The organism is Micromonospora yasonensis, assembly GCF_026013475.1.
Taxonomy (GTDB): Bacteria; Actinomycetota; Actinomycetes; order Mycobacteriales; family Micromonosporaceae; genus Micromonospora; species Micromonospora yasonensis.
On the sequence record NZ_JAPDPH010000030.1, the window covers coordinates 1 to 47,915 of the forward strand.

General features: G+C 72.9%; 47 protein-coding genes, 1 tRNA gene, 1 other RNA gene and 3 pseudogenes. 38 read left to right on the plus strand and 14 right to left on the minus strand.

Annotated elements, in window-relative coordinates:
- From ONA70_RS09345 to ONA70_RS09370, 6 genes are all read left to right on the plus strand, one after another.
- Window positions 1-2,191: transketolase C-terminal domain-containing protein (locus tag ONA70_RS09345; protein WP_265005955.1), on the plus strand; the 2,191-nt coding region annotated here is incomplete at its 5' end.
- 111 nt (window positions 2,192-2,302) lie between these two features.
- Complete coding sequence (locus tag ONA70_RS09350; RefSeq protein WP_265005956.1) at window positions 2,303-2,740, plus strand: DUF3052 domain-containing protein; 438 nt, start codon at window positions 2,303-2,305, stop codon at window positions 2,738-2,740.
- A gap of 79 nt (window positions 2,741-2,819) precedes the next feature.
- Window positions 2,820-3,287 (plus strand): peroxiredoxin, encoded by a 468-nt coding sequence (locus tag ONA70_RS09355; protein ID WP_265005957.1) that lies wholly within the window; start codon window positions 2,820-2,822, stop codon window positions 3,285-3,287.
- An 83-nt stretch (window positions 3,288-3,370) separates the two neighbouring features.
- A tRNA-Val gene (locus tag ONA70_RS09360) sits at window positions 3,371-3,445 on the plus strand.
- Window positions 3,446-3,626: 181 nt separating this feature from the next.
- Window positions 3,627-4,208, plus strand: coding sequence for a GNAT family N-acetyltransferase (locus ONA70_RS09365; protein ID WP_265005958.1), 582 nt, complete (start codon window positions 3,627-3,629; stop codon window positions 4,206-4,208).
- A gap of 58 nt (window positions 4,209-4,266) precedes the next feature.
- On the plus strand, window positions 4,267-4,716 hold the full coding sequence (locus tag ONA70_RS09370; protein ID WP_265005959.1) for an iron chaperone: 450 nt from the start codon (window positions 4,267-4,269) through the stop codon (window positions 4,714-4,716).
- A gap of 146 nt (window positions 4,717-4,862) precedes the next feature.
- Here the strand turns inward: ONA70_RS09370 and ONA70_RS09375 are convergent.
- Window positions 4,863-5,036 (minus strand): annotated as a pseudogene (locus ONA70_RS09375) (DivIVA domain-containing protein); the annotation flags it as partial.
- 325 nt (window positions 5,037-5,361) lie between these two features.
- On the opposite strand from ONA70_RS09375, the gene ONA70_RS09380 reads away from it, so the two are divergent.
- The 6 genes and pseudogenes from ONA70_RS09380 (at window position 5,362) to ONA70_RS09400 (ending at window position 9,963) form a co-directional block, all read left to right on the plus strand.
- The gene (locus ONA70_RS09380; protein WP_265005960.1) at window positions 5,362-6,198 is read left to right on the plus strand and encodes a M23 family metallopeptidase; all 837 of its coding nucleotides are present in this window, start codon (window positions 5,362-5,364) and stop codon (window positions 6,196-6,198) included.
- Window positions 6,080-6,418: pseudogene (locus tag ONA70_RS36895) on the plus strand (hypothetical protein); the annotation flags it as partial. The gene ONA70_RS09380 and the pseudogene ONA70_RS36895, both read left to right, overlap by 119 nt.
- A 12-nt stretch (window positions 6,419-6,430) precedes the next feature.
- Window positions 6,431-6,676: a Stf0 family sulfotransferase gene (locus ONA70_RS09385; RefSeq protein ID WP_265005961.1), complete on the plus strand. Its 246-nt coding sequence runs from the start codon at window positions 6,431-6,433 to the stop codon at window positions 6,674-6,676.
- 239 nt (window positions 6,677-6,915) lie between these two features.
- Window positions 6,916-8,397 carry an NCS2 family permease gene (locus ONA70_RS09390; RefSeq protein WP_406601175.1) on the plus strand — a complete coding sequence of 494 codons (1,482 nt, stop codon included), beginning with the start codon at window positions 6,916-6,918 and terminating at the stop codon, window positions 8,395-8,397.
- Between the two features lie 228 nt (window positions 8,398-8,625).
- The gene (locus tag ONA70_RS09395) at window positions 8,626-9,108 is read left to right on the plus strand and encodes a GNAT family N-acetyltransferase (RefSeq protein ID WP_265005963.1); all 483 of its coding nucleotides are present in this window, start codon (window positions 8,626-8,628) and stop codon (window positions 9,106-9,108) included.
- Between the two features lie 57 nt (window positions 9,109-9,165).
- The gene (locus tag ONA70_RS09400) at window positions 9,166-9,963 is read left to right on the plus strand and encodes an alpha/beta fold hydrolase (RefSeq protein ID WP_265005964.1); all 798 of its coding nucleotides are present in this window, start codon (window positions 9,166-9,168) and stop codon (window positions 9,961-9,963) included.
- On the opposite strand, the gene ONA70_RS09405 is transcribed toward ONA70_RS09400, so the two are convergent.
- From ONA70_RS09405 to ONA70_RS09425, 5 genes are all read right to left on the minus strand, one after another.
- The gene (locus tag ONA70_RS09405; RefSeq protein WP_265005965.1) at window positions 9,935-11,293 is read right to left on the minus strand and encodes a hypothetical protein; all 1,359 of its coding nucleotides are present in this window, start codon (window positions 11,291-11,293) and stop codon (window positions 9,935-9,937) included. The two genes, ONA70_RS09400 and ONA70_RS09405, sit on opposite strands and share 29 nt — an antisense overlap.
- Window positions 11,290-11,793 (minus strand): SigE family RNA polymerase sigma factor, encoded by a 504-nt coding sequence (locus ONA70_RS09410; protein WP_265005966.1) that lies wholly within the window; start codon window positions 11,791-11,793, stop codon window positions 11,290-11,292. The genes ONA70_RS09405 and ONA70_RS09410 overlap by 4 nt, the downstream gene beginning before the upstream one ends.
- A 102-nt stretch (window positions 11,794-11,895) precedes the next feature.
- A complete protein-coding gene (locus ONA70_RS09415) occupies window positions 11,896-12,636 on the minus strand; it encodes an SDR family oxidoreductase (protein WP_265005967.1) in 741 nt (246 codons plus the stop codon).
- 100 nt (window positions 12,637-12,736) lie between these two features.
- On the minus strand, window positions 12,737-13,672 hold the full coding sequence (locus ONA70_RS09420; protein WP_265005968.1) for an aminoglycoside phosphotransferase family protein: 936 nt from the start codon (window positions 13,670-13,672) through the stop codon (window positions 12,737-12,739).
- A gap of 40 nt (window positions 13,673-13,712) precedes the next feature.
- Entirely contained in the window at window positions 13,713-14,297 is a 585-nt protein-coding gene (locus ONA70_RS09425; RefSeq protein ID WP_265005969.1) for a dihydrofolate reductase family protein, read from the minus strand.
- 89 nt (window positions 14,298-14,386) lie between these two features.
- Between ONA70_RS09425 and ONA70_RS09430 the strand changes: the two genes are divergently transcribed.
- On the plus strand, window positions 14,387-14,965 hold the full coding sequence (locus ONA70_RS09430; RefSeq protein WP_265005970.1) for a TetR/AcrR family transcriptional regulator: 579 nt from the start codon (window positions 14,387-14,389) through the stop codon (window positions 14,963-14,965).
- Window positions 14,966-15,038: 73 nt separating this feature from the next.
- A complete protein-coding gene (locus ONA70_RS09435) occupies window positions 15,039-16,190 on the plus strand; it encodes a polysaccharide pyruvyl transferase family protein (protein ID WP_265005971.1) in 1,152 nt (383 codons plus the stop codon).
- Window positions 16,191-16,207: 17 nt separating this feature from the next.
- Here the strand turns inward: ONA70_RS09435 and ONA70_RS09440 are convergent, their stop codons facing one another.
- A complete protein-coding gene (locus ONA70_RS09440) occupies window positions 16,208-16,414 on the minus strand; it encodes a hypothetical protein (protein ID WP_265005972.1) in 207 nt (68 codons plus the stop codon).
- An 84-nt stretch (window positions 16,415-16,498) separates the two neighbouring features.
- On the opposite strand from ONA70_RS09440, the gene ONA70_RS09445 reads away from it, so the two are divergent.
- Complete coding sequence (locus ONA70_RS09445) at window positions 16,499-17,020, plus strand: DinB family protein (protein WP_265005973.1); 522 nt, start codon at window positions 16,499-16,501, stop codon at window positions 17,018-17,020.
- A gap of 6 nt (window positions 17,021-17,026) precedes the next feature.
- Here ONA70_RS09445 and ONA70_RS09450 read toward each other — a convergent pair whose 3' ends face one another.
- Entirely contained in the window at window positions 17,027-17,899 is an 873-nt protein-coding gene (locus ONA70_RS09450; RefSeq protein WP_265005974.1) for a carbohydrate kinase family protein, read from the minus strand.
- A 54-nt stretch (window positions 17,900-17,953) separates the two neighbouring features.
- The gene (locus ONA70_RS09455; protein ID WP_265005975.1) at window positions 17,954-20,071 is read right to left on the minus strand and encodes a N,N-dimethylformamidase beta subunit family domain-containing protein; all 2,118 of its coding nucleotides are present in this window, start codon (window positions 20,069-20,071) and stop codon (window positions 17,954-17,956) included.
- Between the two features lie 268 nt (window positions 20,072-20,339).
- Between ONA70_RS09455 and ONA70_RS09460 the strand changes: the two genes are divergently transcribed.
- Both ONA70_RS09460 and ONA70_RS09465 read left to right on the plus strand, forming a co-directional pair.
- Entirely contained in the window at window positions 20,340-23,609 is a 3,270-nt protein-coding gene (locus tag ONA70_RS09460) for a DEAD/DEAH box helicase (RefSeq protein ID WP_265005976.1), read from the plus strand.
- The gene (locus ONA70_RS09465; RefSeq protein WP_265005977.1) at window positions 23,606-24,565 is read left to right on the plus strand and encodes an SWIM zinc finger family protein; all 960 of its coding nucleotides are present in this window, start codon (window positions 23,606-23,608) and stop codon (window positions 24,563-24,565) included. Before ONA70_RS09460 ends, ONA70_RS09465 begins: the two co-directional genes overlap by 4 nt.
- Here the strand turns inward: ONA70_RS09465 and ONA70_RS09470 are convergent.
- The 3 genes from ONA70_RS09470 to ONA70_RS09480 form a co-directional block, all read right to left on the minus strand.
- Window positions 24,560-24,817, minus strand: a complete 258-nt coding sequence (locus ONA70_RS09470) for a DUF3040 domain-containing protein (protein WP_265005978.1) — start codon at window positions 24,815-24,817, stop codon at window positions 24,560-24,562. The genes ONA70_RS09465 and ONA70_RS09470 overlap by 6 nt on opposite strands.
- Before the next feature lie 355 nt (window positions 24,818-25,172).
- Entirely contained in the window at window positions 25,173-25,331 is a 159-nt protein-coding gene (locus ONA70_RS09475; RefSeq protein WP_265005979.1) for a hypothetical protein, read from the minus strand.
- A gap of 86 nt (window positions 25,332-25,417) precedes the next feature.
- Window positions 25,418-26,089 (minus strand): bifunctional DNA primase/polymerase, encoded by a 672-nt coding sequence (locus ONA70_RS09480; RefSeq protein ID WP_265005980.1) that lies wholly within the window; start codon window positions 26,087-26,089, stop codon window positions 25,418-25,420.
- 246 nt (window positions 26,090-26,335) lie between these two features.
- Between ONA70_RS09480 and ONA70_RS09485 the strand changes: the two genes are divergently transcribed.
- From ONA70_RS09485 to mctP, 7 genes are all read left to right on the plus strand, one after another.
- Window positions 26,336-27,562 (plus strand): helix-turn-helix domain-containing protein, encoded by a 1,227-nt coding sequence (locus ONA70_RS09485; RefSeq protein ID WP_265005981.1) that lies wholly within the window; start codon window positions 26,336-26,338, stop codon window positions 27,560-27,562.
- A gap of 16 nt (window positions 27,563-27,578) precedes the next feature.
- Window positions 27,579-28,160, plus strand: coding sequence for a flavoprotein (locus ONA70_RS09490; protein WP_265005982.1), 582 nt, complete (start codon window positions 27,579-27,581; stop codon window positions 28,158-28,160).
- A gap of 102 nt (window positions 28,161-28,262) precedes the next feature.
- Window positions 28,263-29,129: a Nif3-like dinuclear metal center hexameric protein gene (locus ONA70_RS09495; protein ID WP_265005983.1), complete on the plus strand. Its 867-nt coding sequence runs from the start codon at window positions 28,263-28,265 to the stop codon at window positions 29,127-29,129.
- Window positions 29,126-29,863 (plus strand): zinc ribbon domain-containing protein, encoded by a 738-nt coding sequence (locus tag ONA70_RS09500; RefSeq protein ID WP_265005984.1) that lies wholly within the window; start codon window positions 29,126-29,128, stop codon window positions 29,861-29,863. The genes ONA70_RS09495 and ONA70_RS09500 overlap by 4 nt, the downstream gene beginning before the upstream one ends.
- Window positions 29,864-29,868: 5 nt before the next feature.
- Window positions 29,869-31,089 (plus strand): bifunctional RNase H/acid phosphatase, encoded by a 1,221-nt coding sequence (locus ONA70_RS09505; RefSeq protein ID WP_265005985.1) that lies wholly within the window; start codon window positions 29,869-29,871, stop codon window positions 31,087-31,089.
- A gap of 207 nt (window positions 31,090-31,296) precedes the next feature.
- The gene (locus ONA70_RS09510; RefSeq protein WP_091269096.1) at window positions 31,297-31,542 is read left to right on the plus strand and encodes a DUF3311 domain-containing protein; all 246 of its coding nucleotides are present in this window, start codon (window positions 31,297-31,299) and stop codon (window positions 31,540-31,542) included.
- Entirely contained in the window at window positions 31,542-33,197 is a 1,656-nt protein-coding gene (gene mctP, locus ONA70_RS09515) for a monocarboxylate uptake permease MctP (RefSeq protein WP_265005986.1), read from the plus strand. The genes ONA70_RS09510 and mctP overlap by 1 nt, the downstream gene beginning before the upstream one ends.
- A gap of 82 nt (window positions 33,198-33,279) precedes the next feature.
- Here the strand turns inward: mctP and ONA70_RS09520 are convergent, their stop codons facing one another.
- Window positions 33,280-33,747, minus strand: coding sequence for a MarR family winged helix-turn-helix transcriptional regulator (locus ONA70_RS09520; protein WP_265005987.1), 468 nt, complete (start codon window positions 33,745-33,747; stop codon window positions 33,280-33,282).
- A gap of 56 nt (window positions 33,748-33,803) precedes the next feature.
- Between ONA70_RS09520 and ONA70_RS09525 the strand changes: the two genes are divergently transcribed.
- Entirely contained in the window at window positions 33,804-35,036 is a 1,233-nt protein-coding gene (locus tag ONA70_RS09525) for an MFS transporter (RefSeq protein WP_265005988.1), read from the plus strand.
- Window positions 35,037-35,108: 72 nt separating this feature from the next.
- Here ONA70_RS09525 and ONA70_RS09530 read toward each other — a convergent pair whose 3' ends face one another.
- Entirely contained in the window at window positions 35,109-35,870 is a 762-nt protein-coding gene (locus ONA70_RS09530) for a sulfite exporter TauE/SafE family protein (protein ID WP_265005989.1), read from the minus strand.
- A gap of 123 nt (window positions 35,871-35,993) precedes the next feature.
- Here ONA70_RS09530 and ONA70_RS09535 point away from each other — a divergent pair, with 123 nt between their 5' ends.
- The 13 genes and pseudogenes from ONA70_RS09535 (at window position 35,994) to ONA70_RS09595 (ending at window position 47,669) form a co-directional block, all read left to right on the plus strand.
- Window positions 35,994-36,503: a SigE family RNA polymerase sigma factor gene (locus ONA70_RS09535; RefSeq protein WP_265005990.1), complete on the plus strand. Its 510-nt coding sequence runs from the start codon at window positions 35,994-35,996 to the stop codon at window positions 36,501-36,503.
- A complete protein-coding gene (locus ONA70_RS09540; protein ID WP_265005991.1) occupies window positions 36,500-37,909 on the plus strand; it encodes a hypothetical protein in 1,410 nt (469 codons plus the stop codon). Before ONA70_RS09535 ends, ONA70_RS09540 begins: the two co-directional genes overlap by 4 nt.
- Before the next feature lie 165 nt (window positions 37,910-38,074).
- The gene (locus ONA70_RS09545; protein WP_265005992.1) at window positions 38,075-38,359 is read left to right on the plus strand and encodes a hypothetical protein; all 285 of its coding nucleotides are present in this window, start codon (window positions 38,075-38,077) and stop codon (window positions 38,357-38,359) included.
- 14 nt (window positions 38,360-38,373) lie between these two features.
- Window positions 38,374-38,742, plus strand: coding sequence for a PIN domain-containing protein (locus ONA70_RS09550; RefSeq protein WP_265005993.1), 369 nt, complete (start codon window positions 38,374-38,376; stop codon window positions 38,740-38,742).
- A 69-nt stretch (window positions 38,743-38,811) separates the two neighbouring features.
- An RNA gene (gene rnpB, locus ONA70_RS09555) (RNase P RNA component class A) lies at window positions 38,812-39,222 on the plus strand.
- A gap of 309 nt (window positions 39,223-39,531) precedes the next feature.
- Window positions 39,532-40,071 (plus strand): NUDIX domain-containing protein, encoded by a 540-nt coding sequence (locus ONA70_RS09560; RefSeq protein WP_265005994.1) that lies wholly within the window; start codon window positions 39,532-39,534, stop codon window positions 40,069-40,071.
- A gap of 447 nt (window positions 40,072-40,518) precedes the next feature.
- On the plus strand, window positions 40,519-40,824 hold the full coding sequence (locus ONA70_RS09565) for a site-specific integrase (RefSeq protein WP_265005995.1): 306 nt from the start codon (window positions 40,519-40,521) through the stop codon (window positions 40,822-40,824).
- A 573-nt stretch (window positions 40,825-41,397) separates the two neighbouring features.
- A pseudogene (locus tag ONA70_RS09570) lies at window positions 41,398-42,408 on the plus strand (THUMP-like domain-containing protein); the annotation flags it as partial.
- Window positions 42,409-42,478: 70 nt separating this feature from the next.
- Window positions 42,479-42,958 (plus strand): Cys-tRNA(Pro) deacylase, encoded by a 480-nt coding sequence (gene ybaK / locus ONA70_RS09575; RefSeq protein WP_265005996.1) that lies wholly within the window; start codon window positions 42,479-42,481, stop codon window positions 42,956-42,958.
- A 219-nt stretch (window positions 42,959-43,177) separates the two neighbouring features.
- Window positions 43,178-44,281, plus strand: coding sequence for a sugar ABC transporter substrate-binding protein (locus tag ONA70_RS09580; protein WP_265005997.1), 1,104 nt, complete (start codon window positions 43,178-43,180; stop codon window positions 44,279-44,281).
- 105 nt (window positions 44,282-44,386) lie between these two features.
- The gene (locus ONA70_RS09585; RefSeq protein WP_265005998.1) at window positions 44,387-45,205 is read left to right on the plus strand and encodes an ATP-binding cassette domain-containing protein; all 819 of its coding nucleotides are present in this window, start codon (window positions 44,387-44,389) and stop codon (window positions 45,203-45,205) included.
- Window positions 45,202-46,461, plus strand: coding sequence for a sugar ABC transporter permease (locus ONA70_RS09590; protein WP_265005999.1), 1,260 nt, complete (start codon window positions 45,202-45,204; stop codon window positions 46,459-46,461). Before ONA70_RS09585 ends, ONA70_RS09590 begins: the two co-directional genes overlap by 4 nt.
- A gap of 26 nt (window positions 46,462-46,487) precedes the next feature.
- The gene (locus ONA70_RS09595) at window positions 46,488-47,669 is read left to right on the plus strand and encodes an ROK family protein (RefSeq protein WP_265006000.1); all 1,182 of its coding nucleotides are present in this window, start codon (window positions 46,488-46,490) and stop codon (window positions 47,667-47,669) included.
- Window positions 47,670-47,915 lie beyond the last annotated feature (246 nt).

Below are 47,915 nucleotides of genomic sequence, written 5' to 3' on the forward strand. Positions count from 1 at the left end.
CGGCGCGCCCAGCCAGCCGGCGTTCCCGGGCACGGCGGCAGACGAGCCACCGGTGGGGGAGACACCCGTCGCGGACCCGGACGCCGTCGACCCGTCGTCCGACCTCATCGGACCGGGCGGGGTGACGACCGGGTCGGACCCGGACGCCGGCGACCCGGGGAGCCTGCTGGTCGGCGCGGCCGTGGTGGTCGACACCGCCGGTGCCGCCGACGCGCCGCCGCTGCCCCCGCCCGACCCCGACGACGCGTACGCGGAGGCGGCGCGGGACGTGCTGCGCGGGATGACCGCCTCGGCGCGGGAGCCGATCGCCGGGGGCCGGCACAAGGTGTTCGGCCGGGCCGACCTGGCCGTCATCCCGACCACCTCCACGATCGCCTCCCACCTGCCTCGGGCGGTCGGCATGGGACTCGCCCTGGAACGGCTGCGCCGGGTCGGCAACCCGGCACGCGTCGACGGTGATACCGCCGGTACGCCCTGGCCGTCGGACGCCATCGTGGTCTGCTCGTTCGGCGACGCCTCGGTCAACCACGCCACCGCCACCGCCGCGTTCAACACCGCCGGCTGGTACGACCACACCGGCCTGCGCATCCCGGTCCTCTTCGTCTGTGAGGACAACGGGCTCGGGATCAGCGTCCGCTCGCCGAAGGGCTGGGTCGAGGCGACCCTGCGGGCCCGACCGGGGATCCGCTACTTCGCCGCCGACGGCACCGATCCGGTCGAGGCGTACCGGGTGGCGGGGGAGGCGGCGGGCTGGGTGCGCCGGCATCGGCGCCCGGCCGTGCTGCACCTGCGCACCGTACGGCTGATGGGCCACGCCGGGGCGGACGCCGAGTCCGCGTACCGGAGCCCCGGCGAGATCGCCGCGGACGTCGCGCGGGACCCGCTGCTGGCCACCGCGCGGACCCTGATCGAGGCGGGCTTCGCCAGCGGCGACGAACTGCTGGCCCGGTACGACGAGCGCGGCTGGCAGATCCGCCGGATCGCCGAGGACGTGCTCGACGAGCCGAAGCTGGCGTCCCCGGCCGAGGTGGTGGCGGAACTGGCCCCGCGCCGGCCGGTCCGCGTCGCCCGGGCGGTGGCCGACATGGCGGCCCGCGCGGCCGGTCCCGGCGCGGGCGCCCGGGCCGAGGCGTTCGGCGGCCGGCCGCCGGAACTGGCCGGGCCGCTGACTCTGGCGCAGAGCATCAACGCGGCGCTCGCCGACGGCATGCTGGACCACCCGGGAATGGCCGTCTTCGGCGAGGACGTGGCCGCCAAGGGCGGGGTGTACGGGGTGACGAAGGGGCTGCGGGACAAGTTCGGCGCGGCTCGGGTCTTCGACACGCTGCTCGACGAGACCTCCATCCTCGGGCTCGGGCTGGGGGCCGGCGTGGCCGGCATGCTGCCGGTGCCGGAGATCCAGTACCTGGCGTACCTGCACAACGCCGAGGACCAGTTGCGGGGCGAGGCGGCCACCATGCGGTTCTTCTCCCGGGGGGCGTTCCGCAATCCGATGGTGGTCCGGGTCGCCGGGCTGGCCTATCAGGAGGGGTTCGGCGGCCACTTCCACAACGACAACTCCGTGGCGGTGCTCCGGGACGTGCCGGGGCTGGTGATCGCCGTGCCGGCCCGGCCCGACGACGCCGCGCCCATGCTGCGTACCTGCCTGGCCGCCGCGGCGGTGGACGGCACGGTCTCCGTCTTCCTGGAGCCGATCGCGCTCTACCACACCCGCGATCTCTACACCGAGGGCGACGGCGAGTGGCTGGGCGAGTACGCCGAACCGGGCGCCTGGGCCGCCGGGCACGTCCCGGTCGGCCGGGCCCGGGTGTACGGGGTCGGCTCCGCCGAGGACGTCACGATCATCACGTTCGGCAACGGGGTACGGATGTCGCTGCGTGCCGCGGCCACGCTCGCCGACGAGGGCATCGGCACCCGGGTGGTGGACCTGCGCTGGATCGCGCCGTTGCCGGTGGCGGACATCATCCGGGAGGCCTCGGCCACCGGCCGGGTGCTGGTCGTGGACGAGACCCGCCGGTCCGGCGGGGTGGGCGAGGGGGTGATCGCCGCGCTGGTGGATGCCGGATACGTCGGCGCGGCGCGGCGGGTGGCCGGACTTGACTCGTTTGTACCATTAGGTCCGGCGGCGCGTCAGGTTCTGGTCTCTGCGGAAGCCATTACCCAGGGTGCCCGTACGCTGCTGGCACGGTAAATTCCGTTCCACCCGGTGCGCCACTTGCGCGGGGAGCCACAACTGTGTGGACTTGGCCCGACGGCATCGGACGACGCCGCGAGCAGGGATGAGATGAGGAGGCACGCGACAGTGAGCGCGACCGCTGGTCAGGCCGCCGACGGGGTACGCAGCCTGGCGGACCGGTTCGGGATCGAGCCGGGAATGGTCGTCATGGAGATGGGGTACGACGAGGACGTCGACCAGGATCTCCGGGACGCCCTGACCGATCGCTCTGGAGAACTCGTCGACGAGGACACCGACGAGGTGGTCGACGCGGTTCTGGTCTGGTACCGCGACGGCGACGGCGACCTCTTCGAGCTCCTCGTCGACGCCCTAGGACCCCTGGCCGACGCCGGTGTGGTCTGGGTCCTGACGCCCAAAGCCGGCCGGGACGGCCACGTCGAGCCGAGCGAGGTCGCGGAGAGCGCGCAGACCGCGGGCCTCCAGCAGACCTCCACGATCAACGCCGGCCGCGACTGGAGCGGCGCCCGCCTCGTGCTGCGCCGCGGGTCGAAGAGCAGGAAGTAACCGGCCGGACCGCACCCGGCGGCCGCCGTCGCCGGGTGTGGCAGGCTGATCGTCTCCAGACCTGACCCGAGGAGTACGCATGCCCATCGAGGTTGGCGCCGAGGCGCCCGACTTCGTGCTCAAGGACCAGAACAACCAGGAGGTCCGGCTCGCCGACTTCCGCGGCAAGCGCACCGTGCTGCTGGTGTTCTACCCGCTCGCCTTCACCGGCGTCTGCCAGGGCGAGCTCTGCGAGGTCCGGGACAACCTCAACGAGTACGTCAACGACGATGTGCAGGTGCTGACCGTCAGCGTCGACTCGGTCTACGCCCACAAGATCTGGGCCGACCGGGAGGGCTACCAGTTCCCGCTGCTGGCCGACTTCTGGCCGCACGGGGCGGTGGCCCAGGCGTACGGCGTCTTCAACGACGTCGCGGGCATCGCCAACCGGGGCACCTTCGTCATCGACAAGGCCGGCGTGGTCCGGTTCGCCGAGATGAACATGCCCGGCGAGGCCCGGGATCAGCAGGCCTGGCGCAAGGCCCTCGCCGAGGCCGTCGCCGCCTGATCCCACTCCGAGGTACACCCGTCGACCGGGTCGGAGGCCGGCAGGTAAGCTTGCCGAACTCCGGCCCGCCGTACGGGCGTTCCGGGCGCGTAGCTCAGTGGGAGAGCACTCGCCTTACAAGCGAGGGGTCGCAGGTTCGAAACCTGCCGCGCCCACCACCAACCAGCAGCGGAAACCGCCCCGTGAAGTTCATTCCCCGGCGATGACATCAAGGTTGGCGCGCGAGTAGATCGTCAGGGTGATCTGGCCGGAACGAGGCCGGGCCGGTTGACGGCGATGTCACACCGCGTCACCGGATACCGGGTTGCCTGCTCGCTACGCCTGCGAAACCCTCTTCGCATGATCGAAACACGTGTGCTCGGCGAGGGCGATTGGAAGATGTGGCGGGAACTGCGGCTCGCTGCGCTGGCGGAGGCCGGGTACGCCTTCGGTTCCCAGTTGGCGGACTGGCAGGGCGACGGCGACCGCGAGGAACGCTGGCGCGATCGACTGGCCATCCCCGGCTCGAACAACATTGTGGCGATGCTCGACGGGCAAGTCGTCGGGATGGTCAGCGGGGTGCCGGCCGACCACGACGGGGTTGTCGAGCTGATCTCGATGTACGTGGCACCTGTGGGGCGTGGTCAAGGCGTGGGCGACCACCTCGTGGGGGCGATCGAGCAGTGGGCCCGGCTGGCGGGCGCGCGGACGCTGCGGCTGGCCGTTGTCGCGGGCAACAAGAACGCCTGGGCCCTCTACCAGCGGAACGGCTTCCGTGACACGGGTGAACTCGGCGACCTCATGCCCGATGGAGTACGCCGCGAGCACATCATGACCAAGAGCCTCCATCAAGCGGAGTCACCGCGTAACCCATCAACCAGGATCGGACAGGCCCCTGATCCGATCAGGAATCGAGAAGCGGCCGGGTGTCGTCGGCCCTAGCCTTCCTTGAGACGGCCGGCATCGCGCCGAGCCTTGAGCGTCGAAAGGCAGCCCGGAAATGCCCGCGAAGAATGCCAAGACCGAGTCCGACGGCTTCAGTGCCGAGGAGCGTGCCGCGATGAAGGCGCGCGCCGCCGAGCTGCGCGCCGAGGGCAAGAAGGGCGCCAAGAAGGCCGACGGGCTGCAAGCGGTCCTCGACAGCATCGCGAAGATGGCGCCGGAGGACCGTGCGCTCGCCGAGCGCGTGCATGTGACGGTGACCACCACCGCTCCCGAGCTGTCGCCAAAGACCTGGTACGGGATGCCCGCCTACGCGAACGCGGACGACAAGGTCCTCGTCGCCTTCAAGAACTCGGGCAAGTTCAACACCCGCTACTCGACCCTGGAATTCCAGGACGTGGCCAACCTTGACGACGGTGACATGTGGCCGGTGTCGTACGCGATCCAGAAGTGGAGCCCCGCCGTAGAGCAGAAGGTCATCGAACTGGTGAAGGCCGCGGTCTCCTGACCGTTGGCGCAATCGCCCCGCGCGGCGGTCTCGCGACTCGCGCGTGGGCCTTAGGCGGGCTGGCGCGAGGCGCTGGCGTGGGCGCCGTGGCCCTCGGGTCAGTTCTCGGGCGAGCCCCGGTCGGTCGCCGGCTTCGAACCCTCCGTCAACCCGGCCGCTTCAGCGCGCGCCTGGTCCACGATCCGGCGGGCCGCCGACCGGGCCTCCGACAGCATGCGCTCGGCCTCGCGCTCGGCCGTGGTCCGATGGTTGTCGGCCTGTTCCTGAGCCAGTCGAAGGATCTGCTCGACTCTGGTACCCAGCCCGGAGAGGGTCGGGCGCTCCGCCGGCGGCTGGACGATTGCCTCCCCGCTGACCGCATCCGCCCCCGAGCCGAACATGGACAGCACAACGCCCGCCACGCCGACGACGATGCCAGGCCAGATCGCGGCCGCGCCGAGGTAGGCGCCGCCCACGGCACCGACCCCGAGCCCGACCAGCAGCGCCGAGAACGACTTGCCGGCTCTCCCCATCGGCCCCTCCCGACATCGCATGCTGCCCATCCGATCCGTTCCACGGTCCCAGGCCACGTCAAACCGGGGCTTCTGCCGCTACCTCCGGCCGGGACCGCGGCGCGAATTGCCCCGGTCGGGCATCCTGGGGCACGTGTCGGCGGACCGGTTCCAGCAGGATCGCCCGACCGGCCGCTCCGGCCGGATGGAGTGCCGCGCCGGTGATGGGGAGTTCGTGATGAGCCGTGCCGCCAGCCCGTCGGGATCGACACAGCCGGTGGTGCTGCGGCTCCCGTTCCAGGGCACCTGGATCGTGCGCAACAGTCCGGCCCGTCGGGTCCCGAGTCACGGTACCCACGCCTTCGGCGCGAGCCACGCCATCGACTTCGTCGCCGTCCGCGACGGGCGGACGGCAGCCGTGCGGGACTGGCGGACCACCTGGTCGGTCGAACCGGTGGACCGGTTCTACGCCTTCGACCAGCCGATCGTCGCGCCCGCCGCCGGCCGGGTCGTATCCGCGCGGGACGGCGAGCCGGACCTGGTGGCCCGGCGCTCGCCGCTCGCCGGCGTCCGGTATGCATTGACCCAGGCGTCGCGGGCCCGGCAGGGTGCCCGTGGGCTCGCCGGCAACCACGTCGTCCTCGACCTGGCCGACGGCGGGCCCTACCTGGTGGTCGCCCACCTGCGTCGCGGCACGGTGGCGGTGCGACCGGGCGAGGTGGTGGCCGCCGGCCAGCCGCTGGGCCGGTGCGGCAACTCGGGCAACTCCACCCAGCCCCACGTGCATCTTCAGGTGATGGACGACGTCGACCCGTTCACGGCCGCCGGCGTGCCGATCGTCTTCCGCGACTACCGCGTCCGTCGTCGCGGCGGTGCCGAGGAGTTGGTGCGCAACGGCGTGCCGGACAACGGCGACATCGTCGAAGCGGTCGGGCCTGCCAGCTCACCTGACGCGGGTCACTCCGGCCGGGGATCGTCCGGCATGGCGTAGCGAGGGCGGTGGCGTCGTCCGTGCGTCCGGTCGCCGCGTACGCCAGACCGGGGACCTGCTGTCGACCAGCAGTGTCCCGACGTCGCCGGGTCACCGTCGGGCGGCCTCCGGATCGGGGGACGGCTCCGGGTGGGGTGGTATTCCCGCCGGTCGCCCGCGCACCGGCAGCTCGCTGCTCTGCGGCCTGCTCGCCTCGACCGGGGTCGCCGGCCGGCCGGAGGCGTACTTCCGGGTGGCCCAGGCGGTGTCCTGGCTGCGCGCCGAGCAGACCCAGCTCTGGTACGTCGGCGACGCCGGCGCGAACGGCCGGGCACCGCGGTACGACCTGGACGGCATCGACGAGCTGCTCGGGACCATCGAGGCGCACCAGGCCGCCTGGGACGAGTGGTTCACCGCGTACCGGATCGTCCCGCACCGGGTCCGGTACGAGGATCTGGCGGCGGACCACTGGATCGCCCGTCACCGGTCCGGGACGTGACCTTGACCACCCTCACCCGGCGGCGACGCGTAGGGGCAGGTCATCGGTCGTTACCCGGCGGTTAAAGTGGGTGTTGCGAAGTCGCGCTCCGATCAGGGTGCGGCTTCGTAGCGCTTCACGGGATCCGTGGAGCCCAGCCGTTCCGACGTTCTCCGGGCCAACCGAATCGGAGTGGCTGCACCCCCACCGCCCGACCGGCGCGTCCGGCGGGCCAACCCGGAACGGAGTAAGTCCACGCCATGAGCGTGACTACGCAGGATGCTGCTGCCCCGGCCGAGCACGTGGACCCCGCCCCGCGTGGCCGCCTCGACCGCTTCTTCGAGATCACCCGCCGGGGGTCGACGGTCAAGCGCGAGGTGCTCGCCGGACTCACCACCTTCGCGACGATGGCGTACATCGTCGTGCTCAACCCGCTGATCATCGGCACCGCCCCGGACAAGGACGGCAACCTGCTCGGCATCGCGCCGGTCGCCGGGGTCACCGCCCTCGTCGCCGCGGTCATGACGATCATGATGGGCGTGGTCGGCCGGGTGCCGTTCGCCGTGGCGACCGGCCTGGGCCTGAACGCCTTCGTCGCGTACGCGGTCGCCTCCCAGATGACCTGGGCCGAGGCCATGGGCCTGGTGGTGATCGAGGGTCTGATCATCACCGTGCTGGTGTTGACCGGTTTCCGGAAGGCCGTCTTCCGCGCCATCCCGGCCGAGCTGAAGGCCGCCATCGCGGCCGGTATCGGCCTGTTCATCGCCCTGATCGGCTTTGTCGACGGCGGTCTGGTCCGGGCCGGCACCGGCGTGCCGCTGCAGCTCGGCTCGGGCAGCAACGGCACGCTGCACGGCTGGCCCACGGTTGTCTTCCTGGTCGGCCTGCTGGTCACCGGCATCCTGGTCGCCAAGAAGGTCAAGGCCGGCGTCCTGATCGGCATCGTGGCCACCACGGTCGTCGCGGTGGTCGTCAACGCGTTCGCCAAGCCCGGCGCGGCCCTCGTCGGCGGCAAGCCCAACCCGGACGGGTGGCGGCTCAACGTCCCGACCCTGCCGGACCCGCTGGTCCAGAAGCCCGACCTGCACCTGCTCGGCAACGTGTCGTTCAGCGCGTTCGCGCACGTCGGCGTGATGACCGCGCTGCTGCTGGTGTTCACCCTGGTCCTCGCCGACTTCTTCGACGTGATGGGTACCACGGTGGGCCTGGCCAAGCAGGCCAACCTGGCCACCAAGGACGGCACCGACATGCCCCGGCTGGGCAAGGTGCTCTTCGTCGACGGTGTCGCCGCCGTCGCCGGTGGCGCGGGCAGCGCCTCCTCCGCCACCACCTACGTGGAGTCCTCCTCGGGCATCGCGGACGGTGGCCGTACCGGTCTGACCAGCGTGGTCACCGGCGTGCTCTTCCTCGGCGCGCTGCTGCTCACCCCGTTGGTGACGCTGGTGCCGAGCGAGGCCGCCGGCCCGGCCCTGGTGATCGTCGGCGCGCTGATGATCCGCCAGGTCAAGGACATCGACTTCACCGACGTGGGCGTCGCCGTCCCGGCGTTCCTGACCATGACCCTCATGCCGTTCACCTACTCGATCACCAACGGCATCGGCGCCGGCTTCGTCAGCTGGGTGGCGATCCGGGTCGCGCAGGGCAAGGGCCGCCAGATCCACCCGCTGATGTGGGCGGTCGCCGTCGCGTTCGTGATCTACTTCGCCATCAACCTGGTCAAGGCCGTCACCGGCGTCAGCTGACCGGTCGTCCGTCGCGCCCCCGCTGCCCCCGGCCCGAGGCAGCGGGGGCGCGGCGTATCCGGATCATGGGTTAGAGTGCCGTCGCGCGGACACGCGACCGTCGTGGGCGCAGGGGAGATGAGGCCATGGACCGCCATGAGCTTCGTTCTCCATGCCTTTTTCCGGGTCGCGCGCTGACTGACTGAGACACCGCGGCCCGGGTCGCTCCACGACCTTGGGAGTTTCGCGTTGTCTTTTCCTGACCTGACCACCGACCGTCTCGTGCTGCGCCACTGGCCGGCCGAGGAGGCCGAAGCCGTCGTCGCCGGTGAGCGCCGTCCGCACTGGGCGGCGGACTACCCCTTCGAGGGCGACCGGATGATCGCCGGCCTGCTCACCCGCGAGCCGGACCGGCCGCACGGACACTTCCAGATGATCGAACGGGAGACCGGCCTGACCGTCGGCGGGATCGGGCTGAAGCTGCCGGTCCTCGACGGCGCGGTCGAGTTCGGGTACGGCATCGTCCCGTCCCGGCGCTGCCGGGGCTACACCACCGAGGCGGTCCGGGCGCTGGTCGCCTTCGCCCGCACCGTACCCGGGGTGGCGGAGGTCTTCGCCACCGTCAATCCGGCCAACGCGCCCTCGGTCCGCGTGCTGGAGAAGGCCGGTCTGCGCCACACCGGCACGGTGGCCTCCGACGAGGGGCCGCTGCACCGGTACGTCGCCGAGTAGGCCCGGCCGGCCCGGCGGCGCCACCGCCGCCGGGCCGGCCACCCTCGTTGTAGGGACATGAGCTACGCCGACGTCAACGGGGTGCGTCTCTGGTACGAGGTGCACGGCACCGGAAAGCCGCTGGTGCTGCTGCACGGCGGCTACGGGTCGGTGGAGATGTTCGGCCCGATCCTGCCCGCCTTCGCAGCGCGCCGCCGGGTGATCGCGGTCGACCTGCAGGGGCACGGCCGCACCGCCGACGTGGACCGCCCGCTGCGGTACGAGTCGATGGCCGACGACATTGCCGCGCTGCTGCGTCACCTCGACCTGCCGGCGGCCGACCTGTTCGGCTACTCGCTCGGCGGCGGGGTGGCCCTGCGTACCGCGATCCAGCATCCCGGGCTGGTCCGTCGGCTGGTGCTGGTCTCCACGCCGTACCGCCGGCAGGGCTGGTACCCCGAGGTGCTGGCCGCGATGGCCACCCATGGCGAGCAGGTCGCCGAGCAGATGCGTGGCACTCCGCCGCACCAGCTCTACGAGCGGGTGGCGCCGCGCCCGCAGGACTGGCCGGCGCTCTGGGCCAAGACCGGTGAGCTGCTGCGCCGCGAGTACGACTGGTCCGCCGAGGTGGCGGCGCTGGCCCTGCCGGTGCTGCTGGTCTACGCCGACGCCGACTCGATCCCGGTCCACCACATGGCCGACTTCTTCGGGCTGCTCGGCGGCGGGCACCGGGACGCCGGCTGGGACGGCAGCGACCGGCCGGCGTCCCGGCTGGCCGTGCTGCCCGGCCTGACCCACTACGACGTCGTCGGCTCCCCGGAGGTGCCAGCCGTCGCGCTGCCGTTCCTCACCCACGAGGTCCGCGCGCCCGAGTGACCGCCCGGCGCGCCAGCACCCCGCCGAGGAGCAGTGCCGCCAGCCCGATTCCCCACCAGAACCGGCCGCCCACGCCCCACGGCGGGTCGGCGTCGCGGACCAGTCCGGAGTGGACGACGCGGTCCGCCACGTCGATCGCGAGCACCTGCTCGGGCGCGGCGAGCACGGTGGTGGGCGCGGCCGCTCCCGGGGCCAGCGCGAGCACCGCCACCGACCGCACGTGCCCGTACGCGGTCCGCTGGTCCATCTCCATCGGCTGGTCGAAGCGGGCCGGCGTCGCCGGGTCCGGCCGGTAGGCGACCACCAGCGCGGAACCGTCCGGCCGCCAGCCGAGCAGCCGGATGGTGGTGACGCCCGAAACCGCGGGCAGCTCCAGCGCACCCAGGTCCTGGCCGGTTGCCGGGTCGACGTGGCGCAGCCGCCAGCGGGTGCTGTCCGGGTCCCGGCTGACCAGGGACAGGCTGCCGTCCGGCAGCCAGGCGCCCTTGCCGGCCAGCCCGGTCTCGGGCGGCAACGGGAAGGAGGTGATCGACTGCCCGTCGGCGTCGGCGATGAGCACCTTGTCGCCGATCCGCCAGGCCAGCCGACTGCCGTCGGCCGTGAACGCCACCGGATCGCCGAAGATCGGCAGTTGCTCGGTCTCGAGCAGCCGTACCGCCCGGCCGGTGTCGAGCCGGACCAGGCTCAGCACGTTCGCGTAGGCGCTGCGCTCCGGGTTGGTCGGGACGGTGTCCCGGACCACCAGCGACTTCCCGTCCGGGGCCCAGCCGGCCGGCTCGGTCGTCACGCTGCCCGGCACCACGCTGGGCAGGTGCCGGATCACCCCGTCGACCAGGTCCACCAGGTCGACCCGCGGATGCTCGCTGCTGCCGCCCGGCGCGGCGATCCGCCGGCCGTCCGGGGAGAGCAGCACCTCCTCGCCCACGGGGGCCTCGTACCCCACCTGGTAGGTCCGGTAGCGGTCGGCGTCCGCACCGACGATGCCGATGGTGCCGTTCTCGTCCAGCAGCCCGGTGAGGCCGCGCGCCTGCCCACTGAAGATCACCGACGCCGGACCGAGCCGGGGCCGGTCGGTGGCGTGCAGCGCGCCGAACACCGGCAGGCCAATCCGGTCCGGCAGCGTCGGGCCGTCCACGCCGGCCGGTGCCGGCCCCACGCCGCCCGCACGCCCGGCCAGCGGCACGAGCGCCACCAGCATCAGGACCGCGGCGACGCCCGCGGCCATCCGCCGCCGCGTCCGGCGCGCGGTCCGCACCGCGCGGTCGTGCACCGGGTACGCGGGCACCTCGGCCGCCGCCTCCCGCAGCGCCTCCCGCAGCCGTACGCTCATCGCCCGCTCCTCTCCGCCGGCCGCTCCACCAGGTCGGGGACGAGGTCGCGGAGCCGGCGTACGGCGTCGTGCCCGTGCCGCTTGACCGTGCCCAGCGAGCAGCCCAGCGCCTCGGCCACCTGCGCCTCGGTCAGGTCCTCGTAGAACCGGAGCACCACCACCGCCCGCTGGCGGGGGGTGAGCCGGCGCAGCGCGGCCACCACGCTCAGCCGCAGCGCGGTGTCCTCGGTGTGGTCGCCACCGCCGCGCTCGACCGGCTGGGCGTCCAGCCGTTCCGCCACCCGCCGCCGGCGCCACCAGGAAACCTGCTGGTGGTACATGGCCCGGCGCACGTACGCCTCCGGGTCGCCGTCGCGGACCCGCCGCCAGTGCCGGTACGTCCGCGCCAGGGCGCTCTGCAACAGGTCCTCGGCGAGCTGATGGTCCCCGGTGAGCAGGTACGCGGTCCGGGACAGCGCGGCCGAGCGCTGCACCACGAACTCGTGGAACGTCTCCGACATGCCCACCCCCTCGTCCATTACAGACGCCACCCGCCCGGTGAATGGTTGAGGGGCCAGGCGGGCGGGTGCGGACTCCCGGTCCACACCCGCCCCCCGGGCCGGTCAGATGGCGAAGCCGCCGTCGGCGTCGATCACCGCCCCGGTGACGTAGCCGGCGTCGGGGCCGGCGAGGTGGGCCACCACGGCGGCGATCTCGGCCGGTGCGGCATACCGGCCGAGGGCGGTGAGACCGGCGATCGCCCCCGCGTTCGGCCCGTCCGCCGGGTTGGCGTCGGTGTCGGTGGGGCCGGGGTTCACCAGGTTGACGGTGATGCCCCGGGGCCCCAGCTCGCGGCCGAGCCCCTTGGTCAGCCCGACCAGCGCGGTCTTGCTCATCGAATAGAGCGCCAGGCCCGGGAAGGGCGTCCGGCGGGCGACGTTGCTGCCGATGTTGATGATCCGGCCGCCCTCGCCCAGGTGCCGGGCCGCCGCCCGCGCCGCCAGGTACGGCGCGCGGATGTTGACCGCGAGCGTCCGGTCCAGCTCGGTGGCGCCCAGTTCGTCGACCGGCCCGACCAGGAAGACGGCCGCGTTGTTCACCAGAATGTCCAGCCGGCCCAGCTCGGTGGCCGTGCGGTCCACCGCCGCGCGTACCGCCTCCGGGTCGGCACTGTCGGCGGCGAGCACCAGCCCGCGCCTGCCCGCCGCCTCGATCTGCTTGCCCACCACCGCGGCCCGCTCGGCGTTCGTCTCGTAGGTCAGGGCCACGTCGGCCCCCTCGGCTGCCAGGCGCAGGGCGATGGCCGCACCGATGCCCCGCCCGCCGCCGGTGACCAGGGCGACCTTTCCGTCCAGTGTCGTCATGGGACCAGCCTTGTCGTCCCGCCGGCTGGCGTCTGGCGGCGATCGGACGACGCGTTCGCCGGCTCGGCTCACCGCTCGTCGACGGGAGGTTCCGAGTCGATCAAGGCAGTCGGCGGGCCAGCCAGGGCAGCAGGGCGTCGCCCTGCAGCCGCTGGAACGCCCGGACCGTGGGGATGCCGGGCGGTGGGGGCTGCCGGGCCGCGTCCAGGAAGAAGCCGGCGAACCCGGCCAGCACCCCGGTCACCGCGGCCGGGTCCGCGCCGGCGGTGAGCGGCCGGGCGCGCAGCAGCGCCTCCGCGTCGTGTCCGCCGTGCACCTGCGCGTTGACCAGCACCAGCAGGCTGTCCAGCCAGGCCGGCCCCCGGCAGGCCCACGGCCAGTCGACCACGCTGACCGTGCCGTCCGGGCCGATCAGCAGGTTGTCGGCGCGGATGTCCAGGTGGCACAGGGTTTCCCCGGCCAGCCCGGCGAGCCCGCGCTCGGCGGCGGCGCACAGCTCGGGCAGCCGGTCCCGGGCCCACGGGGCCAGGTCGGCCGGCGGGTCGGCGGCGATCCGCTGCCAGCCGGCGAAGTCGTACCCGAGCTGCTCGGCGGCCGTGGGAGCCGCCGCCACCGCCGCCGGGGTGAGCACCGCGGCCATCGCCTCCAGGGTGGACAGCACCGCGGCGAGCTCGGCGGCGTCCCACGGGGTCGACGGGTGCCGGCCCTCGACGTCGGCGAAGACCAGCGCCACCCAGTCACCGTCGTCGTAGCTGCCGAGCAGCCGGGGCGCGGGGGTGCCGGGTGGCAGGGCGGCGGCGACCAGCGCCTCGGCCCGGTGCAGGTGCGGGCTGCGGTCGTTCTGGGCCGGGCTGACCGCCTTGACGAAGGCCCGCCGGCCGCCCGCGGTGCGCACCCGGTCGGCGGTGCCGGGGGAGAAGCCTCCGTGCTGCGAGACCGCCGTCACCACCCGGTCGCCGAGGATCTCCTCGACCGCGACCCGGACGTGGTCGGGCAGGTCGGTCCAGCGGATCCGGGTCTTCGTCGCGCTTGTCACCACCCCACGGTGCGGGAGCCCGCCCGGCCCGGGCAAGCGATTACCGCGCCGCGGCGGTGTACCGGAGGACGACCACGCCGCTGTCGAAGGGGCGCGTCTCGACCAGGGTGAACCGGTGCGGGGCGAAGCCCCGGTCGGCCAGCGGGACGCCGCTGCCGACCACCACCGGGTTGAGCTTGACCACCAGTTCGTCCACCTCGCCGAGCAGCTGCCCGGCGAGGTGGCCGCCGCCGCAGAGCCAGATGTCGCCGCCGGGCCGTTCCTTCAGCTCGCGGACGAAGGCCACCGCGTCGCCGGCGACGATCTCCACCTGCGGGTCGTCGGACGGGGGCAGTGAGCGGGACAGGACGTACTGCTTCAGGTGCGCGTACGGGCTGGTCACGCCGGCCTTCAACGCCGGCTCGTAGGTGCCGCGGCCCATCAGCAGGGCGTCGAACCGGCCCGCCGGCGGCGACTCGATGCCGAACTGGGCGTGGGTGAAGGTGGGGAAGGTCTGGGGCCATTCGGCGGCCAGGTGGGCCAGCACGTCCGGGTCCGGCACCAGCGGGAAGAAGTCGTACGACCCGTCGGGGGCGGCGATGAAGCCGTCGAGGGTGGTGGCGACGTAGTACACGAGCTTGCGCAAACCGACTCCGATGTCCGGGATAACCACGACGGCCGTCGTGGTTGATGACAACCTACAACACCTGTCGTGGTTATTGCTAGGGTGATGCCATGGCCAGGAACCCGGAACGCCGCGTCCTGCTCGCTGACGCCGGGCTGCGGGTGCTCGCCGCCGCCGGCGCACGCGGGCTGACCCACCGCGCGGTCGACGCCGAGGCGGGCGTGCCGACCGGCACCGCCTCCAACTACTTCCCGTCCCGGGCCGCTCTGCTCGCCGGCCTGGCCGAGCGGATCTTCGACCGGATGGCCCCCGACCCGGCGATCCTGGCCGACCTCGGCCGGCGGGAGCCGTCCCTCGCGCTGCTCACCGACTACCTGCGCTACGTCGTCGAGCGCACCACCCGCGAGCCGGACCTCACCCGCGCCCTGTTCGAGCTGCGGCTGGAGGCGTCCCGCCGGCCCGAGCTGCGGCAGGCGCTCGGCGACGTGCTCCGTAAGGGGTACGCCGACGACGTGGCCTTCCACGTCGCCGCCGGGCTGCCCGGCGGCGCCTTCGAGGTGGCCCTGCTGCACTACGCGGTGGACGGGTTCCTGCTCGACCGGCTCACCACCTCCGTCGATGCCGGGTTCGACGTCGAGCAGGTGGTTTCCGCCCTGGTCTCCCGTCTGGTCGGCGCCGCCACCGGTTGACCGGGCTCCGCCCAGGTATGTCCCTCCGGGCAGCGGGAAACCGGCACGGGACGCCCCTGGGGAGGAGCAACGGATGACGGATGGCACGGGACTGACCATCGGAGTGCTCGGCTCGTACGGCGGCCGCAACCTCGGCGACGAGGCGATCCTCAGCGGTCTGCTGGCCGACCTCCGGCGGCAGGAGCCGAAGGCCCGGATCATCGTCTTCTCCCGGAACCCCGCGCACACCGCGCTGGCCCACCCAGACGTGGAGGCGGTGCCCTGGGAGGGCGTCAGCCGGGTCGACTCGTCGCTGATCCTGGAGCAGCTCGACCTGCTCATCCTGGGTGGCGGCGGCATCCTCTACGACCGGGAGGCCCGCCGCTACCTGCGGGTGGTCCGGGTCGCCCAGGAGCGCGGCCTGCCGCTGCTCACGTACGCGGTGGGAGTCGGCCCGCTCAGCGACGGCGTGGACACCGGCATGGTGCGGGAGACCCTGGCCGGGGCGATCGAGGTGACCGTGCGGGACCAGGAGTCCCGGATGGTGCTGGAGGAGGCGGGCCTGCTGAACCCGATCACCGTCACCGCCGACCCGGCTTTCCTGCTCGATCCGGAGGACTTCCCGGCGAGCTGGCTGCGCGAGGAGGGCGTGCCCTCCGGGAAGCGGCTGGTCGGGTTGAGCGTCCGCGAGCCGGGCCGGGCGGCCGAACGCCTCGACGTGGACGGCTACCACCGGCTGCTCGCCCAGATCAGCGACTTCCTGGTGCACCGGATTGACGCGTACGTGCTCTTCGTGCCGATGGAGCGGGACGACATCCGGCACTCGCACGGGGTGATGTCGCACATGGTCGCCGCCGAGCGGGGCCGGATCCTGCACAACGACTACTCGCCCCGGCAGGTGCTCGGCCTGATGAAGCACTTCGACCTCGCGGTCGGCATGCGGCTGCACTTCCTGATCTTCGCGGCCATGATGGGCACGCCCTTCCTGCCCCTGCCGTACGCCGGCAAGGTCTTCGACCTGGCCCAGCGGCTCGGGGTGCCGGCGCTGCGCGGCGTGGAACGCGAGGTGGAGGGCCCGCTGCTGGCCGAGGTGGACCGGCTGTGGGACGAGCGGGAGGCGCGGGCCGACGAGACCGCCCGGCGGGTGTCCGAGGTGTGCGAGCAGGCCCGGGGCACCTCGCACGTCACCCGGGGGGTGCTGGACAGCCTCCGGTCGCGCGGCCTGGTCCGGTCCGGTGCCGGCTGAGCGGGCCCGCGCCGGCGTCAGACCGCCGGGCCCCGCCAGTTGTAGATCCACGGGCGGTCGTGCCGGTCGTCCGACTCCAGCTCGTAGATCTGCGCCTCGGCCAACCCCTCCGGACCGACGTGGTGGTGGGTCAGCGGCGGACGGCCGTTGCTGTCCAGCTCGACGGTGACCGTCTCACCGTCGGCCGTGCCGCCCACCAGCGGGATCTGCGCCGTGGATGTCATGCGCCCATCCTGCCCCGGAGATCCCCGGCCCGCAGCGGGATGGCGGGGCAGCGGGCGGGCGGTTCCCGGGACTAGGGTCCAGAGATGGCGGACACGACGATCGACCCCACACTCGGTCCGGTCCTCGCCCGTACGGGTGACGAGCGGGCGGTGCTCGAATCGTTCCTCGACTTCCACCGGGCCATCGTGCAGCGCAAGGCACGGGGTCTCGCCGACGCCGATGCCGGTCGGCGCCTGGTGCCCTCCCTGACCACGCTGGCCGGCCTGCTCAAACACCTCGCCCTGGTGGAACAGAACTGGCTGGCCCGCCTGTTCGCGCCCGAGCCGGGCGACGTCTACATCACCTCCGAGGAGGAGGCCGAGGCGAGCTTCACCCTCGGCCCGGCCGACACCGTCGAGACCCTCGCGGCCACGTACGAGGCGGCCTGCGCGCGGTCCCGGGCGATCGCCGCGCGGTTCGACCTGGACCACGTGGTGCCGCACCCGCAACTCGGCGAGGTGTCGCTGCGCTGGGTGCTGGTCCACCTGATCGAGGAGACCGCCCGGCACGCCGGGCACGCGGACATCCTCCGCGAGCTGACCGATGGCCAGACCGGGGCCGTCTGAGCCGGTTCAGTCCCGGGGCAGCAGGCCGGCCGGATACTCCATCCCGTCGACGGTGCAGGCCGCGGCGGCCACCCGCGCCGCGTAGCGGGCCGCGTCGAGCGGGGACGCGCCGCGGAGCCGGGCGGCGATCAGGCCGGCGGCGAACGCGTCGCCCGCGCCGTTGGTGTCCACCACCGGGGCGGGCGGCGCGGTGGCCGGTACCCGGACCGGCGGGGTGTCCGGGGCGTGCAGGGTCGAGCCGGCCGCGCCGGAGGTCACCAGCACCGTCCGGGGCGCCAGTTCGGCCGCCACCTTGCCGGCCCGGTCGTCGAGCCGGACGTCGCTGACGAAGACCAGGTCGGCCGCGTCCGCGAAGGGCCGGTGGTAGTCGTTCTCGCCGTCCCAGTCGTGCAGGTCCGTGGAGAGCGACACCCCGTCGGGCAGGCTCGCGCGCAGGGCCGGCAGCGTGTCCCGGGCCCAGTCCATGATCGATACGTGCACGTGCGCCGCCTCGCGGACCAGCGCGGTCAACTCCGCCTCGGCGAACGGCGCCGGGCCCGACCAGGGGCGGGGGTCGTAGAGCGACATCCGGCGGCCGGCCGGATCCACCATGTTCACCGAGCGGCGGGTGCCGGCCGGGGCGTCGACCAGCACCGCGCGTACCGAGGTCCGGGCCAGCGCCGCCCGGACCACGTCGCCGGCCGGGTCCATGCCCAGCACGTCGACGAGCCCCACCCGCAGGCCCAGGGCGTGCGCGGCGAGCGCCACGCCGGCGCCGGTGTTGCCAATCCGCAACTCGATCGGTGGGACGGCCAGCGAGTCGGCGGCCGGCAGGGGCAGGGCGGGTACCTGGGCGCGGATGTCGACCCCCAGGCCGCCGATCACGAGCAGATCGAGCATGGCGCCGACGGTAGCGAGTCACGGCGGTGGTCCGCCCGCCCGGGTGCCGCTGTCCTATTCCAGGACGTGCGGCTCCGGCTGGTCGGGCACCGGGCTGGTGCGCTGCATCCGGGCCCGGGTACGGTCCACCGCTCCACGGGCCAGGGCCAGATCGAAGACGTTGCGGAAGACGGTCGACAGGTCGGGATCGCGGTCCAGCGCGCCGGCGAAGCTGATCGACGACGCGCTGAAGACGAAGCCACCGTTCGGCTTCTCGACGAGGACCATGGACGCCCCGCCGCCGACGTTCTGCCCGCGCGCGATGACGTCCTCGGGGGCCGCCTCGGCGGGCAACCCGAGCAGGGTGTCGACCTCCCAGCCGCTGGCGCCGCCGTTGTACCCCCTGGTGCCGAACTGGCTGCCCACCGTCAGCCGGGTGCCGGCCAGCAGCGGGTGGTCGCGGACCACCGCGTACGGCGCGAACGTGAACCAGCTGGCGCTGGTGTAGTTGACGCCGAGCACCTGCGAGGCGGGCAGGCCGAGGGAGTTGAACGTGTCCCGCTTGCCCGCGGAGGTGCGGAAGCTGATCGCGCTGCCGTCGTCGCTGAACGCGACGCGCTCGTAGATGCCGTTGCCGCCCGCGTAGATCACGCGGCCGCCGCCAGCCTCGTAGTCGGCCAGGTGCTGGCGCATCGCCTCGGACCAGTACTCCGGGTGGCTACCCAGCACGAGCGCCTTGTAGCTGCTCAGCCAGCTGCCCGACGCGTGCAGGTCGGCGTCGTCGTAGCAGTCGAAGGCGAGGTTCTGCTTCGCCATCCACCGCAGGAGCATCACGTCCGACCACATGGTGTGCTCCAGGCAGGCGGTCGGCTCGACGCTCCACTCGGTGGACGGGCGGCGCAGCGTCAGGGTCCGCACGCCGCTGAGGTCGCCGCAGTACTGGTTGTGCCCGCCCCAGGTGTTGTAGGCGTGGTAGGTGTTGCTCGGCACGAGGAACGCGATGTCGTTGGTCGGCTGCTGGGGCCGGACGACGAACGGCACATACCGCCGGAGCTGGTGCGGGCCTTCGAGGCGGACCGCGTACAGCCCGGAGGGCCAGTCCTCCGGGATCGTCAACTGGTAGCTGTCCGACCAGCCGCAGCCGCGCTGCAGGTAGCCGGTCGGCAGCAATTGCAGCTTGCCGGTGACGCTGGTGGCGTCCGTCACCACCACCGGGCCGCCGGTGCTCGGGGCCACCCGTACCACGGACGCCGTGAACGACGGGAAGGTGCTGGACACGGCCACCCGTACCGGCTGTCCGGGGGTGACGCTCGGGGTCTGCGCGTACCCCTGGAGCGCAGCCCGGCTCTGCATGGTGAATCCGCTGCCGACACCCTTTCCGGAGCCGCCGTTGACCCAGGTGGCCTTCTGGTCGGTGCCCGCGGTGGCCCAGTTGTTCAAGCGGTAGTAGGTCAGGCTGCCGACGGCCGGTTTGGTCGGGTCGCTCGGCTTCACGCCGTACAGCGCACCCTGCCCGGCGAACATCAGGCCGTTCATGCCGAGCTCGGTGAATCCGCGGCCCAACCGGAAGCCCGAGCCCTTGGCCCAGAGGCCGCTGCCGAGGTGCCGGTACCAGAAGATGTCGCCGAACCGCCAGGCGAAGATGACGCCGGAAGCGTCCGCCTGGAGTTGGTAGCTCTTGAAGTCCCGGCCGATCCGGGAGCCACCGGTCCACCGTCCGGTCGACGGGATGTACCGGTATCCGTACAGGTCGCCGTCGGCGTCCACGCCGTAGATCGCCCCGTCGAAGCCGAACACCCGGGGGAACTTGTTCAAGCCCATGGCGACCTGCCGGCTGGTGCCCCAGTAGCCGGCGCCGGTGGTGTAGTTGGTGCAGACGTAGCGGTGGTAGAGGACGGTCCCGTCGGCCCGCACCCCGTACAGCGAGCCGTCGGTGCTGCCGAGCACGGTGACGAACTGGTTCCAGCCCGACCCGATCTTCCGGCCGGAGCCGGACGCCCAGCCGCTCACGCCCGTCTCCCAGCCCCAGTGCCGGTACCACAGCAGCGATCCGTCGGCCTGGATCGCGTAGAGGACGCCGTCGCCGCCGCCGACGAGCTGGATGAACCGCTGCTCCGGGTCGTAGCTCGGCGTCGCCGCCGCGGCCGGTGCGGTGTCGGTCGCGAGCACCGCCGGCACGGCGGTCGCCGTCACCGCCAGGACACTGCCGCTGCGGAGTACGCCACGACGAGTGATCTGCCGCGGATTGCGCGATGCCATCTGGAACAGCCTTTCCCCGTGAACCCGAGGGAACCTAGCGTGCGAGTGCGCCGAGGTGGAACCCCGCCGGCGGGAGTGGCTCGAAAATCATTCGAGTATTCAGCAATTTCGACCGTTCGGAGGACGGGCCCGCGCGGCGTGGTCGACCGAGACCGTCACCAGCCCTCCGGCTATCCTCGACAGTCGTCACGAGGAGGCACAGGTGCTGGTCATCCACGGATCGTGGCTGGTCGGCGCCGGTCTCGCCGTCTGGGCGGAGGACAGCGCCCGTCCGGCCACCACGCCGCGCCGTCCCGGCCGGGCACCGCGCGAGCGTCCCCACCCGTTCGCCGCCGACCACGCCGCGCTGGCCGCCGCGCTCGGCGAGCACCCGGGCGAGGCGACCACCGTCCTGCTCACCATCCCCACCCGGGCCGGCGCGCCGCTGGACTCACCGGAACTGGTCCGGGTCGCCGTCGCCGACCGGGTCCGCGGCCGGGTCACCCTGGCCGACTGGCGGGCGCCCGCCCTGGTGTACGCCCCGGACGTCGCGCTGCCCCTGCTGCGCGCCCTCGACCAGCTCGCCGGGGTACCAGGGGCCAGCCTGCGGCACCTGTCCGAACTGGCCGGCTTCGCCGCCGACCTGGTCGCCCGGGGACGGCTGCTGCCCGGCGTCGCGGACCTCCCGACGTCGTCGCCCGGCGAGGCGGCCCCGGGCACCGGGCCTGGCGGCCGGGCCGGAGGTGTTTCGGTCACCTCGTCCGGCCGTACCGGCCGGGGTGGGGTGGCCGTCCCGGCCAGGCGCGGCCCCCGGCGGGTCGACGCCACCGACGCGGTGACCGCCCGGGCCGTGTGGCGGCCGCTGCTCACCGGGCCGGACGCCGCCTGGGCGCGCTCGCTCGCCCTCGCCCTGCCCCCGGCGGCCCGCGCCGCGGCCTCGGCCGTGCCCGGCCGGCGTGGCGGCGTGCCGGCCGGCCGGGGCGCGGGGTCGGCTGCCCCGAGTGCCGCGCCGGCCGTCTCCGGCGGGCCGGACGATCCAGCCGGGGCGGGAGGCCCGGGGGACCTGGTCGCCGACGCGCTGGACGCGCTGACCGACGCCGCCGCCCGGGCGGCGCTCGCGGAGACGGCCCTGCACCGGGGGATGCGCCCCGGGTCGGTGCCCCGCTGGCTGGCCGCGCTCACCGGGCCGGAGCCGATCTTCACCGTCCCGCCGGCCGCACTGGACACCCTCCGTACCGAGCTGGACGCCTGGCAGCGGGACGCCGCGGGCGGCGCGGTACGGGCAGCCTTCCGGCTGGTCGAGCCGGCCGTCGACCCGGTGGCCGAGCTGGTCGAGGGCGGCGCCTGGCGGGTCGAGTTCGGCCTGCACCCGGCCGACGAGCCGGGCCTCGTGATCGACGCCGCGGACGTCTGGCAGGGGCCGGCGCGGGCGCTCGCCGACCGGGGCGTCGACCCGCAGGAGACCCTCCTCGCCGAGCTGGGCCGGGCCAGCCGCCTCTGGCCGGAGCTGGACGACGCGCTGCGTACCGCCACGCCGGAGGGGATGGAACTGGACGCGGAGGGGGCGCACCGGTTCCTCCGGGAGGGCGCGCCGGTGCTGCACGCGGCCGGCTTCGGGGTACTGCTGCCGTCCTGGTGGCGGCGTTCGTCCACCCGGCTCGGCGCCCGGCTGCGGGCACGCGGCCGGGCCGCCCCCGGCACGGTCGCCGCCGCCTCCGGCGGCCTCGGGCTGGACGCCCTGGTGGACTACCGCTGGGAGGTCGCGCTCGGCGACCAGCCACTGAGCGCCGAGGAGCTGGCCTCGCTGGCCGAGCTGAAGTCCCCGCTGGTCCGGCTGCGTGGCCGGTGGGTCGAGCTGGACCCGAAACGCCTGGAGGCCGGCCTGCGGCTGCTCCGCTCGGCCGGCGAGCTGAGCGTGGCCGACCTGCTGCGGATGGGCCTGGCCGAGGCCGACCGCCCGGACGAGCTGCCGGTGCTGGAGGTGACCGCGGACGGGGCGCTCGGCGAGCTGCTGGCCGGCGAGGCGGAACGGCGGCTCGCGCCGGCCGACCCGCCGTCCGGGTTCGCCGGCACGCTGCGGCCGTACCAGCGGCGGGGGCTGGCCTGGTTGGCGTTCCTCCAGTCGCTCGGGCTCGGCGGGATCCTCGCCGACGACATGGGGCTGGGCAAGACCGTGCAACTGCTCGCGTTGCTCGCCGGGGACCCGCCGGAGGTCGGGCCGACGTTGCTGGTCTGTCCGATGTCGCTGGTCGGCAACTGGCAGCGCGAGGCGGCCCGGTTCACGCCGGGGCTGCGTGTCCACGTCCACCACGGGGCCGAGCGGGCCCGGGGCGAGGAGTTCGCCGCCGCCGTGCACGCCGCCGACCTGGTCCTGACCACCTACTCGGTGGCCGCCCGGGACGCGTACGACCTGGCCGGGATCGACTGGCACCGGGTGGTGGTGGACGAGGCGCAGGCGATCAAGAACGCGGCCACCCGGCAGGCCGAGGCGGTCCGGTCGCTGCCCGCGCGGCACCGGATCGCGGTCACCGGTACGCCGGTGGAGAACCGCCTCGCCGACCTCTGGTCGATCATGCAGTTCGCCAACCCGGGCCTGCTCGGCCCGGCCGCGACGTTCCGCAAGCGGTTCGCCGAGCCGATCGAGCGGCACGGCGACGTCGAGGTGGCCGGGCGGCTGCGCCGGATCACCGGACCGTTCGTGCTGCGCCGGCTCAAGACCGACGCGTCGATCATCTCCGACCTGCCGGAGAAGCTGGAGATGGAGGTGCTCTGCAACCTCACCGCCGAGCAGGCGGCGCTCTACCGCGCGGTGGTCGACGACATGATGGCCAAGATCGAGTCCAGTGACGGGATGGAACGCCGGGGCCTGGTGCTGGCCACCATGACCCGACTCAAGCAGGTCTGCAACCACCCGGCGCAGCTGCTGCACGACGGCTCGGCGCTGCCCGGCCGGTCCGGCAAGCTGGAACGGCTGGAGGAGATCGTCGACGAGGCGCTCGCGGCGGGGGAGAAGGCCCTGCTCTTCACCCAGTACGCCGAGTTCGGCGGCATGCTGCGCGGCCACCTGTCGGCCCGTACCGGGCGGGAGGTGCTCCTGTTGCACGGCGGCGTCGGCAAGGCCGAGCGGGACGCGATGGTGACCCGGTTCCAGTCCCCGGACGGCCCACCGCTGTTCGTCCTCTCCCTCAAGGCTGGCGGCACCGGGCTGACCCTGACCGCGGCGAACCACGTGGTGCATGTGGACCGGTGGTGGAACCCGGCCGTCGAGGACCAGGCGACCGACCGGGCGTTCCGGATCGGCCAGCGCCGGCGGGTGCAGGTCCGCAAGTTCGTCTGCGCGGGCACCGTCGAGGAGAAGGTGGCCGCGATGATCGCGGACAAGCGCAGCCTGGCGCAGCGGGTGGTGGGCACCGGCGAGCAGTGGGTCACCGAGCTGTCCACCGAGACGCTGCGCGAGCTGTTCGCCCTGGAGTCCGGGGCGGTGGTCGAGTGAGTCCGGAACGGGAGCGGCCCCGGTTCGCGGAGTTCGGCCCGCCCCGGCGGGTTGACGGCGGGCTGAGGGCGCGCAGCACCCGGGGCGCGATCGGGCGGTCCTGGTGGTCCCGCCGGTTTCTGGAGGTGCTCGAGTCGTTCGCGCTCGGCACCCGGCTCACCCGGGGCCGGGCGTACGCGCGCAAGGGCCAGGTGCTCCGGCTCGACGTCGCCCCCGGGCGGGTCACCGCGAACGTGCAGGGCTCGCGGCCGGACCCGTACCCGGTGCGGATCGGCCTGGCGGCGTACCCGGACGAGGTCTGGGACCGGATCGAGGCGGACCTGGCCGGCCAGGCCTTCTTCAGCGCCCGGCTGCTCGCCGGTGACCTGCCTCCGGAGCTGGAGCAGCTGTTCGCCGCGGCGGGCGCACCGCTGTTCCCGGCGGACGTCGACGAGCTGGACCAGCGCTGCGGCTGCCCGGACTTCGCGGTGCCGTGCAAGCATCTGGCGGCCACGTTCTACCTGCTGGCCGAGGCGTTCGACGCCGACCCGTTCCAGCTGCTGCACTGGCGCGGCCGGAGCCGGGCCGAGCTGCTGGGTCGGTTGCGTACGCTGCGGGGCGGCGACGCCACCGCGGGCGGCGCAGCGGTCGACCGGGCGGCGACGCCGGACGGTGCGGGCGGCCCGGCGGGCGGCCGACCCCGGCCCGAGCCCGTCGCCGGTGCGGGGCGGGTGCTCGGCGGCCTGCCGGCCCCGGAGGACGAGGTGGACCGGTTCTGGTTGCCCCCGGTGCCGCTGCCCGACCGGCCACCCACCCTGGCGACCGGACCGGAGCTGCTGCTGCGCCAGCTCGGTCCCCCCGGGCCCGAACTCGGCGGCCCCGGCCTGGTCGAGCGGCTGCGCCGGGCGTACCGGGAGTTCGGTCGGCCCCGGCCGGCGGCGGACCCGGACGGCCCCGCGGCCCCGACCGGGTCATAGCCAGCGCCGTCGGAAACGCCACATGAGCCCGGCATTGGCCACCAGTACCAGGGCGCAGATCGCGCCGGCCAGTCGTCCGGCGAGTACGGTCATCGCCGGCAGCGAGGCCCACAGCACGATCGTCAACAGCATCAGATACCGGCCACGGCGGCCCTTGGCCCGGTGGTCGAGCCGGGCGAAGAACTCCGGGTCGCTCTCCCGCAACTGGCGGGTGATCTGCTCGAACCTGCGCTGATCCTCTTTGCTGAGCATGGCGGTGCCTTCCCCTCATTGCTTCAGCGGTTCGGCGGCTTACCCGCAACGGCGGCGGCTCACGCGCCGCTCCCGCGGCCACTTTCGCTCCGGCGGCGGGGCGCTGCGGATCTTCGCGTCGGAGGACCTCACGACGGGCTTATCCGGGCCTTGGGGTTTCCGGTGCGGCCGAGCGACCGAACGGCACGAACCGCCGCGCGGCAGGCGAAAACGTTTCGCCCCGGCGTTCACCCGCCGGGGCGGCCCTGCTCCTGGTCGACTCCGATTCCGGCACTCTGGGCTGTTCGGCCGCCGGGATGACCCGGCATGCCGCAATCCGCCCCGCCTTCCCTGGCGGCGGGACGCAGCGGGACAGTCAGCGCAGCGGACGGTGGTGGTTGGCCGGGCGGGAGCCGGTCGGGCGGGGCCGGCCGGGTCGGGTGCCCCAGGGGCGGGTGCCACCCCAGCGGCGCGGCCGGCGGTGGTGCCGTGAAGGCTCGGTGCCGCCGGGGTGGCGGTCCGCGTCGTTGGACATGGTCAACCCCCGCTCTGGCGCCTGTGCGCCGTCACCGGGTTCAACGAGCGCGGCGTCGGGGAGGACGCTGTCGCCCCAGCCGTCGGTCAACCGCCGCGCCGGGGCAGCGGGAGTTGGCCGGGGAGCAGGTCGGAGGTGAGCGTGATCCCGGCCGCCCGCAACGCCGCGATCAGCGCGTTCTGCACCAGGTACGAGTCGGGTAGCTGCCAGCGGGCCTGTTCCGGGGCGACCGCCCAGCGGACCGTCCCCTCCGGCAGCCGGGTCGGCGGCGCCGCGATCCACGAGCCGGGGCCGTGCCGGACCACGTGGAAGCAGTGCTCCAGCTCCGGCCGGAGCGGATCGCCCGGACGGACCAGGAACATCCAGCGCCCCGTCGGGGTGACCAGAACCGGGCCGCGGACGCCGAATCCGGCCGGGTGGGTGGTGACCGCGTCCAGCACCCGCCGGCCGAGATGGGCGGCGACCTCCAGGACGTCGAACGCGCGCCCGGTGGGCAGCAGCACGCCGTGCGGCCGGTCCCGCCACCAGGTGGCCACCCGGGCCGGGTCGGCGCTCGCCGCATGCTCCCAGTTCTCCAGGGCGGGGTGGCAGCCGACGGTGGGACAGCCGGCCCGGCCGCACACGAAGCGGCGGTTCGCCAGGCAGGCGCCCGGGGTCACCTCCCAGCCGTGCAGCGCGTAGCGGACGGCGACCCGGCGCAGCCGGACGCGTTCCAGAGGCGACAGGTGAGCCACGCGCGGTCCGACATTCCCCCACATGTGCGCCTCATCCCCTCTTTGTCCTGATTGGACACTCCGATGTAACACGTCGAGCGCCGTCACTGCTTTAGCTCAGAGTCGTTGTGTTGACGAACGGCTGATGCAACTTGCACGGAAACTACGAGGACTGGCCGTACGGCCGACGTACAGAGTGTGCGACCAGGGCAAACCTGAATACCGACGGGCCATCGCGATGGGTCGACCGGGGGACATCAGCCGGCGTGGGGCAGGGGGAGGGGTGGAGCAATGGATGAGTTGCCCATAGGCCGTCGGGTGGCGTATTGGCGCAGCCGGCGCAAGATGTCCCAACAGGTCTTCGCCGATCGGCTCGGCAAGTCCAAGAGCTGGGTGGACAAGGTCGAGCGCGGTGTCCGGCGGCTGGACAAGTTCTCCGTCGTCTACGAGATCGCCGACATCCTCCAGGTCGACGTCCAACTGCTGCTCGGCAAGGACCCGGAACGGCGTACCGACGCCCTCAACTGCATCGACCAGGTCGAGGTCGAGGAGATCCGGGCGGCGCTGGAGCGGTACGACTCGATGAGCGCGTACTTCGACGCGGCGCCCTACCCCCCGCCGCTGGGCGACATGCGCAAGGCGGTCAACCACGCCTGGCTCACCTACCAGTACGGCCGCTACGGCATGCTCACCCGGGCCCTGCCCAAGCTGCTGCGCGACGCCCAGGCCGCCGACGCGGGCCACGGCGGCGACCAGGCCCGGGAGGCGGCCCACCTGCTCGGGCAGGTCTACCAGATCGCCTCCTCGGTGCTCCGCAAGCTCGGCGAGTGCGACCTGGCCTGGCTGGCCGCCGACCGTTCGATGGCGGTCGCCCAGCGGGCCGACGACCCGCTGCTCGCCGGCATCGCCACCACCCGGGTCTGCAACGCCCTCGTCGCCATGGGCCGCCCCCGCCCGGCGCTCGAACTCAACGTCCGGATCGCCAACCGGCTCGCCCCCGGCGGCGGCAACGACGTCACCCCGGAACGCCTCTCCGTCTACGGCATGCTGCTGCTCCAGGGCGCGATGGCCGCCGCCCGGATCGGCGACTCCGCCACCGTCGACGACCTGCTCTCCGGCGCCAACGAGGCGGCCGTCCTGCTCGGCGGTGACCAGAACCACTACTGGACCTGCTTCGGCCCGACCAACCTCCAGCTGCACCGGGCCGCCGCCGCCGTGGAGCTGGGCGACGGCGGCCGGGCGGTGGAGACCCACCACGGCATCGCCGAGCCGGCGTTCAACGCCCTGCTGCCCGAGCGCCGCGCGCACCACCTGCTCGACCTGGCCCGCGGCTACGCCCAGATCGGCGACGTCGCCAACGCCGGCGAGATGCTGCTGCGCGGCGACCGGCTCGCGGCCTCCGAGATCCGCTGCCGGCCGATCGCCCACGAGGTGATGTCCGACGTCCTCCGTCGCACACGGGGTGCGCCGCCGCCGCCGATCGCGGAGTTGGCTGAGCACATGGGAGTCGGAGTATGAGCGTGGGTCCGATCGGATGACCGATCCACACACCGTCAACGGGCGCCGTCCGGTGCTCTACGTCATCGCCTGCGGTTCGCCGCTGGCCCGGAACGTTGGCCGGCTGGTCGACCTCGCCCAGCGGGACGGCTGGGACGTCTGCGTCGTCACCACGCCGGACGGCGCGAAGTTCGTGGACCGGGCCGCGCTGGCCCGGCAGACCGGTCATCCGGTACGCACCCACTACAAAAACCCGGGCGACCTGGACGTCCTGCCCCCGGCGGACGCCATGCTGGTCTGCCCGGCGACGGTCAACACGGTCAACAAGTGGGCGGCCGGCATCACCGACACTCTCGCCCTGGGCCTGCTGGTCGAGGCGCAGGGGCTCGGGGTGCCGATGGTCGCCGTCCCGTACACCAACACCGCGATGGCCGTGCACCCGGCGTTCCGCGCCGGCCTCGCCCGGCTGCGGGAATGGGGCGTGGAGGTGATCTTCGGCGACCAGGTCGTGCCGCTGCACCCGCCGGGCACCGGCGAACTACACCTGGACGCCTTCCCGTGGGCGGTCGGCCTCGCCGCGCTGCGCGGCACGCGACGCCCGGTCGCCCCGGTCGGCTGAGCCGCAAGCAGGGGCCCCTTGTTATCGCATTCTGCTGTACAAGGGGCCCCTGTTAACCGCTTGGGGCGTGGCGGGCGGCGGACGCCGGTAAGCTGGCCGGCCGTGAGCACAACCGGATCCCCGCCCACGGTCGCCGCCGTGGTGGCCGCGCTGGACCGCCGCTACCCGCCCGCCTGGGCCGAGGAGTGGGACCGGGTCGGCCTGGTGCTCGGCGAGCCCACCACCGGAGTACGCCGGATCGCCTGCGTGGTCGACGTGGTGCCGGAAACGGTGGACGAGGCGCTCGCCGCCGGGGCCGACATGATCGTCGCGCACCACCCGCTGCTGCTGCGCGGCGTTTCCTCGGTCGCCGCGACCACGTACAAGGGGCGGATCGTCCACCGGTTGATCAAGGCGGACGTCGCGCTGTACGTGGCGCACACCAACGCCGACGTGGCCGACCCCGGCGTCTCCGACGCGCTCGCCGCCCGGTTCGGGCTGACCGGGCTGCGCCCGCTGCACCGTCCGCGTCCCGGCTCCCCGGCCGACGGCCCGGGGCGGGGCATCGGCCGGATCGGTGAGCTGCCCACCCCGATGACCCTGGCCGAGCTGGCCCGGCACGCCGCCGCGGTGCTCCCCGCCACCGCCTGGGGAGTTCGCGCCGCCGGGGATCCCGGGCGTATGGTTCGTACCCTCGCCGTCAGCGGCGGCTCGGGGGACGGTTTCCTAGCCGAGGCGACCGCCGCCGGGGTGGACGCGTTCCTCACCGCCGACCTGCGCCACCACCCCGCCGGTGAGCACCTCGCCGCCGGTGGCCCGGCCCTGCTGGACGCCGCCCACTGGGCGACCGAGCGCCCCTGGCTGGACGACCTGGCCGCCCAGCTGCGGGCCGAGCTGGGCGTCGAGACCGTGGTGTCCGACCTGGACACCGACCCGTGGACCGTGCACGCCGCCGCGCCCCGACCGGACGACAAGGAGCCCCGACCGTGAAGGCTGACCCGAAGGTGCAGCGCCGCCTGCTCGACCTGCAGGCGATCGACACCGCCCTCGCCCAGCTCGCCCACCGGCGCCGCACGCTGCCTGAGCTGGCCGAGCTGGAGGCCCTCGCGCGGGAGCTGTCCGCGCTGGAGGACGAGCGGGTCCGCGCCCAGGTGGCCGTCGACGACCTGGACCGGGACATCGCCCGGCTGGAGAAGGACATCGACCAGGTCCGCGCCCGCAAGAGCAAGGACGAGGCCCGGCTGGCCTCGGGCAGCGGCCCGGCCCGCGAGCTGGAGGCGATCCAGCACGAGCTGGTCTCGCTGAACCGCCGGCAGGGCGACCTGGAGGACGCCGAGCTGGAGCTGATGGAACAGCGGGAGACCGCGCAGGGCGTGCTCGACGGCGTGGAGCGGCGGCTCGCCGAGGCCCGGGACCGGCGGTCCGCCGCCGAGCAGCGCCGCGCGGAGCGCCTGGCCGAGATCGCCAAGGAGGAGGAGTTCAAGCGCGGCGCCCGCCAGCCGCTCGCCGGCGACCTCCCGGCCGACCTGGTCGCCCTCTACGACCGGATCCGGGAGGACACCGGGCTCGGCGCGGCGCTGCTCACCGGCGCCCGCTGCGGCGGCTGCCGGCTGGAACTCTCCGGCGCCGACCTGGCCCGGATCCGCAAGGCCGCCCCCGACGACGTGGTCCGCTGTGAGGAATGCCGGCGGATCATGGTGCGGACCAGCGAGTCGGGGCTGTAACCGTCGTGGCGGTGCGCGCGGTCGTGGTGGAGGCCGACGGCGGGTCCCGGGGCAACCCGGGGCCGGCCGGCTACGGCGCGGTGGTCCGGGACCGGGAGACCGGCGAGGTGCTGGCCGAGCGCTCCGAGGCGATCGGCACCAGCACCAACAACGTCGCGGAATACCGGGGCCTAATCGCCGGGCTGGAGGCCGCCGCCGAGCTAGGCGCGGTCGAGGTCGAGGCGCGGATGGACTCCAAGCTGGTGGTCGAGCAGATGTGCGGCCGCTGGCAGATCAAGCACCCGGGGCTGCGTCCGCTCGCCGCGCAGGCGGCCGGCCTGGTCGGCCGGTTCGACAGCGTACGGTTCAGCTGGGTGCCCCGGGAGCGCAACAAGCACGCGGACGCCCTGGCCAACGCCGCGATGGACGCCGCCGCCGGCCTGGCCCCGACCCGGCCGGCCGTGGAGTCGCCGCGGATCGTGGAGCCGCCGCGCGAGGTCGCCGCCCCCGACTCGGCCGCCCGCGCCGCGGCCCGGGAGGTGGCCGCCCGGGCCGCCACCGGCCGGGCCACCGGCACCGACCCGGCCACCACGCCCGCCTCCTGGGAGCCGCGCCCCACCGAGGAGGCCACCCGGCTGATCCTGGTCCGGCACGGCGAGACCGAGCGGACCGTACAGAAGCGCTACTCCGGTCGCGGCGACGTTCCGCTCACCGACCGGGGTCGGGCCCAGGCCCGGACCACCGCCGCCCGGGTGGCCGCGCTGGCGCCGTCCGTCGCCGCCGTGGTCAGCTCCCCGCTGTCCCGGTGCACGGCGACCGCCGAGGTGATCGCCGCACTGGTCGGCAACCCGCCGGTACGCCCCGACGACGACCTGATCGAGTGCGACTTCGGGGTCTGGGAGGGGCGCACCTTCGCCGAGGTACGCGAGGGCTGGGCCGGCGAGCTGGACGCCTGGCTCGCCTCCACCCGGGTCGCCCCGCCGCAGGGCGAGTCGTTCGTCGCGGTCGCCGAGCGGGTGAGCCGGGCGGTCGAGCGGCTGCGTACGGCGTACCCGGGGGAGACGGTCGTGGTGGTCTCCCACGTCTCGCCGATCAAGCTGGCGCTGCGCGACGCCCTGGCGGCCGGCGACGCCTTCCTGCACCGGCTCTACCTGGACACCGCCGGCATCTCGGTGCTGGACCTCTACCCCGACGGCGGGGTCGCGGTCCGCTCGGTCAACGACACCGCCCACCTGACCGACCGCTGAGTTCTCCGGCAGCTCCAGCTCGGCACGTCGGGCGCCGCGCCGCGACCTGGAGCCGCCGCCCGCCACCCGGCCGCCCGCGGTCGCCGTTCGGCGCACGCGGGCGTCCGCTCGGCGCATCGGGGTCGTCCGACTGAACGTGACCGGGCTCACTGGGTCGTAGCCTCCGGCCGTCACATGGCGAGTTACGACTTCCCGGAGGTGTGTCACATGGCTGCACCAGAACCGGAGGCGCCGACGACGGCGCGATCCAGGGCGAAGGACCACAGCCCCTGGAACTGGTTGCTCTTCATACCGATCGTGGTGCCGCTGATCCCGGCCTTCTTCAACGCCGACTCACCCCGGCTGTTCGGATTCCCGCGTTTCTACTGGCTGCAACTGGCCTGGATCATCCTCGGCGTCGCCACCACCACGCTGGTCTACCAGATGACCAAGAAGCGGGGAGGTGACCGCTGATGTGGCGCGATCACCTGACCGAAATCATCATCTTCACCTTCCTCTTCCTGCTGGTCAGCGCGATGGGGTTCGTGGCCGCCCGGTGGCGGGCGCCGCGCGACATGGCGCACCTGGACGAGTGGGGGCTGGGCGGCCGCAGCTTCGGCGGCTGGATCACCTGGTTCCTGGTCGGCGGTGACCTCTACACCGCGTACACCTTCGTGGCGGTGCCGGCGCTGATCTTCGGGGCCGGCGCGGCCGGCTTCTTCGCCGTGCCGTACACGATCGTCATCTACCCGATGGTGTTCCTGGTGCTCTGCCGGCTCTGGTCGGTCTCGCACCGGCACGGGTTCGTCACCCCGGCGGACTTCGTCCGCAACCGGTTCGACTCGCCGATCCTCGCGCTGCTGATCGCGATCACCGGCATCGTGGCGACGATGCCGTACATCGCGTTGCAGTTGGTCGGCATCGAGGCGGTGCTCAAGACGATGGGCGTGACGGGGGACAGCGCGCTCGCCCGGCACCTGCCGATCATCATCGCGTTCGCCATCCTGGCCGCGTACACGTACCAGTCCGGACTGCGCGCGCCGGCGCTGATCGCGTTCGTGAAGGACTCGCTGATCTACATCGTGATCCTGGTCGCGGTCTTCTACCTGCCCTACAAGCTCGGCGGCTGGGGGAGCATCTTCGACGCGGCGGACGCGAAGTTCAAGGCGACTCCGGCGCCGGGTGACGGGATCCTGCTCAACGCCAACAACCAGCTCCAGTACGTCACCCTGGCGTTCGGCTCGGCGCTGGCGCTCTTCCTCTACCCGCACAGCATCACCGGCGTGCTGGCCAGCCGGAACCGGGGCGTGATCAAGCGGAACATGTCCGCGCTGCCGGCGTACAGCCTGCTGCTCGGGCTGATCGCGCTGCTCGGCTACATGGCCATCGCGGCGGGCGTGAAGCCGCTGCCCGGCGCCAAGGCCGGCAGTGTCGACGGCAACACGGTGGTGCCGCTGCTGTTCGACAAGCAGTTCCCGGACTGGTTCGCGGGCGTCGCGTACGCGGCCATCGGCATCGGGGCGCTGGTGCCGGCGGCGATCATGTCGATCGCGGCGGCAAACCTGTTCACCCGCAACATCTACAAGGAGTACCTGAAGCGGGACGCCACCCCGGCGCAGGAGGCGAACGTCTCGAAGATCGCCTCGCTGGTGGTCAAGGTCGGCGCGGTGGCCTGCATCGTCTTCCTCGACCCGCAGTTCTCCATCGACCTGCAGCTCATCGGTGGCGTGATCATCCTGCAGACGCTGCCGGCGGTGGCGCTGGGCCTCTACACCCGCTGGTTCCACCGGGGGGCGCTGATCGCCGGCTGGGTGGCCGGCATGGGCCTGGGCATGTGGATGCTCTACCAGGTAGCCAACCCGACGACCGGCAAGAAGCACTTCGCCGGTTCGGCGTTCCCGCTGGAGAAGTTCGGCTTCGACACCCCGAAGACGATCTACGTCGGGATCGTCGCGGTGCTGGTCAACCTGGCCGTCGCCGCGCTGCTGACCCTGGTGCTGCGGGCCGCGAAGGTGGCCGACGGGGTGGACGGCACCACCCCGGACGACTACTTCGCCGACGAGGGCGACCCCCGCGTCACCCCCGGCGCCACCCGCGACGCGGATTCCGCCCCGGAGCCGGTCGCCTGAGGTGTAAGGAGGGCCCCCTGTTAACGCCTCGCGTTGTACAGGGGGCCCCTGTTAACACTTGGGGCACCCGCAACCGGCGCCATCAGCGGCGCCGGTTGCGAGCGTCCAGGGCCTCGTTGAGGCGGTGCAGCATGTCCGCGAGGGTGTCCCGGTCGTCGCTGGTCCAGCCGGCGAGGATGTCGCCGTAGAGCCGGGTGCGGGCCGCCCGCACGGCCGCCATCCGCTGCAGGCCGGCGGGGGTGGGCGAGATCACGGTGCCGCGCCCGTCGGCCGGGTCGGGGGTACGGGCGATCAGGCCGTCCCGCTGCAGCGCGGAGACCTGCCGGGTGACCGTGGAGCCGTCGAGGTTCAGCCGGGCGGCCAGGGCGGAGACGTTCTGCGGGCCGGCCTGGTCCAGGTGCCGCAGGATCACGTACGCGGCCCGGTCCAGCACCCGGTGCTCGGCGGTGCCGGTGGCCCGACGGGTCGCCTCGCCCAGCCGCATGAGCAGCGCGACCTCGGTCTCGATCCGGCCGAGTGTGACCTCTTCCGTGTTGTCGTCGTCCCTCATAGCTGTATGATACAGGTGATTTACCTGTACGATACAGCTATCTGGGAGGTTGCGGAGTGGATCGGCGTTCCGAGCCCAACCGCAGTGCCATCTACGCCACCACGCTGGTGGCCTTCCTCGCCATCGCCGGCATCGCCGTGGTGGACCCGATCCTGCCGGCCATCGGCGAGGCGATCGGGGTCACCGCCTGGCAGGTCGAGCTGCTCTTCACCGCGTACATCGCGGTGATGGCGGTCGGCATGATCCCGGCGACCCTGGCCAGCGGGAAGTTCGGCTTCAAACCGGTGCTGATCACCGGCGTCTCGGTGGTCGGCCTGGCCGCGATCCTCGCCTCGTTCAGCAACGACATCGTGCAGCTCTCCGTGCTGCGCGGCGTGTGGGGCCTGGGCAACGCGATGTTCTTCGCCACCGCCATGGTGGTGCTGGTCAACCTCGCCAACGACCGGGAATGGGTGGTCGGCCTCTTCGAGACCGCGCTCGGCCTCGGTTTCGCCGTGGGCCCGCTGCTCGGCGGCCTGCTCGGCGAGGTGAGCTGGCGACTGCCCTTCTTCGTCTGCGGCGTCTTCATGGTGCTGGCGCTGGCCGTCGCCTCCCGCAAGCTCCGCGAGCCGGCCAACAAGCAGGCCCCGGTACGCGTCGGCCAGATCTTCTCCACCTACCGCAAGCCGGCGTTCATCACCCTCTGCGTGGTCACCGCCGCCTACAACTTCGTCTTCTTCGTGGTGCTCGGCTACACGCCGCTGTACCTGCACCTCGACGTCATCCCGTTGGGTCTGGCGTTCACCGGCTGGGGCCTCGGCCTGGCCGCCGGCATCCTGCTGATCGGCCACCGGCTGGCGCACCGGATCGGCGCGGTGCAGACCGTCGGCGTCGCCGTCGTCGGCCTGCTGGGCTGCATGGTCCTCTTCGCCACCTCCACCGGCACCGCGATGTCGCTGGTGGTGCTGGTGCTCGCCGGTCTGTGCATGGGCCTGGCCAACGCCAACCTCACCGACCTGGCGCTCGGCCTCGGCTCCAGCGACCGCCGCGTCGCCACCGGCGCGTTCAACCTGGTCCGCTGGGGTGCCGCCGCGCCGGCCCCGATCATCTCCGGCAAGCTCGCCGAGCACGGCCTGGCCCTGCCGTTCTGGGTCGGCTTCGGGGTGCTCGCCGTCGGCGTGCTGGTCTACCTCGCCTTCGGGCACGTGATGGCCGCCGGCTACGGCGAGCGGGTGCTCTGGTCCCGGTGGAACTCGGCCGCCCGGCGCAACGAGCACGCCCCCGAGGAACCGGTCGGCGAGGCCTACTGACCTTTCCCTCCTGGTGGATGGACCGCCCCGGGCGCAGCGTCGCGCCCGGGGCGGTCCGTCGTTGCGAGTCGGTCAGCGCAGCGCACGCCAGAGCAGGAAGAGGCCGATCACCGTGCCGAACACCACGATGACGGTCTTCAGCACGACTGGCGGCAGCCGCCGGACCAGCCGGGCGCCCACGTACCCGCCGATCAGGGTGGCCGGCGCGACCACCGCGACCGCCGCCCAGTCCACCGGGCCGAAGAGCGCGAACACCACCAGCGTGGTCAGCCCCACCACGGCCGAGAGCAGGTTCTTGATGGCCGACACCCGGGCCAGCGTCGCGTCCAGCACCAGGGCCAGGCCAGCCACCAGCATCACCCCGAGCGCCGCGCCGAAATAGCCGCCGTACACGGTGCCGAGCCCGACCATGGCCTGCACGGTGAGGGTACGGCGGCGCGGGCTGAGCTCGGCCGGATGGCCGACCAGCCGGCGCAGCGGGTCCTGGAACGCCAGCACGGCGGTCGCGCCCAGCACCAGGAACGGCACCACCAGCTCGAATGCCCGCGCCGGGGTGGCCAGCAGCAGCACGCTGCCGACTATCGTGCCGAATACGGCGGTGGGCAGCAGACTCCACAGCCGACGACCATGCGGCAGATCCTGCCGGCTGCCGGCGACGCTCGCCACGTAGCCCGGGAACACCGAGACCGAGTTGCTGACGTTCGCCGGCACCGGCGGCAGGCCGGTCGCGATCAGCGCCGGGAAGGTGATCAGGGAGCCACCCCCGGCCACCGCGTTCACCGTGCCCGCGGCGAGACCGGCGGCGAGCAGAAGCGCGGCGTCGGAGAGGTTCATGGTTACCGGAGGCTAGTACGACCCCGCCGGAACTCAACTTTTCGTTACCCTCCCGCGTCGTTCCCAGCGAACGAGCCTGACGAAGGGAGCGAGCCGTGCATCGTCACGACGGGGGGCCGGCCGGTGGATGATCCGGAGTTCCGCGAGTTCGTGCAGGTCCACTACGCCGACCTGCTGCGCACCGCGTACCTGCTGACCGGCAACCGCGACGCCGCCCAGGACCTGGTGCACGTGGCGCTGCTGAAGGTGATGCGGCACTGGCAGCGGGTCGACGAACCGATGGCGTACGTGCGGCGGGCGATGGTGAACGAGCGGACCAGCCGCTGGCGCCGCATCGGGCTGCGGGAGCTGCTCACCTCGACGGTGCCGGAGCGGGTCGGCCCGGACAGCACCGACGGGGTGGCGGTCCGGGACGAACTGCTCGCCGCGCTGGACCGGCTGCCGGTCCGGATGCGCACCGTGCTGGTGCTGCGCTACTGGGAGGACCTGCCCGAGGCGGAGGTGGCCGCTGTCCTGGGCTGCTCCCTCGGGACGGTGAAGAGCCAGGCGGCCCGCGGGCTGGCCCGGCTGCGGGAGGTGCTGGCCGAGCCGCGGCCACGGATGGCCGGCGGGTTGCTGGGGGAGCGGGCATGAGTGTGAACGAACTGCGGGCGGGGCTGGCCCGGATCGCCGAGACGGTGGTGCCGGGCGAGGACCCGTACGAGCGGCTGATGCGGCACGCACGGCGGCGCCGGCGGTACCGATGGGCCGGCGCGGGCGCGCTGCTCGCCGGGCTGCTCGCCACCGTGCTGGTCGTGCCCGCCACCGGGGTCGGAGGCCTGCCCACCTGGCTCCGCGACCCAGCGGGCGGGTCCGGCTATCCGGTCACCAGTGACTGGGTCTGGCGGCTCCTCGACTCGCCCACCCGGGGCAGCCTCGGAGCCGACCGGCCGCTGGTCGACGAGCTGACCCGGGTTTTCGACCAGGATCGCGACCGGGTCGGGATGAGCCGCGCCCTGCCGACCGTGAAGGTGCTCTTCGCCGACGACACCGCCGGGGTACGCACCGTCGTGGTCGCCTACCACTCCGACACCGCTGCGGCGCTGGTGTCGAGGACCGGACCGGTCAGGGCCGCGCCGCGGCAGCTCGTCCGCGCCGGCGGCGTGAGCAACCTGCCGGTGTCACCGTTTTCCGTCCTCGGTGACAGCATCCACGGAACCACCTGGCTGCTCGGCCTCGCCCCGGCCGGCTGCACCGTCACCGCCGCCCAGTCCGCGACGGTGGACGCCGACGGCGCGGTGCGACGGACCTGGCAGAGCGTCCCCACGCCGGGCTACCTCCTCCTCACCGAAGAGCGCATCCGCGGCTGGTGGCGGGTCGAGTGCGACGGTGCGATCCGGGAGCAGGGGCCGGTCGGCTTCCGCGTCGGGGAGTTCACCAGCGGATCGGGCCCTGCCCAGGGTGACGAGCTCAGGGCGGCGGAACAGGCGGCGGTGGCGTCGTACCAGGTGCTCGCCGAGGGCGCGGGCCTGCCAGCCGAACCCGCCCCGGTGCGCCGCTGGTCCGGCCGGATCCCCGGCGAGGGCATCCCGGCCTCCATCGCCGGGCCGGCCTCGGGCATCGGGCCGTACGTCCTCCAGCTCGGCACCACTCCGAAGGCCCTCCTGGCCACGGCCGGGCCGGACGACACCCGACCCGACGACACCGAAACCCTCGCGGCGAGCCGGGCCGACTGGGCGCTGGTGGCCACTGCCGTCAGCACCTCCCCGGGGCTGGTCGCCGTACGCGTGCCGGCCCGGTCCGGTGGGCACGCGGTCCTCACCGACCAGCTGCTGGTCGCCCCGGCGTCCGGGGAAGCCGCCGAGGTGGAGGCCGTCGGAACCGGGGGCCGTTCGACCGCCCCGGTGGACAACGGTTTCGCGATCCTCACCGTGCCGATGGGCGCGGACGTCACCCTGCGGGCGCTGGACGCGAACGGAAACCTCCTCGCCGCGCAGCGGCTGCGCGAGCCGGCGGCGGGAGAGCGCATCTTCAACGAGGAGCTCATCTCGGCCTGGTAGCGGACGGTGCGGGAGCGGTCGTCCCCGCCGCTCCCGCCCGGCTCGCCGACGGGCGCCCGCTGGCGGCGACCGTCCCCGACCGCCTGAAAGGATGCCGGGTCCCGTTGTTTCGACGCGCCGCCGCAGGACCGGCCGCCGGCGGTATACCGGCCGTATACTGCGCCCATGGACACGACGATCAAGGTGAGCGCCGAGGTGCGGGACCGGTTGGCGGTGCTGGCCCGAGAGCGGGGCGTCACGATACGCGACCTGGTGTCCGGATTGGCGTACGCCACACCCACCCGTGGCGAACTCGGGGACCGCGCCGCCAAGGCGGAGGCCTACCTTCGGTCCCGTCTCGCCGCCGATCTCGCCGAGGCGGACCTGGCCCGGGCGGATGCGGTGTGGGTGGACCTCGAGGCCGGTGACGTGCCGGAGAGCTTGGCTTCGCCTCGGCGCCCTGCCGCGTGACCATGGCCGGTGTCGTGTTCGATCACAGCGCCCTGCTCGCCTTCGGGGCGGGGCACCGGCTGCTCTCCGCTCTCGTCGTCCAGGCACATCGCGGGTCCAACCGTCGGCTCTTCGTGCCGGCGCTCTGTCTGGCAGCCGCCTCCGCGCGGCGTCCGGCCCTCGGCGAGCACGTCGGGGCGTTGCCGATGATGGACGTCGCCGAGCTGCGGTATCCGGGCGCGCTCGCCGTGGGGCAGTTGGTGAAGCAGGGCGTGGACTGGCAACTGGCCCACGCGGTGGTGCTCGGCCGTCCTGATCCCGAGTGGCCCGAGGGGCGCCCGGTGCTCACCGAGTCACCGAAGGCGTATGCCGGGCTGGGCGTGGTGACGATCGACATCGGCTGAGCGACCGTCATGCGGCTGGGTGGGAAATGGGCGCGGCGGTGCCGTCGTTAGGATGATGAGCGCGACGGACGAGTCGACCGGGCGGTCGCGTCGACGGGCTGCGGCCCGTCGCCGAGGAACGTCCGGACTCCACAGGGCAGGGTGGTTGCTAACGGCAACCCGGGGTGACCCGCGGGACAGTGCCACAGAAAACAGACCGCCGACCCCTAAACGGGACGGTAAGGGTGAAACGGTGGGGTAAGAGCCCACCAGCATCCCGGGTGACCGGGGTGGCTCGGTAAACCCCACCCGGAGCAAGGCCAAGAAAGGGCCGTCATCGCGAGATGACGACCCGCGCAGACGCTTGAGGGCTGCCCGCCCGATGTCTGCGGGTAGGCCGCTGGAGCCTGCCGGCGACGGTAGGCCGAGATGGATGGCCGCCGCCGACGCGCCTTCGGGCCGCGTCGGTCACAGAATCCGGCGTACAGGTCGACTCGTCCGTCGCCCATCAGGTCAGAGCCGCGATCAAGGCTTTGACCTGGTTCTATTTCCTGGCGTCGATGGTCGTCGTCGGTCAACATTGGTCGCCGTTTCATGGCCTGGCGACGGCCTGACGGCCTGGAAACGGCCTGATCTTGGGCGGCGGAGCTTCAGTTTGGAAGAGCGTGCTCAAGCGATCGCGATGTCCGAAACGCCCTGCAGGGGCTGCAGAGCTTCTTGCCTCTCGTGCCTACTGATGACCGCTGGGTGCCACGGTTACTGGCCCGTGGATGGCCCATCGGCGTGACCTGATGTCGGTACGCTCCCGTGATGGCGATCTCTCCCTACCTGCGGGATCTGCGTACGAAGGTCGGGCGGCAGCTGTTGATGCTGCCCTCGGTCAGTGGCGTGGTCTTCAACGAAGACGACATCCTCCTCGTGCGACGCGTCGACAACGGATGGTGGTCACTTCCAGCAGGAGCGGTCGACCCAGGTGAGCAACCGGCAGACGCTGTCATCCGCGAGGTTGAGGAAGAGACTGGCGTGGAGGTCGTCGTCCAGAGCATCGCGGGCGTTGCGCTCTACCCTCGCACCTACCCCAACGGCGATATCTGCCAGTACATGAACGTCTGGTTCCGCTGCCGTTCAGTCGGGGGCCAAGCGCGGGTTAACGACGATGAGGGGCTGGCCGCCCGATGGTTTCCTGTCCGGGCGCTGCCAGAGCTGGAACCGAGCGCCAAGCTCCGGATTGAAGCCACCCTCACCAACCGTGAGGGCGCGTGGTTCGCCCGTCCGGGCGAGCAGTACGACGCACTGACCATGTCGCCAGTTCGTGAAGGCATTGACCCGAACGCGGGTGCGAGACGCTGACAAGTGCTGTCTGTCGTCGTCTTGCGCCGTATGCCGCTCCAGGGCTTGGCGGATCTCCTCGTCGGGCAGTCGCCAGACCGTCCAGCCTCCCCGGGCGGGGACAAGGTGGAGCGCCCTACCGGACGAACGACCTTGGCCCCGTCCGGGGAGGCTGGTAGCCCTTTGGGTGCCCGGCGAGGTGATCCGCCCCCCGGGCCGATCTCTGAGGAGGGTCGGGGTTCGGGGCGGAGCCCCGAGGTCTTCAAAGGTTCGTCCGCCAGCGCGGCCGGCCGGCCCGGCCGATGCCGGCCGGAGGTCGCCAGCAGGCCGGGGCCGGGCCGGCGCGGCCCGCTTGCGGGCCGCCTTGACGGTGGCTGGCTGCATGTCGTTCGGCAACTCAAGCTCGTCCGGTCACGCCTGGTCTTCGGGCTGCCCAAGAACGACCGCGACCGGCGCATCCCGCTGCCCGTGACGGTGGTCGACGCCCTGCGCGAACATCTCGATTGGTGCAAGCCGGTAGAGATCACCTTGCCGTGGGAGGACCCGTTCAGCGAGGAGCGGGTCACGGTGCCGCTGGTGCTGACCACGCCGCGCAACGGCGCGATCAACCGCGCGACCTTCGACGCAAAGAGCTGGAAGCCGGCGCTGACCGCCGCCGGCATCGTGCCGACCAGGGCGACGGGCATGCACGCCCTGCGGCACTTCTACGCCTCGGCGCTGCTCGATGCGGGGGGAGAGCATCAAGGCCCTGGCGGCGTACCTCGGCCACGCTGACCCCGGGTTCACGCTCCGGGTCTACACCCATCTGATGCCGGCCAGCGAGGAACGCACCCGCCGGGCGATCGATGACCTGTTCCGGGACACCCGCCCGGGGCCTGACGGCCTGGCGACGGACTGAGCGCGATCATCGCGGGAGTTTGCGCAGGTCAAGGCATGTTCCCGTAGGAGTATCCGGCGTACAGGTCGACTCGTCCGTCGCCCACCAGCTCAGAGACCTGATCAAGGCTCTGGCCTGGTTCTATGTTCGGGTGTCGATGGTCGTCGTTGGTCAACTTTGGCCGGCGTTTGACGCCCTGGGGACGCCCTGACGCCCTGGTGACGCCCTGGCGGAGCTTCAGTTTGAAAGGACGAAGATCACGGCCGGCAGGGACCTGGTGGGCCAGGTCATGGCAGGAAGCGCGTGACCATTCGTGCCTGCACGCCATGTCGCCGGTGGTCTGTCCCGGGCGGTGTCCGGCGGCGGGCTTGGCTGTACCGATGGCTGTACAGCCACCTTCTAATCCGCAGATTCCTGTTGATGGCTCCCGTCAGCGGAGCGTGCGCTCGGACGTCTCGGAATGGTGTTCGTCCCGGGCGGGGCTGGAGCAGGCCACCCGCCGGGTGGTCGCCGACCGGCGGGCCGCCCGGCTGCGCGCCGCCGGGGTGCGCACCCTCGCCGACCTGGGTTGCGGCCTCGGCGCGGACGCGCTCGCCGCCGCCCGCGCCGGCATCCGGGTGTACGGGGTGGAGGCCGACCCGGTGACCGCCGCGATGGCCGCCGCGAACGCCGAGGCGGCCGGGCTGGCCGAGCTGTTCACCGTCGAGTGCGGGGACGCGACGGCGTTCGACGTGACCCGGGTCGACGGGGTCTTCTGCGACCCGGCCCGGCGGGCGGCCGGCACCGGGCGGCGGATCTTCGACCCGAACGCCTACTCGCCGCCCTGGGACTTCGTGACCGGGCTGGCCGAACGGGTGCCGCACACCGTGGTCAAGGTGGCCCCCGGCCTGGACCACGCGCTGATCCCGGCGGGCGCCGAGGCGGAGTGGGTCAGCGTGGACGGCGACCTGGTCGAGGCGGCCCTCTGGTGCGGCGCGCTGGCCGAGGTCCCCCGCCGCGCCACCCTGCTGCGCGGCAAGGACGGGCCCCTTGTTAACGCCTCCGGTAGAGCAGGGGGCCCCTCTTATCAACTCGCCGGCTCCGGCAACGCCGAGGCGCCGGTCGGCCCGGTCCGCGGTTTCCTGTACGACCCGGACCCGGCGGTGGTCCGCGCGCACTTGGTCGCCGAACTGGCCGGCGAGCTGTCCGCCACGCTGGCCGACCCGACGATCGCCTACCTGTACGCCGACGCGGCGCGACCCACCCCGTTCGCTCGGTGCCTGGCGATCACCGATGTGCTGCCGTTCTCGCTCAAGCGACTGCGTACGCTGCTGCGCGAGCGGCGGGTGGGCCGGGTGGAGATCCTCAAGCGGGGCTCGGCGCTGGAGCCGGAGAAGCTGCGCCGGGACCTGAAGTTGGCCGGGGACGGCTCGGCCAGCCTGGTGCTGACCCGGGTGGCCGGCGCACCGACCGTGCTGGTCTGCCACCCGGTGACGGGCTGAGCCGGCGTCGGATTCCCGGCCGACAGGTTTCCGCTCGCCCCGCGGCCCCAGCCGGGTTAGCTTGTCGGGCATGGCGGGACAGGGCACTCCGGCGACGGCACTGCTGACCAAGCGGAAGATCGCCCACAGCACCCACCCGTACGACGTCTCCCCGGACGCGCCGAGCTACGGCGCGCTGGTCGCGGCGGCCCTCGGGGTGCCCCCGGAGCGGGTCTTCAAGTCACTGGTCACCGAGGTCGACGGCGGGCTCACCGTGGCGGTCGTCCCGGTCACCGGCGAGCTGGACCTGAAGGCGCTGGCCGCCGCCGTCGGCGGCAAGCGGGCGGCCATGGCGGACCGGACCGTCGCCGAGCGGACGACCGGGTACGTCCGGGGCGGGATCAGCCCCCTCGGCCAGCGCAAGCGCCTGCCCACCGTGGTCGACGCGTCCGCGCTCGCGCATCCGACGGTCTACGTCTCGGCCGGTCGTCGCGGCCTGCAACTGCAACTCGCCCCGGCGGACCTGGTCGCGCTGACCGACGCCGTGACGGCCCCGATCGCCACCGCCTGAACCCCTTCGCGGGCCCGCCGGGAGCATCTCCGGAGGTCACGCAGGGAGCGCTCTCAGCGGGGTGACAGCCGGGTGACAGTTGCGTTGCTGAATTGTTACCGCCGCCAACAAAACTCTGACCTCGACAGTCTTGCGCCTTCGCGGCGGCGGGGAATACGTTGCCGGACACAACAAAACACCGAGCACCACTTCCCCCACGCTCCGAAAGGACCCGTGCACATGCGCAAGGGCTTCCTCACCTTCGCGGCCGTCGGTCTCCTCGCGACCGGCAGCATGGCCGCCTGTGGTGACAACGGCGGTTCCTCCGACCAGGCCGGCGGCTCGAACGACAAGAAGCCGAAGATCGGCGTGATCCTCCCGGACAGCAAGTCCTCCGCCCGCTGGGAGGGCGCGGACCGCAAGTTCCTGGAGGACGCTTTCAAGGCCGCGAACGTCGACTACGACATCCAGAACGCCCAGGGCGACAAGACGCAGTTCCAGACCATCGCCGACCAGATGATCACCAACGGCGTCACTGCCCTCATGATCGTCAACCTGGACTCCGGCACCGGTAAGGCCGTGCTCGACAAGGCCAAGTCGCAGGGCGTGGCCACCATCGACTACGACCGGCTCACCCTGGGCGGCTCCGCCCAGTACTACGTGAGCTTCGACAACGAGGCGGTCGGCAAGCTCCAGGGCGAGGGCCTGAGCAAGTGCCTGACCGACAAGGGCGTGAAGAACCCCGCGATCGCCTACCTGAACGGCTCGCCGACCGACAACAACGCGACCCTGTTCAAGAACGGGTACGACTCGGTGCTCAAGCCGAAGTTCGACTCGAAGGAGTACACCAAGGTCGCCGACGACTCCGTGCCGGACTGGGACAACGCCCAGGCCGCCACGATCTTCGAGCAGCAGCTCACCAAGGCCGGCGGCAAGATCGACGGCGTGCTGGCCGCCAACGACGGCCTCGGCAACGCGGCCATCTCGGTGCTCAAGAAGAACAAGCTCAACGGCAAGGTGCCGGTGACCGGCCAGGACGCCACCGTCCAGGGCCTGCAGAACATCCTCGCCGGGGACCAGTGCATGACCGTCTACAAGGCGATCAAGAAGGAGGCGGACGCCGCCGCCGAGCTGGCCATCGCGGTCGCCAAGGGCGACAAGAAGGACACCGGGCAGACGGTCAAGGACCCGGAGGGCAACCGGGACGTCCCGGCCGTCCTGCTGGAGCCGAAGGCCATCTACAAGGACAACGTCAAGGACGTCGTGGCCGACGGGTTCGTCACCAAGGACGAGCTCTGCACCGGCAACTACGCCAAGCTCTGCGCCGCCGCCGGCATCAGCTGACCCACCCGCTTCAGGCGGCGCCGCCCGGCACGGGACAACCCCGTGCCGGGCGGCGCCCACGCCGGACGGGATCCGAGTCCTCCCCTCCGCCCGAAGGAGAACCCCGTGTCCGCAACCCCCCTGCTGGAGCTACGCGGGATCGACAAGAGCTTCGGTCCCGTCCAGGTGCTGCGTGACGTCGCGTTCAGCGCGCACGCCGGTGAGGTGACCGCGCTGGTCGGCGACAACGGCGCCGGCAAGTCGACCCTCGTCAAGTGCATCAGCGGCATCTACCCCACCGACGCCGGTGAGTTCCACTTCGACGGCCAGCCGGTAAGCATCAACAGCCCCCGTGACGCCGCCGCGCTGGGCATCGAGGTCGTCTACCAGGACCTCGCGCTCTGCGACAACCTCGACATCGTGCAGAACATGTTCCTCGGCCGGGAGAAGCGCAGCGGCATCGTGCTCGACGAGCCGACCATGGAGCAGATGGCCGCCGAGACCCTGGCCGGGCTGAGCGTCCGCACGGTCAAGTCGCTACGCCAGCACGTCGCCAGCCTCTCCGGCGGCCAGCGGCAGACCGTGGCCATCGCCAAGGCCGTGCTCTGGAACAGCAAGCTGGTCATCCTGGACGAGCCGACCGCCGCGCTCGGCGTCGCGCAGACCGCGCAGGTGCTCGAACTGGTCCGCCGGCTGGCCGACAACGGCCTGGCCGTCGTGCTCATCTCGCACAACATGAACGACGTCTTCGCGGTCTCCGACCGGATCGCCGCGCTCTACCTCGGCCAGATGGTCGCCCAGGTGAAGACCACCGACATCACCCACTCGCAGGTGGTCGAGCTGATCACCGCCGGCCGCTCCGGCAACCTCGGCCTCGCCGCCGAACCGGTCAGCAACGGCGCCGGCGCCGCGCCCGCCGACACCACCCCAGGAGCCGTCCGATGACCACCACCGTCGTGAAGAAGGAAGGCCCCGCCGCCGTCGCGCCGACGCCCACGGTGGGCAGCCATCTGAACAACTACTGGCGCCGGGTACGCGGCGGGGACATCGGCGCGCTGCCCGCGGTGGCCATGCTGCTGGCGCTCTGCGTCGGCTTCTCCATCGCGCGTCCGTCGTTCTTCACCGCCGGCAACTTCGCGAACCTCTTCACCCAGGGCGCGGCCGTCACCCTGATCGCGATGGGCCTGGTCTTCGTCCTGCTGCTCGGCGAGATCGACCTCTCCGCCGGTTTCGCCAGCGGCGTCTGCGCGGCGGTGCTGGCCAACGTGGTCACCGTCCTCGGCTACCCCTGGTACGTGGCGGTGCTCGCCGCCGTCGTCACCGGCGTGGTGATCGGCACCGTGCTCGGCCTGCTGGTCGCGAAGGTCGGCATCCCGTCCTTCGTGGTCACCCTGGCCGGCTTCCTCGCGTTCCAGGGCATCGTGCTGATGCTCATGAAGGAGGGCGCCAACATCTCGGTGCGCGACGACACCCTGGTCGCCATCGCCAACCGCAACCTCTCCCCCGCGCTGGGCTGGGCGCTGGCCGCCGTGGCGGTCGCCGGGTACGCGGCCGTGCAGCTGCTGCGACACCACAACCGGGCGGCCCGCGGCCTGCTCACCGACCCGATCGCGGTGGTGGTCGCCCGGATCGCCGGCCTCGCCGTCATCCTCGGCGCCGCGGTCTACGTGCTCAACCTGGAGCGCAGCCGCAACGTGCTGGTCGTCTCGCTCAAGGGCGTGCCGATCGTGGTGCCGATCATCGCGCTGCTGCTGGTCGCCTGGACCTTCGTGCTCCAGCGCACGAGCTACGGCCGGCACGTCTACGCGGTCGGCGGCAACGCCGAGGCCGCCCGCCGGGCCGGTATCAGCGTGGACCGGATCCGCGTCTCCGTCTTCGTCATCTGCTCCACCATGGCGGCGGTCGGCGGCATCGTGGCGGCCAGCCGGGCCAACTCGGTGGACCCCAACACCGGGGGCAGTAACGTACTGCTCTACGCCGTCGGCGCGGCGGTGATCGGCGGTACCAGCCTCTTCGGCGGCAAGGGCCGGGTCCTCGACGCCGTGCTCGGTGGCGCGGTGGTCGCGGTCATCGACAACGGTATGGGACTGATGGGGTACAGCTCGGGCGTGAAGTACGTGGTCACCGGCGTGGTCCTGCTCGCCGCGGCCACGATCGACGCGCTGTCCCGGCGTCGGGCCGCCGCCACCGGCACCCGCTGAAGCCCCGCACGGAAATGGCTGTGGCAATGCGTGCGGGACCGAGTCAGGACGACATCCGTCGGCAGAACCTGGGCGCACTGCTCCGCTACGTGCACGTGCACGGGGCGACCAGCCGTGCGGAACTGACCACCGCGCTCGGGCTCAACCGCAGCACCATCGGCGCGCTGACCGCCGACCTGGCCGGCGCCGGTCTGGTCAGCGAGGGGACGCCGAAGGAGACCGGCCGGGCCGGACGACCGTCGCTGGTCGTCCGGCCCGAGTCGGCCCGGGTGTACGCGTACGCGTACAGCGTGGAGGTGGACCGGCTGCGGGCCGCCCGGGTCGGTCTCGGCGGTGAGGTGCTCGATCGCCGGGAGCTGGACCGGCCGCGGAATCTGGTCGCCGGAAAGGCCGCGCCGCTGCTGGCCGGCGCGGTCAAGGAGATGCACCAGTCGGTACCGGCGGGCTCGATCTGTGTCGGGGCCGGGGCGGCGATCTGCGGCATGGTCCGCCGCGAGGACGGGCTGGTCCGGCTCAGCCCGACCACCGGTTGGGTGGACGAGCCGATCGGCGCGGCGCTCGCCGCCGAGCTGGGCATCGACGTGCCGATCACGGTGGGGAACGTGGCCGACGTGGCCGCCTTCGCCGAGCACGCCCGCGGCGTCGCCGCCGGCTGCGACAACGTCATCTACCTGTACGGGGACGTCGGCGTCGGGGCCGGCATCATCGCCGGCGGGCGGCGGCTCACCGGGCACCGCGGGTACAGCGGCGAGGTCGGGCACATGGTGGTGGTCCGGGACGGCATGCTCTGCGACTGCGGGCGCCGGGGCTGCTGGGAGACCGAGATCGGCGAGCACGGGCTGCTCCGCGCCGCCGGCCGCTCCGAGGCCCGGGGCCGGGACTCGCTGCTCGGCGTCTTCGACGCCGCCGACCGGGGCGACGCCCGCGCCCAGACCGCGGTCCGGCAGGCCGGCGACTGGCTCGGCTTCGGGGTGGCCAACCTGGTCAACATCTTCAACCCGGAGATGGTCATCTTCGGTGGCACCATGCGCGACCTCTACCTGGCCGCCGCCGCCCAGGTACGCAGCCGGCTCAACTCCAACGGACTGCCCGCCTGCCTGGAGCACGTGCGGCTGCGTACCCCCAAGCTCGGCGACGACGCGGCGCTGATCGGGGCGGCCGAACTGGCCTTCGAACGGCTCCTCGCCGACCCCCTCGACGTCGGCTGACCCGGGGCAGCCGCACCGGTAGGGGATCGCTAGGCTTGCCTCGCCCGGGCGCGGGTTGGTCCGCGTTCCTCCACAGTCGACTGAACGGAGTGGCCGCGTGACCGAGCAGCACCGACCGGACGGCCTGCTCGGCCGCTTCACCGCCGTTCGCGGCGTCGCCGACACGGCCGACGGCCTGGTGCACGTCGAGCTCGACGGAACGGGCGAACTGCTCGCCCTCGACCTCGATCCGCGGGCCATGCGGCT

What these genes read in the sequence shown, in the direction of transcription:
- ONA70_RS09355 (WP_265005957.1), top strand. Translation starts at nt 2,820, where the DNA reads ATGCCCATCGAGGTTGGCGCCGAGGCGCCCGACTTCGTGCTCAAGGAC.
- ONA70_RS09365 (WP_265005958.1), top strand. Translation starts at nt 3,627, where the DNA reads ATGATCGAAACACGTGTGCTCGGCGAGGGCGATTGGAAGATGTGGCGG.
- ONA70_RS09370 (WP_265005959.1), top strand. Translation starts at nt 4,267, where the DNA reads ATGCCCGCGAAGAATGCCAAGACCGAGTCCGACGGCTTCAGTGCCGAG.
- ONA70_RS09390 (WP_406601175.1), top strand. Translation starts at nt 6,916, where the DNA reads ATGAGCGTGACTACGCAGGATGCTGCTGCCCCGGCCGAGCACGTGGAC.
- ONA70_RS09400 (WP_265005964.1), top strand. Translation starts at nt 9,166, where the DNA reads ATGAGCTACGCCGACGTCAACGGGGTGCGTCTCTGGTACGAGGTGCAC.
- ONA70_RS09405 (WP_265005965.1), bottom strand. Translation starts at nt 11,293, where the DNA reads ATGAGCGTACGGCTGCGGGAGGCGCTGCGGGAGGCGGCGGCCGAGGTG.
- ONA70_RS09410 (WP_265005966.1), bottom strand. Translation starts at nt 11,793, where the DNA reads ATGTCGGAGACGTTCCACGAGTTCGTGGTGCAGCGCTCGGCCGCGCTG.
- ONA70_RS09415 (WP_265005967.1), bottom strand. Translation starts at nt 12,636, where the DNA reads ATGACGACACTGGACGGAAAGGTCGCCCTGGTCACCGGCGGCGGGCGG.
- ONA70_RS09430 (WP_265005970.1), top strand. Translation starts at nt 14,387, where the DNA reads ATGGCCAGGAACCCGGAACGCCGCGTCCTGCTCGCTGACGCCGGGCTG.
- ONA70_RS09435 (WP_265005971.1), top strand. Translation starts at nt 15,039, where the DNA reads ATGACGGATGGCACGGGACTGACCATCGGAGTGCTCGGCTCGTACGGC.
- ONA70_RS09440 (WP_265005972.1), bottom strand. Translation starts at nt 16,414, where the DNA reads ATGACATCCACGGCGCAGATCCCGCTGGTGGGCGGCACGGCCGACGGT.
- ONA70_RS09445 (WP_265005973.1), top strand. Translation starts at nt 16,499, where the DNA reads ATGGCGGACACGACGATCGACCCCACACTCGGTCCGGTCCTCGCCCGT.
- ONA70_RS09450 (WP_265005974.1), bottom strand. Translation starts at nt 17,899, where the DNA reads ATGCTCGATCTGCTCGTGATCGGCGGCCTGGGGGTCGACATCCGCGCC.
- ONA70_RS09470 (WP_265005978.1), bottom strand. Translation starts at nt 24,817, where the DNA reads ATGCTCAGCAAAGAGGATCAGCGCAGGTTCGAGCAGATCACCCGCCAG.
- ONA70_RS09475 (WP_265005979.1), bottom strand. Translation starts at nt 25,331, where the DNA reads ATGTCCAACGACGCGGACCGCCACCCCGGCGGCACCGAGCCTTCACGG.
- ONA70_RS09480 (WP_265005980.1), bottom strand. Translation starts at nt 26,089, where the DNA reads ATGTGGGGGAATGTCGGACCGCGCGTGGCTCACCTGTCGCCTCTGGAA.
- ONA70_RS09485 (WP_265005981.1), top strand. Translation starts at nt 26,336, where the DNA reads ATGGATGAGTTGCCCATAGGCCGTCGGGTGGCGTATTGGCGCAGCCGG.
- ONA70_RS09490 (WP_265005982.1), top strand. Translation starts at nt 27,579, where the DNA reads ATGACCGATCCACACACCGTCAACGGGCGCCGTCCGGTGCTCTACGTC.
- ONA70_RS09510 (WP_091269096.1), top strand. Translation starts at nt 31,297, where the DNA reads ATGGCTGCACCAGAACCGGAGGCGCCGACGACGGCGCGATCCAGGGCG.
- mctP (WP_265005986.1), top strand. Translation starts at nt 31,542, where the DNA reads ATGTGGCGCGATCACCTGACCGAAATCATCATCTTCACCTTCCTCTTC.
- ONA70_RS09520 (WP_265005987.1), bottom strand. Translation starts at nt 33,747, where the DNA reads ATGAGGGACGACGACAACACGGAAGAGGTCACACTCGGCCGGATCGAG.
- ONA70_RS09530 (WP_265005989.1), bottom strand. Translation starts at nt 35,870, where the DNA reads ATGAACCTCTCCGACGCCGCGCTTCTGCTCGCCGCCGGTCTCGCCGCG.
- ONA70_RS09540 (WP_265005991.1), top strand. Translation starts at nt 36,500, where the DNA reads ATGAGTGTGAACGAACTGCGGGCGGGGCTGGCCCGGATCGCCGAGACG.
- ONA70_RS09545 (WP_265005992.1), top strand. Translation starts at nt 38,075, where the DNA reads ATGGACACGACGATCAAGGTGAGCGCCGAGGTGCGGGACCGGTTGGCG.
- ONA70_RS09560 (WP_265005994.1), top strand. Translation starts at nt 39,532, where the DNA reads ATGGCGATCTCTCCCTACCTGCGGGATCTGCGTACGAAGGTCGGGCGG.
- ybaK (WP_265005996.1), top strand. Translation starts at nt 42,479, where the DNA reads ATGGCGGGACAGGGCACTCCGGCGACGGCACTGCTGACCAAGCGGAAG.
- ONA70_RS09580 (WP_265005997.1), top strand. Translation starts at nt 43,178, where the DNA reads ATGCGCAAGGGCTTCCTCACCTTCGCGGCCGTCGGTCTCCTCGCGACC.
- ONA70_RS09590 (WP_265005999.1), top strand. Translation starts at nt 45,202, where the DNA reads ATGACCACCACCGTCGTGAAGAAGGAAGGCCCCGCCGCCGTCGCGCCG.
- ONA70_RS09595 (WP_265006000.1), top strand. Translation starts at nt 46,488, where the DNA reads ATGCGTGCGGGACCGAGTCAGGACGACATCCGTCGGCAGAACCTGGGC.